Source organism: Pelorhabdus rhamnosifermentans, from assembly GCF_018835585.1.
Classification (GTDB): domain Bacteria; phylum Bacillota; class Negativicutes; order UMGS1260; family UMGS1260; genus Pelorhabdus; species Pelorhabdus rhamnosifermentans.
The window spans coordinates 1-57,671 of sequence record NZ_JAHGVE010000012.1 but is presented as its reverse complement, the minus strand read 5'-3'; the positions used below and the strand labels follow the sequence as shown (position 1 = coordinate 57,671).

48 protein-coding genes (1 of these 48 running past the window's edge) are annotated in these 57,671 nt (G+C 39.5%); 44 read left to right on the top strand and 4 right to left on the bottom strand.

Translation table 11 applies throughout. The features are described from left to right. The 11 genes from Ga0466249_RS14870 to Ga0466249_RS14820 form a co-directional block, all read left to right on the top strand. Positions 1 to 694, top strand: partial view of an S-layer protein gene (locus Ga0466249_RS14870; RefSeq protein WP_215830258.1) — the 3' portion only. 785 nt of this gene lie to the left of the window's left edge; only the last 694 of its 1,479 coding nucleotides appear in the window; its start codon lies off the left edge, out of view; its stop codon occupies positions 692 to 694. A 27-nt stretch (positions 695 to 721) separates the two neighbouring features. Continuing rightward, positions 722 to 2,035, top strand: a complete 1,314-nt coding sequence (locus Ga0466249_RS14865; protein WP_215830342.1) for a nucleotide sugar dehydrogenase — start codon at positions 722 to 724, stop codon at positions 2,033 to 2,035. An 18-nt stretch (positions 2,036 to 2,053) separates the two neighbouring features. Continuing rightward, positions 2,054 to 4,717, top strand: a complete 2,664-nt coding sequence (locus tag Ga0466249_RS14860) for a polysaccharide deacetylase family protein (protein ID WP_215830257.1) — start codon at positions 2,054 to 2,056, stop codon at positions 4,715 to 4,717. A gap of 76 nt (positions 4,718 to 4,793) precedes the next feature. Next, complete coding sequence (locus Ga0466249_RS14855) at positions 4,794 to 6,650, top strand: glycosyltransferase family 2 protein (protein ID WP_215830256.1); 1,857 nt, start codon at positions 4,794 to 4,796, stop codon at positions 6,648 to 6,650. A 1-nt stretch (position 6,651) separates the two neighbouring features. Beyond that, entirely contained in the window at positions 6,652 to 8,523 is a 1,872-nt protein-coding gene (locus Ga0466249_RS14850; protein ID WP_215830255.1) for a polysaccharide deacetylase family protein, read from the top strand. Positions 8,524 to 8,588: 65 nt separating this feature from the next. After that, positions 8,589 to 9,575: a glycoside hydrolase family 18 protein gene (locus tag Ga0466249_RS14845; protein WP_246588756.1), complete on the top strand. Its 987-nt coding sequence runs from the start codon at positions 8,589 to 8,591 to the stop codon at positions 9,573 to 9,575. Positions 9,576 to 9,808: 233 nt separating this feature from the next. Continuing rightward, positions 9,809 to 10,570 (top strand): ClpP family protease, encoded by a 762-nt coding sequence (locus Ga0466249_RS14840; protein WP_215830253.1) that lies wholly within the window; start codon positions 9,809 to 9,811, stop codon positions 10,568 to 10,570. After that, on the top strand, positions 10,567 to 10,797 hold the full coding sequence (locus Ga0466249_RS14835) for a YlzJ-like family protein (RefSeq protein WP_215830252.1): 231 nt from the start codon (positions 10,567 to 10,569) through the stop codon (positions 10,795 to 10,797). Before Ga0466249_RS14840 ends, Ga0466249_RS14835 begins: the two co-directional genes overlap by 4 nt. Positions 10,798 to 10,890: 93 nt before the next feature. Then, on the top strand, positions 10,891 to 13,077 hold the full coding sequence (locus Ga0466249_RS14830) for a DNA translocase FtsK (RefSeq protein ID WP_246588755.1): 2,187 nt from the start codon (positions 10,891 to 10,893) through the stop codon (positions 13,075 to 13,077). Positions 13,078 to 13,286: 209 nt separating this feature from the next. Further along, positions 13,287 to 14,018: a helix-turn-helix domain-containing protein gene (locus Ga0466249_RS14825; protein ID WP_215830251.1), complete on the top strand. Its 732-nt coding sequence runs from the start codon at positions 13,287 to 13,289 to the stop codon at positions 14,016 to 14,018. Between the two features lie 12 nt (positions 14,019 to 14,030). Continuing rightward, positions 14,031 to 15,986: a YgiQ family radical SAM protein gene (locus Ga0466249_RS14820; RefSeq protein WP_215830250.1), complete on the top strand. Its 1,956-nt coding sequence runs from the start codon at positions 14,031 to 14,033 to the stop codon at positions 15,984 to 15,986. A 13-nt stretch (positions 15,987 to 15,999) separates the two neighbouring features. Here the strand turns inward: Ga0466249_RS14820 and Ga0466249_RS14815 are convergent, their stop codons facing one another. Further along, the gene (locus Ga0466249_RS14815; protein ID WP_215830249.1) at positions 16,000 to 16,356 is read right to left on the bottom strand and encodes a hypothetical protein; all 357 of its coding nucleotides are present in this window, start codon (positions 16,354 to 16,356) and stop codon (positions 16,000 to 16,002) included. A gap of 209 nt (positions 16,357 to 16,565) precedes the next feature. Between Ga0466249_RS14815 and Ga0466249_RS14810 the strand changes: the two genes are divergently transcribed. The 27 genes from Ga0466249_RS14810 to Ga0466249_RS14680 all read left to right on the top strand — a co-directional run bounded on the left by Ga0466249_RS14810 (position 16,566) and on the right by Ga0466249_RS14680 (position 47,030). After that, positions 16,566 to 17,603 (top strand): ABC transporter substrate-binding protein, encoded by a 1,038-nt coding sequence (locus Ga0466249_RS14810; RefSeq protein ID WP_215830248.1) that lies wholly within the window; start codon positions 16,566 to 16,568, stop codon positions 17,601 to 17,603. 13 nt (positions 17,604 to 17,616) lie between these two features. Continuing rightward, positions 17,617 to 18,951 (top strand): 30S ribosomal protein S12 methylthiotransferase RimO, encoded by a 1,335-nt coding sequence (gene rimO / locus Ga0466249_RS14805; protein WP_215830247.1) that lies wholly within the window; start codon positions 17,617 to 17,619, stop codon positions 18,949 to 18,951. Positions 18,952 to 19,024: 73 nt separating this feature from the next. Beyond that, complete coding sequence (locus tag Ga0466249_RS14800; protein ID WP_215830246.1) at positions 19,025 to 20,266, top strand: competence/damage-inducible protein A; 1,242 nt, start codon at positions 19,025 to 19,027, stop codon at positions 20,264 to 20,266. Positions 20,267 to 20,330: 64 nt separating this feature from the next. Beyond that, positions 20,331 to 21,899: a DEAD/DEAH box helicase gene (locus tag Ga0466249_RS14795; RefSeq protein WP_215830340.1), complete on the top strand. Its 1,569-nt coding sequence runs from the start codon at positions 20,331 to 20,333 to the stop codon at positions 21,897 to 21,899. 105 nt (positions 21,900 to 22,004) lie between these two features. Beyond that, positions 22,005 to 23,042 (top strand): recombinase RecA, encoded by a 1,038-nt coding sequence (gene recA, locus Ga0466249_RS14790; RefSeq protein ID WP_215830245.1) that lies wholly within the window; start codon positions 22,005 to 22,007, stop codon positions 23,040 to 23,042. Beyond that, positions 23,032 to 23,493 carry a regulatory protein RecX gene (locus Ga0466249_RS14785; protein ID WP_215830244.1) on the top strand — a complete coding sequence of 154 codons (462 nt, stop codon included), beginning with the start codon at positions 23,032 to 23,034 and terminating at the stop codon, positions 23,491 to 23,493. The genes recA and Ga0466249_RS14785 overlap by 11 nt, the downstream gene beginning before the upstream one ends. 162 nt (positions 23,494 to 23,655) lie before the next feature. Continuing rightward, positions 23,656 to 25,194, top strand: coding sequence for a ribonuclease Y (gene rny, locus Ga0466249_RS14780; RefSeq protein WP_376769304.1), 1,539 nt, complete (start codon positions 23,656 to 23,658; stop codon positions 25,192 to 25,194). 128 nt (positions 25,195 to 25,322) lie between these two features. Beyond that, positions 25,323 to 25,841 (top strand): hypothetical protein, encoded by a 519-nt coding sequence (locus Ga0466249_RS14775; protein WP_215830243.1) that lies wholly within the window; start codon positions 25,323 to 25,325, stop codon positions 25,839 to 25,841. A gap of 127 nt (positions 25,842 to 25,968) precedes the next feature. Next, complete coding sequence (locus tag Ga0466249_RS14770; protein WP_215830242.1) at positions 25,969 to 26,229, top strand: stage V sporulation protein S; 261 nt, start codon at positions 25,969 to 25,971, stop codon at positions 26,227 to 26,229. Between the two features lie 90 nt (positions 26,230 to 26,319). Next, on the top strand, positions 26,320 to 27,816 hold the full coding sequence (locus Ga0466249_RS14765) for a leucyl aminopeptidase (protein WP_215830241.1): 1,497 nt from the start codon (positions 26,320 to 26,322) through the stop codon (positions 27,814 to 27,816). Continuing rightward, entirely contained in the window at positions 27,803 to 28,633 is an 831-nt protein-coding gene (locus tag Ga0466249_RS14760) for a PHP domain-containing protein (RefSeq protein WP_215830240.1), read from the top strand. The genes Ga0466249_RS14765 and Ga0466249_RS14760 overlap by 14 nt, the downstream gene beginning before the upstream one ends. A 51-nt stretch (positions 28,634 to 28,684) precedes the next feature. Next, positions 28,685 to 29,509 carry an Asp23/Gls24 family envelope stress response protein gene (locus tag Ga0466249_RS14755; protein ID WP_215830239.1) on the top strand — a complete coding sequence of 275 codons (825 nt, stop codon included), beginning with the start codon at positions 28,685 to 28,687 and terminating at the stop codon, positions 29,507 to 29,509. Positions 29,510 to 29,527: 18 nt separating this feature from the next. Next, positions 29,528 to 29,875, top strand: a complete 348-nt coding sequence (locus Ga0466249_RS14750; protein ID WP_215830238.1) for a DUF3870 domain-containing protein — start codon at positions 29,528 to 29,530, stop codon at positions 29,873 to 29,875. A gap of 229 nt (positions 29,876 to 30,104) precedes the next feature. Further along, positions 30,105 to 30,362, top strand: a complete 258-nt coding sequence (locus Ga0466249_RS14745) for a hypothetical protein (protein WP_215830237.1) — start codon at positions 30,105 to 30,107, stop codon at positions 30,360 to 30,362. Beyond that, positions 30,359 to 30,982: a VgrG-related protein gene (locus tag Ga0466249_RS14740; protein ID WP_215830236.1), complete on the top strand. Its 624-nt coding sequence runs from the start codon at positions 30,359 to 30,361 to the stop codon at positions 30,980 to 30,982. The genes Ga0466249_RS14745 and Ga0466249_RS14740 overlap by 4 nt, the downstream gene beginning before the upstream one ends. An 81-nt stretch (positions 30,983 to 31,063) precedes the next feature. Next, complete coding sequence (miaB, locus tag Ga0466249_RS14735; RefSeq protein WP_215830235.1) at positions 31,064 to 32,410, top strand: tRNA (N6-isopentenyl adenosine(37)-C2)-methylthiotransferase MiaB; 1,347 nt, start codon at positions 31,064 to 31,066, stop codon at positions 32,408 to 32,410. Further along, positions 32,407 to 35,001: a DNA mismatch repair protein MutS gene (gene mutS / locus Ga0466249_RS14730; protein WP_215830234.1), complete on the top strand. Its 2,595-nt coding sequence runs from the start codon at positions 32,407 to 32,409 to the stop codon at positions 34,999 to 35,001. The genes miaB and mutS overlap by 4 nt, the downstream gene beginning before the upstream one ends. Further along, positions 34,998 to 36,836 carry a DNA mismatch repair endonuclease MutL gene (gene mutL, locus Ga0466249_RS14725; RefSeq protein WP_215830233.1) on the top strand — a complete coding sequence of 613 codons (1,839 nt, stop codon included), beginning with the start codon at positions 34,998 to 35,000 and terminating at the stop codon, positions 36,834 to 36,836. Before mutS ends, mutL begins: the two co-directional genes overlap by 4 nt. Positions 36,837 to 36,931: 95 nt before the next feature. Beyond that, a complete protein-coding gene (miaA, locus tag Ga0466249_RS14720; protein WP_215830338.1) occupies positions 36,932 to 37,882 on the top strand; it encodes a tRNA (adenosine(37)-N6)-dimethylallyltransferase MiaA in 951 nt (316 codons plus the stop codon). A gap of 36 nt (positions 37,883 to 37,918) precedes the next feature. After that, positions 37,919 to 38,215, top strand: a complete 297-nt coding sequence (gene hfq, locus Ga0466249_RS14715) for an RNA chaperone Hfq (RefSeq protein WP_215830232.1) — start codon at positions 37,919 to 37,921, stop codon at positions 38,213 to 38,215. 151 nt (positions 38,216 to 38,366) lie between these two features. Continuing rightward, a complete protein-coding gene (locus Ga0466249_RS14710; RefSeq protein ID WP_215830231.1) occupies positions 38,367 to 39,011 on the top strand; it encodes an AAA family ATPase in 645 nt (214 codons plus the stop codon). Positions 39,012 to 39,229: 218 nt separating this feature from the next. Then, the gene (locus Ga0466249_RS14705) at positions 39,230 to 40,741 is read left to right on the top strand and encodes a sugar ABC transporter ATP-binding protein (RefSeq protein ID WP_215830230.1); all 1,512 of its coding nucleotides are present in this window, start codon (positions 39,230 to 39,232) and stop codon (positions 40,739 to 40,741) included. After that, positions 40,734 to 41,750 (top strand): ABC transporter permease, encoded by a 1,017-nt coding sequence (locus tag Ga0466249_RS14700; protein WP_215830229.1) that lies wholly within the window; start codon positions 40,734 to 40,736, stop codon positions 41,748 to 41,750. The genes Ga0466249_RS14705 and Ga0466249_RS14700 overlap by 8 nt, the downstream gene beginning before the upstream one ends. Positions 41,751 to 41,837: 87 nt before the next feature. Beyond that, entirely contained in the window at positions 41,838 to 42,863 is a 1,026-nt protein-coding gene (locus Ga0466249_RS14695; RefSeq protein ID WP_215830228.1) for an arabinose ABC transporter substrate-binding protein, read from the top strand. A gap of 292 nt (positions 42,864 to 43,155) precedes the next feature. Beyond that, complete coding sequence (locus Ga0466249_RS14690) at positions 43,156 to 44,403, top strand: galactokinase (RefSeq protein WP_215830227.1); 1,248 nt, start codon at positions 43,156 to 43,158, stop codon at positions 44,401 to 44,403. 35 nt (positions 44,404 to 44,438) lie between these two features. After that, a complete protein-coding gene (galT, locus tag Ga0466249_RS14685; protein ID WP_215830226.1) occupies positions 44,439 to 45,929 on the top strand; it encodes a UDP-glucose--hexose-1-phosphate uridylyltransferase in 1,491 nt (496 codons plus the stop codon). Between the two features lie 111 nt (positions 45,930 to 46,040). Continuing rightward, positions 46,041 to 47,030 (top strand): LacI family DNA-binding transcriptional regulator, encoded by a 990-nt coding sequence (locus Ga0466249_RS14680; protein ID WP_215830225.1) that lies wholly within the window; start codon positions 46,041 to 46,043, stop codon positions 47,028 to 47,030. A 205-nt stretch (positions 47,031 to 47,235) separates the two neighbouring features. Here Ga0466249_RS14680 and Ga0466249_RS14675 read toward each other — a convergent pair whose 3' ends face one another. Beyond that, positions 47,236 to 48,078, bottom strand: coding sequence for an AraC family transcriptional regulator (locus Ga0466249_RS14675; protein WP_215830224.1), 843 nt, complete (start codon positions 48,076 to 48,078; stop codon positions 47,236 to 47,238). A 159-nt stretch (positions 48,079 to 48,237) separates the two neighbouring features. Between Ga0466249_RS14675 and Ga0466249_RS14670 the strand changes: the two genes are divergently transcribed. The 6 genes from Ga0466249_RS14670 to Ga0466249_RS27230 all read left to right on the top strand — a co-directional run bounded on the left by Ga0466249_RS14670 (position 48,238) and on the right by Ga0466249_RS27230 (position 56,393). After that, positions 48,238 to 51,588, top strand: coding sequence for a DUF5107 domain-containing protein (locus Ga0466249_RS14670; RefSeq protein WP_215830223.1), 3,351 nt, complete (start codon positions 48,238 to 48,240; stop codon positions 51,586 to 51,588). A gap of 316 nt (positions 51,589 to 51,904) precedes the next feature. Then, positions 51,905 to 52,576, top strand: coding sequence for a phosphate signaling complex protein PhoU (gene phoU / locus Ga0466249_RS14665; RefSeq protein WP_215830222.1), 672 nt, complete (start codon positions 51,905 to 51,907; stop codon positions 52,574 to 52,576). Between the two features lie 131 nt (positions 52,577 to 52,707). Next, complete coding sequence (locus Ga0466249_RS14660; RefSeq protein WP_215830221.1) at positions 52,708 to 53,373, top strand: MgtC/SapB family protein; 666 nt, start codon at positions 52,708 to 52,710, stop codon at positions 53,371 to 53,373. Between the two features lie 138 nt (positions 53,374 to 53,511). Continuing rightward, complete coding sequence (mmdA, locus tag Ga0466249_RS14655; RefSeq protein ID WP_215830220.1) at positions 53,512 to 55,038, top strand: methylmalonyl-CoA decarboxylase subunit alpha; 1,527 nt, start codon at positions 53,512 to 53,514, stop codon at positions 55,036 to 55,038. 234 nt (positions 55,039 to 55,272) lie between these two features. Then, the gene (locus Ga0466249_RS27235; RefSeq protein ID WP_215830219.1) at positions 55,273 to 56,064 is read left to right on the top strand and encodes a GGDEF domain-containing protein; all 792 of its coding nucleotides are present in this window, start codon (positions 55,273 to 55,275) and stop codon (positions 56,062 to 56,064) included. 29 nt (positions 56,065 to 56,093) lie between these two features. Further along, positions 56,094 to 56,393, top strand: coding sequence for a GGDEF domain-containing protein (locus Ga0466249_RS27230; protein WP_281422651.1), 300 nt, complete (start codon positions 56,094 to 56,096; stop codon positions 56,391 to 56,393). 106 nt (positions 56,394 to 56,499) lie between these two features. Here the strand turns inward: Ga0466249_RS27230 and Ga0466249_RS14640 are convergent, their stop codons facing one another. Continuing rightward, the gene (locus Ga0466249_RS14640) at positions 56,500 to 56,871 is read right to left on the bottom strand and encodes a DUF1667 domain-containing protein (RefSeq protein ID WP_215830218.1); all 372 of its coding nucleotides are present in this window, start codon (positions 56,869 to 56,871) and stop codon (positions 56,500 to 56,502) included. Beyond that, the coding region (locus Ga0466249_RS14635) for an NAD(P)/FAD-dependent oxidoreductase (protein ID WP_215830217.1) at positions 56,868 to 57,671 on the bottom strand (804 nt) is incomplete at its 5' end. The genes Ga0466249_RS14640 and Ga0466249_RS14635, both read right to left, overlap by 4 nt.

Below are 57,671 nucleotides of genomic sequence, written 5' to 3'. Positions count from 1 at the left end.
TGAGAAGAGTTTTGTGAATTATAATAATAAATTCGAGCTTTCACGTATAAATGTTGTAGGAAAATTAAGCTCATCAATACTTACTGCAGGTTCTTTTGGATATCTTATGGCAGAAGGAAATATTTATGATAGCGGTTTTAAAGGTGCAAAAGTTGATTTTGGAAAACCAGTAAAATATACGTTGAGTTATGGAAAAACTGATTATACGAAAAAACTATCCATAGCAACTGTACGGTATGATGATTTTGATTATAATCTGGAAGCTAGTATTTATCATTATCAGCTGGATAATGGAGTCTACAATCAAAACACAATTCGGACTCTTGGTGGAAACTACAACTTCAGTAATTTCGGCATAGGGGCCATGTATTTGGGTTCCAATCTGAAAGATAGCAAAGGTGAGAGTAATGGCTACGTGTTTAGTCTTAACTATGGTGATCTAAAAACATATAGACCGGGTACATATAACATTTTTATAAAATATTATAATCAACCGCTAGGTACTTATATTGAACATGGAATGAATGGCATAGGCAATTTGGGTTTGATGCAAGGATTTAAGGGTTACGGAGTAGGGACTCACTACACATTTGCAAACAATTTGGTTGGAGGGTTGGAATATTACAACTTAACAGATAAAGTATCAGGGGAAAGAGGGAAAACCTGGTGGAGTGAACTAACACATTATTTTTAATAAGAAAATGGGTGAGATAAAATGCAAATGGAAATATTTGAAAGAGTACAGACGAAGAAAGATTTTTTAGCCGTTGTAGGCCTTGGATATGTAGGTTTGCCTATTGCTGTTGCGTTTGCGGAGAAAGTCAAAACGCTGGGATTTGACATTAATCAAGAAAAAATTAATGTTTATAAAAAGGGTATTGATCCCACCCATGAAGTCGGGGACAAAAAAATTCAAAGTACAACATTGGAATTTACTACCGATCCAACAAGGTTAAAAGAAGCTAGCGTTATCATTGTTGCTGTTCCAACGCCTGTTAATGGAGATAAAACACCAGATTTAGCACCTGTTGTTAATGCCAGTAAAGTCGTAGGACAAAATTTATCGAAAGACAGTATTGTTATCTTTGAATCTACTGTGTACCCGGGAGTTACAGAAGATGTTTGTGTACCTATATTGGAGAATGAATCAAGATTGGTATGTGGGAAAGATTTCAAAGTTGGTTATTCGCCGGAAAGAATTAATCCCGGGGATAAAATGCATAAGCTTGAAAACATTCGGAAAATCGTTTCGGGTATGGACAAAGAAACAGTGGAAAACATTGCGGCTGTCTACGAGTTGATTATTCACGCGGGTGTTTATAAAGTACCGAGCATTAAAGTGGCGGAAGCGGCAAAATTGGTTGAAAATGCCCAAAGAGATATTAATATTGCCTTTATGAATGAATTGGCCATGGTTTTTGATCGAATGGGAATCAATACAAAAGATGTTGTAGATGCCATGAATACCAAATGGAATGCTTTAGGATTCTATCCGGGATTGGTAGGCGGACATTGCATTGGTGTCGATCCGTATTATTTTATTTATCAAGCGGAGATGTTGGGTTATCACTCGCAGATTATTGCTGCCGGGAGAAAAATCAATGACAATATGGGGATTTTTGTCGCTGATATGGTGATAAAAAAATTGATTCAATCCGATAAAAATGTTAAAAAGTCCAACATTTATATTATGGGAATCACTTTCAAAGAAAATTGCCCCGATATGCGCAATTCAAAAGCCGTGGACGTTTGTAAACACCTTGCGACATATGGAATTAAAGTAAAGGTGGTAGATCCGGTCGTCGATCAAATGGAATTAAAAAGAGAATTCGATACGGAACTTGTAGATATAAAAGATGTCAAGAATGCGGATTGTTTGGTGTTTTTAGTAGCACATCGACAATTTGAAGAGTTACGACTGACGGATGTGAACAGTATGTTCAAAAAGCAAACAAAACATGTTATTGTTGATATCAAGAATATATTTGAACAGGAAACCATAGAGAAAAAGGGTTACTCCTACTGGAGTCTTTAATCATAAGAGGTGATATACGTGAAAAACAAGAAAATTGTATTATCACTGGTTCTGCTTATATGTATTTGTCTAACTGGGGTGCTTTTATTGAAAGACTTCTTTACGACGCAGACAGGTGGCAACCATCGTAATATTACCGATGCGGAAAGTTTCTATAATGCCGATGCGGAAATTATACAAGCTTTAGGGCAGATGAAAAACAGTCAAGAGAAGGCAACGGTCATTACACATAGTAATAGTGGTCAGCGTGTGATTGCTTTAACTTTTGATGGATTAACAGATCGTACTATCGTACAACAGATTTTGGACTTATTGAAAAAATATCATGCTAAGGCGACATTTTTTGTGGATGGAGTACAGACTGCTGAAGATCCACAAATCGTTGTAAATATTAAAAACGCAGGACAACAAGTAGAAAACTATACACTTTCAGGCATGGTTAAAATGGAAAATCTACCAATGGATAGATTGGTTAAAGATTTTTGTCGTGCGCAAAAAATTGTCCAAGTGACTACTGATAAAGGACCGAATCTTTTAAAATGTAATGATACAAACTATACGGATCAATTGCTTCAAGCGGCGAAAGCCTGTGGTTTTAAGAGCGTTGTAAAAAGTGATGCTTTTTTAAATGTGAAGCAAATAAATTCGCTTCATGTAGCAGCGGACAATTTTGTAGGCAATATTAGACCGGGAAGTATTATTTCCGTTAAACTAAAAACGAATATCGAACCGATTATAAATGAACAGGGAAAAACAGATTTAAAACCAGCAATAGACAAACAGCCTGGGTTAAAAGAATTGCCTAAACAGGAAGATTTGGGAGAAAAAGAGATTGTCGATGCAGTAGAAAAACTTTTAATTGCGCTTGAGAAGGCAAATTATACTACCGTTTATGTGGAAAATTTTTCGAAAAACAATATAACCCAGGAACTAATGAAAACTACCTTAAACGATGTTAAAGAGGTTAACGACTCTTCTTTTCTAGTAAACGCAGCTTCTCTCGTAAAAGAACAAATTAAGTCTTTATTTAGTTGCCGCACAGCTTATGCAGCAGAGAATATAGATAGCAATGCACAAGAAATCAAAACCATTTTAACCACGGAGTCAGCGCTTTCATATACATTTGGAGGATTATCGAATGAAGGAGTAGTGAACGACGTACTTGAAAGATTAAATCGTCTGGGTATTAAAGCAACGTTCTTTGTGACGGAAACAGAGATGAAAAAATATCCAGAAACAGTACGGAAAATCATTGAAAATGGGCACGAAATTGGTATTGCTATAAGGCCGAAAAATGAGGAAACCTTCGATAAAATTCGTGAAAATATTACGCGTTGTCGCAAGATGCTTGAAGAGCAGTTTGGTGTGACAACGAACTTGATAAAACAGCCATCGGGTATTGTAGCAGATACAACAAAAGAAGCTGTTTCAACGTTGAAATGTAAATTGATTGGTCAATCTATGAATGTTGTACAAACTAAACATAAAGATTATACTTCCGCCGATCAGGTACTATCGGAAATTTTTCGCAAATCCATGATTTCTTTAGCTCGCGGACAAATTTTATATTTTAGAATGGATTATTATACGAATGACCAATTGGTTGGCAATTTGATGGAAATAATCAAACAACGCAAAGTGGATAACATTGCCTATGCAAAATCTTATGATAATCCTGCAAGCAATCCGGCCAATGATTCACAGTATATGATTAAGCCGGTAGGAGAAATCCTTAATAATACCAAATTTATTTATCAATATCCGGTAGATCTGAAAAATGTTCCGGTACGCTTAAGAAATGATGGGGCTGAGTTAAATATTGATCAACATAATTTCCTGTCAGAAGCTTCTAAACGCTATATTGGGAACAAGGATGTTACTTATGAAGATCGTATGCTTGGTTTCTCGAAGATGGAGATTCGTCGCCTCGATAAGAGCGGATTCATACATACGGAAGACAATGTCATTTTCCTTACCTTTGACGACTGGGGGACAGATGCGGCCATCAATAAATTACTATATGTTCTGCGTAAGCATAATGTAAAGGCGACATTTTTTGTTCTCACGAACAATGTATTAAATAACCCCAATCTGCTCCGCGCTATTGCCATGGCAGGTCATGATATCGGAGATCATTCCGACAAACATAAACCCATGGTAATTCGTGATGAGAAAACAGGCAAGCAAGTTGAAACGCAGGGCAAAGAGGAATATGTCAGGGAACTTGCCACATCCTATCAAAAATTACGAGCTGTTACAGGCGATGTAATCATAGACGGTAAACCTGCTTTGACTCGGTTCTTCCGCCCGCCAACTTTGGCAATTAGTAAGATGGGCTTGGAATCGTTGTTTGAAACGGGTTATGAATATATTATTTGCGGTTCGTGCAGCACAGGAGATTATGATGCCAAAAATGTTTCTCAACTTTTAAAAACAATTGAAGACGGAGTATATACCCAAAATGGCGAAGTAAGAAAAGGTGCTATGTTAGTCTGTCATATGTCAGATAATGCTACATACACGGCAATGGCTTTAGATATATTATTGACTGCAAATGAAGCCAAAGCGGATTCTGATCCTTCCAAGTTTAAAGTTGGTAGGTTATCAGATTATTTACCAGATGGCTATTCTCAAATGGAACAGAAAAAATCATTGCAATTAAACAGCCATGATAAAGTTTAAAAGTAGTGAAAACGTAAATCTATGGTGAAATGATAAGCGTGATTGATTATATGCTGTTAAAGTAAGCAGCATTGAAATGGCAGGGAAGTGGATTGTGAATAAGTTATTTCAGCAAGAAATAAAAGAAGAAGAGGATATTTTACTTGTTGCCAAACCTGACCGTCGGCTGCTTTCAAAGGTACCTGACAAAGAAGGAGTGCGTACGAATGTAGACAGACGTCAAGTAAAGGGCAATGCGGATTTGAACGATATCTCAAATCTTATAAAAAATGAAAAAATGGGCAGACGTTATTTGGTCAATTATGATGTTTCAATCCAATATGTTACTTCCGATAAAAATGTAAAATGTATCGGAAAAGGTGTTGATATATCGACTACAGGTATGTTACTGGAAGTGTCACCGGAAGTTGCTCAAGATTTGAGTCAGGCATCGAAAATCAAGTTGAAGTTTGCCATCGCACCCGGCACTATGCCGGAAGGATATGAAATGAAAGTCAAGATGGGAGCTAAATATATTCGCTCTGATAATATCGCAGACGGGAAAGCGCTATGTGGAATAGTATTTTTAGAACCGCTGGCACAGTATGCAACAAAGAAAAAGGATCGGTATATGTTGCCGGTAGCCGCATTTTTCTTGTTCTTTATTACTGCCTGCATTCTTCTAATGAGGACGGAAAGTGTACTATATTTTAAATTTAATAAAGTTTTGTATATGTATAGTATTATCGCGGCTACCTTTTTGCTTACCAGATATCTGTTCGGCACTTTTTATCGCCCCGTTCCAATCGACAACGACTTTACACCAGGTGTTACGATTATTGTTCCTTGTTTCAATGAGGAACAATGGATACAAAAAACGATTGCAGGCTGTGTTAATCAGGATTATCCAATCGATAAACTAGAAGTGATTGTCGTAGATGATTGCTCTAACGACCAATCTTTTGAAAAAATTAAAGAGATAGTAGAAGAACTGAAAATCAAAGAAAATCGCTATGATATTGAAAACAGGCTTCGTTATGTTCGCCAAGAAAAGAACGCAGGCAAGCGAGAAGCGTTGGCAAAAGGAGCTTTAATGGCACAGCATGAATTGGTTGTGTTTGTTGACTCGGACAGCTTTTTAGACCCCTTCGCTATTCGTAATATCGTTCAGCCGTTTAAAGATACAAAAATGGGTGGTGTTTCTGGTAGAACTGATGTTGCCAATACTTATACCAATGCACTGACGAAAATGCAGGCTGTAAGATATTTTATCGCCTTTCGTATCATGAAAGCGGCCGAAAGCTATTTTGATGCAGTTACCTGTTTATCCGGTCCTCTCTCTTGTTATAAGAAAGAATTGGTTGTTAAATATCTGGAAGCGTGGCTGAACCAAAGATTTTGGGGAAGGAAAGCTACATTTGGTGATGATCGCAGCATGACCAATTTCATATTAAGAGAAAATCGTACTGTTTATCAAGATACTGCAATATGTAATACGATTGTACCGAATACATATAAAATTTTTTTAAAACAGCAGATGCGTTGGAAACGTTCGTGGCTTAGAGAATCGCTAGTTGCAGCTAGATTTATGTGGAAAAAAGAGCCGTTTATGGCATTATCTTTTTATATGGGCGTGCTTGTGCCGCTCTTGGCGCCTGTTATCGTTCTTTATAATATGATTTATATTCCGCTTGCGCACCGAGTATTTCCGTTTACCTTTATCATGGGTATTTGTTTAATGGCATTGCTCATGAGTATGACGCAATTGTTTCTTAGAAAAAGTTCAACATGGATTTTCGGTCTATGGTTTTGCTTATACTATGAAGCCGTACTTTTATGGCAAATGCCGATTGCTTGGTTTACTTTTTGGAAAACTACCTGGGGAACACGTATGACTCCGGCGGATATTGCGGAACTGTTAGCAAAGAATCATGGAAAGCAAAAGAGGGCATAGGATGATGACGATATCGAGTGAAGAATTCACTACCCGAAAAGACCGGAAAAAAATGATACGTGTAGTGATACAACTTATGATTATCCTTGTAGTGATTGTGATCGGTATTTTCGCATTATTTACCCTAAAAACATATGAAGTTTTTAATCAACAAAATACAAAATTTTCAGGGGATAAGGGATTTGTTGCTCTTGCTTATTTTGGTGTAGACAGAGTAGGCAATCAAAATTTAATCGGAGTGGATCGTTTGCGTGAACAGTTACAGTCGCTAAAAAAGTTAGGCTATGTAACTATTGCACAACAAGACGTTTTAGATTATTATCAATCAGGAAAAGTCTTGCCTGAAAAATCATTGTTTTTGATTTTTGAAGACGGCAGGAGAGATACGGCTATTTTTTCACAGAAAATTTTGGAAGACTTGAATTTTAAAGCAACCATGTTGACTTATCCAGAAAAATTTGAAAAAAAAGACCCGAAATTTTTAATGCCCGAGGAACTAATGGATCTTGAAAAAACGTCTTTTTGGGAAATGGGTACGAATGGATATCGACTGGCGTTTATTAACGTGTTTGATCGATACGATAATTATTTGGGAGAACTAAATCCATTGGAACGTGCTAGCGTTGCGCCGTACTTAGGACGTAAATACAATCACTATTTGATGGATTATATTCGTGACGAATATGGTGTTCCCAAAGAGAGCTATGTGAAGATGAAAGAACGTATCGCTTATGATTATGAAGCTCTGCGAGATAGTTATACCCAGTCTATTGGGTATGTACCTGGAATGTATATATTAATGCACTCCAATACAGGAAGTTTTGGCAATAATGATCGAGTAAGTGCCATAAATGAATATTGGATTAAAGAATTGTTTAAAATGAACTTCAATAGGGAAGGTTTTTCCTTCAATCAGAGAAATAGCAGTATTTATGACTTAACAAGGATGCAGCCACAGGCGTATTGGTCTACTAATCATTTGCTGATGCGTATAAAATATGATATCAATCAAGATTTGGAGTTTATCAAAGGTGATTTAAACAAATACAAATTATGGGAAATGCTTAAAGGAGCACTAGAAATTCAAGGGGAGACGATGATTTTGACCTCTTTACCAAAAGATAAGGGGCTATTGCGTTTAAAGAACAGCAATGATTTTGAAGATATGAAACTTTCCGTAAGATTAAAGGGGAATAAACTGGGTTTGCAGAAAATATATCTCAGAGCAGATGAAAGTCTAAACAGATTCTTGTCTGTATATATTCTTAACAATGTTCTATATGTTACGGAAAAAACGGGCGATGCCGAAAAAGAATTGTTTCAGTTAAACTTAGATCAGCATGACGGTAAAGAAATTCTATCCATCCCCGAAGATAAAAAAGCAGCTGAAAAGCGAGAATTAGAAACTTTCATAAAATATGCCGATTCTGTTGAAAAAGCCAAGATTTATGCGGAACAATTAAAGGACAAAAATCTGGAAAATGTCCCCAACGTGGCAGATGGCGCAGAGGAATATGTACCTGATCTCAGTGTTCAGGCAAAAGGTGATCGGTTGTTATCATTGTCGCTCAAGGGAGATAAGATTAGCATTCTGGTAGATGGCAGAGAGGCTATAAAAGGTTTATCCGTATCTGATACGAAAGCGGGTTCTGTTTATCTTGAAACGGCCTGGGGCGGTTATGGTTGGAGTCAAAGAAATTTGGCTGATGATGTATATGATGGCGTATTTGAAAAATTAATTATTACTGAAAACACGGGAGCAGAAAAGGAAAAGATCTTATTTGACAGTAGGATGCAAGGATTTGATGCTGTTGAATCTAAAGCGAAGCAGTTATGGGAAGCCCTCATTAATTGGTCTGTTGTGAACTTATAATCAAGAGGAGGAATTAAGTGAATAGCATATTTTGTAAAATTTTTAGAGTGGCTATATTGGCATCTTTGTTTTTTATTTTGACAGGCTGTAATTATGATAGCCAAGTTGCTGTCAACGCAGTCCCAAAAGAACCAACCAAAATATCGGCATGGTTAGCATATTGGGATTTAGATGCCGGCGAAAAAGATTTAAAAAAAATGGGAAATCAATTGGATCAACTTTCTTATTTTGGCGCATATTTTGATAAAAATGATAACTTCTTTATACCAAAAGAACTTAGCGATAAAAGAAGTGAACTAAAAAAGAGAAAAGAAAAGTATGAAACGTATCTTACTTTTGTCAATGACAAGCAAAATTTTGACGGATCGGTTGTGCTGAAAGATATAGAAGTTCTTCGCCGATTATTTTCCGATGATGCGTCAATGGAGAAACATATTGACGAAATCATTGCATTGACTTTGCAGGGCGGATATGATGGCATTGAAATTGATTATGAAAGAATATGGACAGACGAAAAAATCGGTCAGCCTTTCTTGAGATTTGCTGATAAACTTTATGTAAAAGCACTGAAAAATAATTTAAAATTAAGGCTTGTATTGGAACCGAGTACGCCGTTTTCTTCCACTGGCTTTTTCCAAGGACCGGAATATGTAGTCATGTTCTATAACCTTTACGGATTGCATAGCGCTCCAGGACCGAAGGCCAATAAGGAATTTATCCAAAAAACATTCAATCGAATGAAAGTCTTACCTGGTGAAAAATCGGTAGCATTTTCAACAGGTGGCTGTGTTTGGGGCGACAACGGTGAAAAAAGATTTTTGACGGAAGTGGAAGCAAAAACTCTTGCAGTGACCTATGGTGTTGAAACAAAAAGGGATGAAGAAAGCCAGTGTGCAGTTTTTGATTATCAAGATAAGGGCATATCCTATCAAGTCTGGTATGCTGATGTGAAAACGTTAAATTACTGGATAGCTATAGCTAAAGAACAAGGCGTAAATAACATCAGCCTATGGCGTTTTGGCGGAAATGTGGATATTAACAAAATAAAATAAGAGAATTGTAGAGACACGCAGTGTGCTGAAACATTATATTTAGCTAGCGAAAAGGAATAGATTGAATAGTTAATTCAAATTGATTAGTAAAGAAATGCTTTAATATCCAATATGTGGTTAATTAGGGCATTTCTTATTTTATATTTTTTCCCTCAGATGTAAGCTTCGGTATGAAACTGATTGTACTGACAATACTAAGCTTGAAATGATTTGATAAACATGGAGGGAAAGAAATGTTTAAAAATGATAACCCTGTTGTGCCATCACCGCTCGAGCCTCATGAGCATCCAACGGAAGAACCAAAATCAACGCGGACCAAAAAATCGGCGGTAAATGAGAATATACAAGATTTAGGTACAACAGAAGTTCCCACAGCCAAAAGTAATTTGCATGTTATGACCATTATCGGTCAAATTGAAGGCCATATGGTATTGCCGCCGCAAAATAAAACGACGAAATATGAACATGTCATGCCACAACTGGTTGCCATTGAACAAAATCCGGAGATTGAGGGACTTATGCTGTTATTAAATACCGTTGGCGGTGATGTTGAAGCAGGGCTGGCAATCGCTGAGATGGTTGCTAGCATGTCTAAACCTTCTGTATCCATTGTTTTGGGTGGGGGACACAGTATTGGCGTTCCCATTGCTGTATCGGCAACTTATTCGTTCATTGTTGAAAGTGCAACAATGACCATTCATCCCATTCGTTTAACAGGCATGGTGATTGGCGCCCAGAGTTCTTTTGATTACTTGGAAAAAATGCAAGATCGTGTCAACCGGTTTGTTGTGAGTCATTCCCAGATGGATGAGTCAAAATGGAAAGAAATGCTTTATAAAATGGGTGAACTGTCGCGGGATATCGGCACATCTGTAGGTGGTAAAGACGCTGTGAAATATGGTTTGATTAATGCTGTAGGGGGGATTTCTGAGGCCATGTCCAAGCTTCAGGAATTGATTCAAGCGAACAAAGACAGCAAGGGACTGAAACAATGATCTTGTGGACAGTCATGCCGTTAGATGTCGTCTTTCCTCCTACAGAAACCACCCTTTCCTACGAAGAAATTGAGGTCGATGGTACTAAACTGATAGTAGAGCGTCTGTCAGTAACTGAAGCAAAGGTGATTCGAGTTATTTCTAGCAATCCAGCTGATTTTTTGAATCCAAATTATCAGCCTGGAACCCGTTTGACTTATTCGATTGTTCATTCGGCGCTCTCCTAACAAGGGAGTGCTTTTTTTCTATTAGTACTGTCCAATAGTATAATAAAGGATTTTAAGGTAGGGCGTAGAAATTTATTTTTAGAGGTGGTCTTGTTGTTTAAGGTGTTTTCCGAGCTTACTCCAGAGGTAAAATATGAACTGTTAGGAATTGGGCTCATTACTATTGGAATTATTTCATTTATAAGCTTATTCGGGATGAGTACGGGAGCTGTTGGTGGACTGATTGCGAAAATCTTACGGTATGCATTTGGTATAGGCGCTTCTGTTGTTTTATTAGTCGTTAGCGCTCTTGGGGCCAAGTATATTTGGACGCGTAAGCCTCATGATTATGAAGTAAAATATGTAGGCTTTATGATACTTTTTATCGCTTGTCTGGCCTTATATCATCACGTAGTGATTCCTGTTAATCAGGAAATTTTACCTGAACGGCTAGTACAAGGTGGAGGATTTGTTGGTGGTTTTGTTTTATTTGAATTACGGAAATTATTTGGCTATTATGGCACACTTGTATTGCTGTTAGCTATTGTTCTTGCTTCCATTATTATTGCAACAAAATGGTCTATTGCCAACACGCTTGTGGCAGCGAAAGACAAAGCAAATGATGGTCTAGTGAGTGCGCGAGAGGCCATCGCAAGTACAGCGGAAGATTTAAATCAGTGGCAACAAGAGAAAACGGCTGCATTATTTTATGATCAAGAAACAGATGAGCCTACTCCTCCTACAAAATCATATACAGACAATTTTCAGATGCCTGAACCGTTTGAAATACAGTCTGAACCAGACATCCCAAGTGTAACTGCTGTAAAGACAAAAATAGATATGACGCAACCATTGCCTGTTATTACTACAGGATCGCCCGAAACTTATCATTTGCCTCCCCTGACGATGTTAAAAAAGTCACTTAAGACAAAGTCTGGAAAAATCAGCAAAGAAATTGTTGAAAATGCTCATATTTTAGAAGGAACATTAGATAGTTTTGGCGTTAGTGCTAAAATCATTCAGACCTGTCAGGGTCCGGCAGTGACGCGGTATGAATTAGAACCTGCGCCAGGTGTGAAGGTGAGTCGCATTGTCAATTTGGCTGATGATATTGCCTTAAAATTGGCAGCTCCTGGTGTACGTATTGAAGCACCTATTCCAGGTAAGGCGGCTATTGGTATTGAAGTTCCGAATAAAAATGTATCAAGTGTTCCTCATCGCGATGTGCTGGAAACAGAACAATTTCAACAGGCTTCATCGAAATTAAGTGTTGCCCTTGGTAAGGATATTGCGGGTCAAACGATTATTGCGGATCTTGCGAAAATGCCCCATCTTTTAATTGCGGGGGCTACAGGATCAGGCAAAAGTGTTTGTATTAATACCCTTATTACAAGTATTTTATTTAAAGCACGTCCTGATGAGGCCAAATTTATCCTCATTGATCCAAAAGTTGTGGAATTGTCTAACTATAATGGTGTTCCTCATTTATTGACTCCTGTTGTGACAGATGCGAAAAAGGCTGCTGCTGCATTGCGCTGGGCCGTTCATGAAATGGAACGCCGCTATGCATTATTTGCTGATACAGGTGTTCGTGATATTCGTCGCTATAATGAAGTGACACAAGAGGAACATCTGCCGCTAATCGTTGTCATTATTGATGAATTAGCGGATTTGATGATGGTAGCTCCTGTCGATGTAGAAGATGCCGTTTGCCGCTTGGCGCAAATGGCTCGCGCCGCCGGGCTTCATCTTGTACTTGCCACACAGCGGCCATCTGTGGATGTCATTACAGGCATTATTAAAGCCAATATTCCTTCACGTATATCCTTTGCTGTTTCCTCGCAAATTGATTCACGTACGATTCTTGATATGGCAGGAGCAGAAAAGTTATTAGGAAAAGGGGATATGCTGTTTTATCCTGTTGGAGCTGCTAAGCCGCTTCGTGTACAAGGATCATTTATTTCTGATGACGAAGTAGAAGAATTAGTGACTTTCGTGAGTGCGCAAGCACAGCCGGAATATACGGAAGGCGTTACAAAGGTGGAAGAAAGTCATGTGAAAGCGGCTCCTGATACTCAAACGGATGAACTGTTAAAAGATGCGGTCTTTTTAGTCATGGAAACGGGGCAGGCTTCGGCTTCTATGTTGCAGCGTAAGTTTCGCGTTGGCTATTCACGGGCTGGGCGGTTAATTGATGCCATGGAAGAAATGAAAATTATCGGTCCGAGCATGGGAAGCAAACCGCGTGAGGTGATTATGACCTCTGCTGAAGTAGCGGAAAAATATTTTAATGAAAACTAATTTTGCTTGTCTTGCTATTTTCTGTTATGCTATAAAAGGTCGGCTGATGAGGCTATTAAATTTTTTTTGATGGCTGGTGTGTCGGAATGCGTATTTTTTAGTATTCTAGTGCTTCAGTAGAACGATAGATACAAAATCGTTAAGAAATGCAAAAAACCAACTGAACATGATGCAATAATGAGCATTGAAGAATGAAGGAGGTTATAACGATGGAAACAGTTGGGCAAATACTACGTGCTGAACGAGAAAAGAAAAATTTATCAGTTAAAGATGTGGAGCACGCCACAAGTATTCGTGCACTTTATATTACTTCGATTGAGGCAGATGACTATAAAGTTATTCCTGGTGAAGTATATCTTAAAGGATTTATTCGTAACTATGCAAATTTTTTGGGCTTAAACAGTGCCGAATTAGTGGATCTTTATCGCGAATCACAGGCGGAAGCAGCACCTGAAGCGGTTGTGACTCCTCAACCATCTGTTGTCGATGAACGTCCAAAAATCAACTTGCTAAGTATGATATCACCAAAATTAGCAGCAACAGCCATTATTCTCGTTGCTGTCATTGGCATTGGATTTTGGGCATATGGCGGACAGCAAAGTCCTAGTGTGCCGCAAAAAGTACAGCCTCCAGCCGAACAGGCTCAGCAAGTGCCGGAAGCCCCGGCTGTTCCTGTCAAACCCGCTAATACCAAGCCTGTTTATGTTCAGGCAAAATTTAGTGAAGAATGTTGGACACAGGTGACAGCGGATGGAAAGAGAATCTATGAAGGCACACCAAAAAAAGATGAATCTTTTACATGGGAAGCCCAGGAAACTTTAGCTATTAAAGCGGGTAATGCCGGTGCTATGGATGTTACATGGAATGGGCAACCCCAGGGCAAACTAGGGAAAAAGGGAGACGTTGTGACGAAAACATTCACACCGCAAGGTTCTAAATGATAGGAGCAGATAATGATAAATTCTTTTATACCCGTAAGTAAGGAAGATATGAATAATAGAGGCTGGGATCAACTGGATTTTTTATTTGTTAGTGGCGACGCTTATGTTGATCATCCCAGTTTTGGGCCAGCCATTCTTTGCAGACTCCTCGAAAGTAAAGGGTATAAAATAGGACTTATTGCACAACCAGATTGGCATTCTACAACTGACTTTTTAAAACTTGGCAAGCCACGGTTAGGTGTTTTTATTTCTGCGGGCAATTTAGATTCTATGCTGAATAAATTTACGGCAGCTAAACGTTTTCGTAGCAGCGATAATTATTCACCGGGTGGTAAAGCGGGATTGCGTCCCGAACGAGCTAGTCTAGTCTATTGTACGCGGGTGAGGGAAGCCTTTAAAAATATCCCGATTATTCTAGGGGGTATTGAAGCGAGTCTGCGTCGATTTGCTCACTATGACTACTGGTCGAATCGTGTACGACGTTCTATTATGATTGACAGTCGCGCAGATCTTGTTGTCTATGGGATGGGTGAAAAGCAGGTTGTAGAAATCGCGGAGCAGCTTGCTTATGGACTGGATGTTTCAGAAATTCATTCTGTTCATGGTACGTGTTATGCTGTACGTTCGCTTGATGAACTATGGGATTATACGTTACTACCAAGTTTTGATCAAGTTTCAACAAATAAAGCTGATTTTGCCGCTGCCTTTAAAATTCAATATGAAGAGCAAGATCCCATTCGTGGGAAAACGCTTGTACAGCAGCATGGTCCCGTTTATGTTGTACAAAATCCACCTGCTGCTTCACTATCAACAGCCGAGATGGATGCAATCTATGATCTTCCTTATACAAGAACCTATCATCCCAGTTATGAAAGATGGGGTGGTGTGCCAGCTCTTAATGAAGTGAAATTTTCTCTTGTAAGTCATCGTGGTTGTTTTGGGAGCTGTTCTTTTTGCGCCATTGTATCGCATCAGGGAAGGATTATTCAGTCGCGTAGCAAGGAATCACTGCTCAAAGAGGCTAAAGCCATTACAGAACTCCCGGACTTCAAGGGCTATATTCATGATGTCGGTGGTCCTACAGCTAATTTTCGATTGCCCGCCTGTTCTCATCAGGTAGAACGGGGAACATGTAAGGGAAAACAATGTCTTTTTCCCGCGCCTTGCAGTGAATTACGCACCTCGCATGATGCGTACTTGGAATTGCTTCGCGAGCTGCGATCACTACCGAAAGTCAAAAAAGTATTTATTCGGTCAGGCATCAGGTATGATTATCTGCTTGCTTCTCAGGAAAAAGAATTTTTGTATGAACTTTGTCAGTACCATGTGAGTGGTCAGTTAAAGGTGGCTCCTGAGCATGTTTCACCAAAAGTGACTGGGCTTATGGGCAAGCCAGGTAAAGGTGTCTATTTAGCTTTTAAAAATGCTTTCGATCAAATGAATCGTTCCATTGGCAAGGAACAATATTTGGTGCCTTATTTTATGTCTAGCCATCCTGGCTCAGGACTAAAAGAAGCTATTGAATTAGCTGAATTCTTGCGTGATACGCGCTGTCAACCGGAACAGGTGCAGGATTTTATTCCCACGCCAGGCAGTCTGTCGACATGTATGTACTACACAGGTCTTAATCCCTTAACAGGTGAAGAAATTTATGTTGCCACAAATCCTCATGAAAAAAGACTACAGCGTGCATTGCTGCAGTACCGTGATCCTAAAAACTATAGTCTTGTGTATGAAGCTTTAGAAAAGGCCGGACGTACGGATTTGATCGGGTTTGGGCCTAATTGTTTTATTCGGCCTCGCCGTGGTAGCGCTCAATCAGGTGCGCGGACATTTGATAAACAACAGAGTTCGGAAAAGCTGCCTGAGTCCATAGAAAAACGAAATAGCTTTCCTAAAAAAGAGAATAAGGGAAAGTTCAACAAAAAGAAGAATGCTCGTAAACTCCAAAAACGACGAATTAGATAAAAAAGAACAGGCATTATGCCTGTTCTTTTGGCTTCAAATAAAGAGCTTTCGAAGATTTTTTCATTAGATATGTAATGATGAGACTATGTGTGACAAGAGTTAATATTCCCAGCAATGGGTTGACACATAATAGCGTAAATAATCCGAGTAATACAGCGATGGATGAAATGATAATTTCACTTATCCAGGCCCATTTTTGTTGACGGTACAAGCCGTAGGCTGGTATTGCATACAGCACTATTCCGAATAGAGACGGAATTATTTCTGAACTGCTGCTTGTATAGACGCCATGAATGAGCTCAAATAAATTTCCCGTAGCGACAAGCAATAAATATCCAATGAGAATAAGTAAACCTGCAGGAAGATGCACAATAAGCGCTCCTTATATTCAGATAATTAATTTTATTCCATTGTAACACATCGACCTTGTGAAAAAAATAGAGCTGGGTGGATAGCACTTTAATTTTCTAATCAAGCAACTTTTACTTGCATGTCCTAGTAAGAAAGTTTATAGTATATGTTGGTACCATGTAGTGTTCACTTTTTATGGTATTTGAGTGAGATAACGGAGGAATTTAAATGCGCCGCTATATGCCGCTTATGTTTTTGTCGTTTTTCTTGGTGTTCTTAGCTATTATCGGCACGGATCTTATGGGGCATGCTGGAGAACAAACACCTGAAAACATTAAATCTGTCGTACTTTATACGAATTTACCTGTTGAACAAGTTTCATTGTTTGCTGAGGAATATGAGAATGTCGGGAAAATCCATGTTAGCATTATCCCGCTTTCTGATCAGGATTTATTGACGCGATTACAAACTGAAAGTAATGGTCCCCAGGCTGATTTGGTGCTTGCGACAACTGCCGTTCTGGACCAAGCCAAGGCAAATCATCTTTTGGCGCCAGTAACTTCTGAACAAACGGACATGGTACCTGATAGATTTAAAGATAAAGATAACTTATGGATTGGAACGTGGTATGATCCGATTGTTTTTGCTGTAAACAGGGATTTTGCCAAGAAACTTTCCCAGCCAATTGCTAAATGGGCTGATTTGACGAAGGACAATAATAAGTTTCGTATTGGCATGACTGATTTTCTTGCGTCAGAGGCGTCAGCTAATTTGCTTTATACCTTGCAGGCTGTAGAAGGCGAAACAGCGACACTCGCGTTTTTTAAAAAAATGCATCCGCAAATTGTCCAATATGCTAAATTTTTGGCCACACCTGTTCGTATGGCAGGTATGGGTGAAGTGGATATTGCTGTAGCCGTACAAAGCGAGAGTATTCGTTATCTTAATGATGGGTTCCCCATTAGCATTGTTTATCCAGAAGAAGGAACGGCCTTTTCGCTGACAGGTATTGCCCTTGTTGCGCATGCTCCTCATGCCAGCGATGCATTACCTTTTATTGATTGGTTATTACAAGATGATGCGCAGAATTTATTGCAAAACCATAAATTCTATTTCATTCCTACTCATCCAGACACAAAAATAGCAAAATTCTATGAAACGAAGCATATTAAACTTTTCGACAGTCAGCCACTTACGGTGATGCAACAGCATGAATTAATGGATAAGTGGATTCAATCTGTCCGTTTAAGTCCTCGCTCGTTTTAGGAGGGAACCATCTGTGTTAAAAGCTGGTATTATCAGTTTAGGCTGTGCAAAAAATCTTGTTGATACAGAAGTCATGCTTGGAATTTTAACAGAAAATCATGTCAAAATCGTTCAAGAGCCAGCCGAAGCGGATATTTTGATCGTAAATACCTGTGGATTTATTGATTCCGCTAAGGAAGAATCAATTACAACCATATTATCTATGGCTGATTTTAAAAAGAATGGTCACTGTCGCGGATTAATTGTTGCAGGTTGTCTTGGGCAACGCTATAAACAGGAATTGCTTAATGAACTACCGGAAATTGATGCGATTGTTGGTACAGGATCGTGGCATCGTATTATGGAAGCTGTCAATGCGGTGCTCACTGGGCAGCGCTTATTGCTTGCTGATGACAACGTAACGATTTATGATCATGAGACACCGCGTATTACGACAACGCCTTTTTACAGTGCCTATGTGAAAATAGCGGATGGTTGTGATAATTGTTGTGCCTATTGTGCTATTCCTGCGATTCGAGGCCGGTTTCGTAGTCGCCCTATTGAATCAATTGTCGAAGAAGTGAAACGTCTTGTTAAGCGGGGCACGAAGGAAATTATTCTTATTGCCCAGGATACGACCAATTATGGTAGTGATTTATATGGTAAACCTGAGCTTACAGAACTTCTCAGGGAACTTGTTAAGATTCATGACTTAGGCTGGATCCGTCTGCTTTATTGTTATCCAACTAATTTTGGTGATGATTTAATTGCCCTTATGGCGAGTGAATCCAAAATTCTCAATTATGTTGATCTACCGCTTCAACATGCTCATAATGACATTTTGAAAGCGATGAATAGAAAAGATACGCGCGAGCAAACAGAAATATTGCTGCATAAACTGCGTCAGGCAATGCCTGATGTTGTTGTTCGTACTTCGCTAATCGTCGGCTTTCCTGGGGAGACAGAGGAACAATTTGAATCTTTATTACAATTTGTCCAAGAGCAACAATTTCAAAATGTGGGTGTCTTTACTTATTCGCAGGAAGAGGGTACACGAGCGGCTAAGATGGGCAACCAAATTGATGAAACTGTCAAAGAAGAACGATATCATCGGCTCATGGCTCTCCAAAGTAAGATTAGTGAGTCTCTCAATTTAAAAAGTGAGGGCAAAGTGATTGATGTCCTTATTGAAGGGATTACTGAAGACAATCCACCCGTTATTTTTGGCCGCTCTTATCGAGAAGCACCGGAAGTTGACGGTCGGGTTTATGTTGAGAATGCGAAAGATGCTCAGCCTGGCGATATGATTCGAACGAGAATTATACAAGGATTTACCTATGATATACTGACTGAAAAAGTTGAATACTAAATGTAATTTCGTAACGATAGACACTAGAATAAGTGATGATTTTTGCTTTGCGGACCTTTAGGAGGCGCTTTGTATGATCGTTGAATTAGTAAGTACAGGTACAGAACTTTTATTAGGCCAAATTGTCAATACAAATGCTGTTTTTTTAGCACAGCATTTGAATGAAATGGGATTTGATGTTCTTTATCAAACAACAGTAGGCGATAATCGTAACCGCATGACACAAGTGCTGGAAACAGCGCTGGCTCGAGCGGATATTGTCATTACGACAGGAGGGCTGGGGCCAACGCAGGGTGATATTACAAAAGAGGTTACTGCTAAACTATTAAACTTGCCGCTAGTGTTGCATGAACCCAGTTTGGAGCGTATTCATAAGTTTTTTCAATGTCGGCAAATTCCTATGGCAGATAATAATAAACGACAGGCCTTTGTTGCACAAGGTGCGATAATTTTAGATAATGAACGCGGTACAGCACCAGGTACGATTGTTGATGTTAACGGTAAAATTGTTATTCATTTGCCTGGACCGCCTAGTGAATGTGAACATATGTTTACAAGATCGGTTGTTCCTTATTTGCAAAAAAACTTTGGGCAGCAAGGCATTATTGTATCGAAAATCCTGAGAACCTATGGTTTAGGTGAATCTTCTCTTGAGGAAGCCATTAAGGATTATATTTTGGCTCAAAGTAATCCAACGATTGCCCTTCTCGTACGTAGCGGTGAAGTGATTATTCGTCTGACAGCGAAAGCTGCTTCGCGTGAGCAAGCCGAAACACTCATTGCCGGGCTGGAAAAATTGATTCGTGAGCGCGTGGGTGATTATATTTTTGGTATTAATCAAGATACATTAGAAGAAATTTTAGGGCAGCATTTGACTGAAAAAGAATTGACTGTCGCTTTGGCTGAATCTTGTACAGGTGGTCTTGTAACAAGCCGACTTACAGATGTACCAGGCAGTTCTGTCTATCTGAAAGGAAGCATTGTTTCCTATAGCAACGAAGTCAAAATGAATGCTATTCACGTTGAAAAAGCAGTCTTAGAAAAATATGGAGCCGTGTCAGAAGAAACGGCTTGTCAAATGGCCCAAGGTGCGCGGAATTCTTTTAAAACGTCACTAGGCGTTGGAATCACGGGTATTGCAGGCCCTGGTGGCGCTACAGAAACAAAACCTGTTGGGTTGGTTTTTATTGCAGTTGATGGGCCACTAGGCACAAAATGTTATGAATACCATTTTGTTGGTCAGCGCAAAGAAATTAAAAATCGCACAGCTTTAGCCGCATTAAATCAGTTGCGGCGCTATGTTTTAACATTATAAGGAGGAATTTAATTTGAAAGAAAATAAAGATAACAAAGAGAATAAAGATAGCAAAGAAACAGTAATGTTTGGTAATATTCCCTTAAGTAAAAAGTTGATGTCTGCTGTAAAAGAAATGGGTTTTGAAGAACCCTCACCCATTCAGAGTCAGACGATTCCGCTTGTTTTAGAAGGACATGACGTTATTGGTCAGGCCCAGACAGGAACAGGTAAAACAGCTGCTTTTGGTATTCCTATGATTGAAAAAATTAATGAGACAAGCCGTAATATTCAAGGCCTTGTGTTGACACCGACTCGTGAATTGGCTATCCAGGTATCGGAAGAATTAGCGCGTATCGGTAAATTTAAAAGAGTAAGAACTTTGCCTATTTATGGTGGTCAAGCTATTGACAGGCAGATTCGTTCTTTACATATGGGTGTTCATATTGTTGTGGGTACACCTGGACGACTGCTTGATCATATTCGCCGTAATACAATTAAACTTACCAATGTAAAAACACTTGTCATGGATGAGGCCGACGAAATGCTTGATATGGGGTTTGTCGATGATATTGAAGCTATTTTGGAGCATGTTTCTAAAATTGAACGACAAACCATGCTTTTTTCAGCTACCATGCCAAAACCTATTTTGCATTTGTCTGAGCGCTATATGGATAATCCCGTTATTGTCGCTATAAGTAAAGAAAAACTGACTGTACCCTTGATTGATCAGGTTTATTACGAGACACGTGAAAAATTAGAAGGTTTATGCCGTGTACTTGACACGGAAACGACGGGGCAGCTGATTATTTTCTGTCGCACAAAACGAGGTGTGGATGATCTTGTTGCTTCGTTATCTGGCCGTGGTTATATGGCAGATGGCCTCCATGGTGATTTAAGTCAGGCACAGCGTGACCGTGTCATGAAAAAGTTCCGTGAATCTAAATTGGAAATTTTGATCGCAACAGATGTTGCAGCACGTGGTATTGATATTGATGATATTACGCATGTTATTAATTATGATATTCCACAAGATCCGGAAAGCTATGTTCATCGTATTGGGAGAACAGGCCGTGCAGGCAGAAAGGGAATTGCCATTACCTTTATTCAGCCTCGTGAATATCGTCAATTAAAACTGATTGAAAGAGCCACGAAAACGCGCATTGTTCGTCGCGCATTGCCGTCACCAGCGGATATTTTAGAACGTCAAAGAGAATTTATAAAGGAACGGCTCGTTCAAACAATAGAACAAGGGGAATTTGCTGATTATCATCATATTGTTTCTGAAGTAGTACAGAACTATGATCCTCTTGATATAGCTGCTGCTGCGCTCAAGTTATCACAAGAAGGTTATAAAGAAAAAGAGAAACCTAGAGAAGACAAGGCTAATTATCGTAACACAGGCGCTGAATCAGGTATGGTTCGACTGTTTTTCAATGTAGGTAAGTCACAAAATATCCGTCCTGAAGACATGGTGCGAACCATTGCTAGTGAAGCCGATATTCCTGGCAGTTCAATTGGGGTTATTAATATTTATGAGAAGTTTACCTTTGTTGAAGTACCGGAAGACATTGCTGAACGCGTCATCGCGGTAATGCATAGAAACACATTAAAAGGCTACAAAGTGAATGTAGAATTGGCTAGAGGCCGTTAAACTTATTTTACTGAAAAAACGGAGAGTAAATTACTCTCCGTTTTATTATTGACAGCGCGAACGAAACGTTTGTACAATAAGATGGATGCTAAAGGAGGAGATCGTATGGATAAGGTGAAGGCACTTGAAATGGCTATGCATCAAATAGAAAAAGATTTCGGTAAAGGTTCGATCATGAAGCTGGGTGACGCAGCGGCAAAAATGAACATTGAAGTGATTCCAACAGGTGCCCTTTCTCTGGATGTTGCACTTGGCGTAGGTGGAATTCCGCGTGGACGCTGTATTGAAATCTATGGTCCTGAATCGTCAGGTAAAACGACAGTTGCCTTGCATATGATTGCAGAAGCTCAAAAGTTGGGTGGTATCGCTGCTTTTATCGATGCCGAACATGCACTTGATCCAAGTTATGCTCGTAATTTAGGTGTTGATATTGATAACCTTTTGATTTCACAGCCTGATTATGGTGAACAGGCCTTAGATATTGCCGATGCTCTTGTTCGGAGTGCTGCTGTAGACCTGATTGTTGTGGACTCTGTGGCAGCACTTGTGCCTAAAGCGGAAATTGAAGGTGAAATGGGTGATTCTCATGTGGGTCTTCATGCTAGACTCATGTCACAGGCTCTTCGAAAGCTTACGGGGATTGTCAGCAAATCATGTACAACCATTGTTTTTATTAATCAAATTCGTGAAAAAGTTGGCGTTATGTTTGGTAATCCTGAAGTCACAACAGGTGGCCGTGCCTTGAAATTTTATGCCTCCATTCGATTAGAAGTCAGAAAGAGTGAAGCTATTAAACAAGGTAATGATATTGTTGGTTCGCGGACGCGCGTGAAAGTGGTAAAAAATAAAGTGGCGCCCCCTTTTCGGCAGGCTGAATTTGATATTATGTATGGCCAGGGGATTTCGCGTGAAGGCTGTATCGTTGATATGGGGACTGAATTAGAAATTATCAATAAAAGTGGTACTTGGTATTCTTACGATGAGGCACGCTTGGGTCAAGGCCGGGAAAATGTCAAAGAGTATTTTAAAAGGCATCCTGATATTTCAAATAATATTGAAGCAAAAATTCGGGATATGCTAGCGATTGGCGAAGTAAAATCATCCAATGAAAAGCAAGAAGGGGATCGGCCTGTTGAAGAGTAAACCTGAAATGAGTGCCTATTCTTACGGATTACGCCTTTTGTCTTTTCGTGGCTATAGTGAAGCCGCTTTGATAGAAAAGTTAAGTCATGCCCATTATTTAGAGCCGGAAATCGAATCTGCGATTGAAAAACTGAAGAGCTATGGATTTATTAATGATCAGGAATTGGCAAGAGCTTATTTCAATAAATATGTTACAAGTGATAAAATGGGTTTTTATCTTATTCGTGCGAAACTTAAACAAAAGAAATTTACTTCAGAAGTGGTTGAAGAGTGCTTGAGTCACTATAATCATGATGAAGCTTTTCATCAAGCTTTCAACCTGGCAAAACGTCATTTTTCAGCTGCTGCCTTGCAGGATAAGGCGAAGATTATTCGCTATTTAACTTACCGGGGTTTTTCATCGGAAGTCGTTCAAAAAACACTCACAGCCCTTAACTTGACACTTATCTGAAAAACATTTACAATTAAATTACAATCGTGTAATTATATAACCGTTTTACAATCAAAGTCTGAAAATAAACTGATTTCCACAGGGGGTTGTCAGTGAAAAAAAATCAGAGCCGTCGATTAGTCGGCTTTACCCTAATAAAATTTATTAAGAAGGAGGTGGAGGATTATAATTGAAATATTAATTGCCGCACTTATTTTCGCTATTTTAGGTACTGGTATTGGTTATATGGCGCGGAAAAAGATTGCTGAAGCGAAGTATGCCTCCGCAGAAGAAGCTGCGCAAAAGCTAATTGAAGATGCTGAGAAAATGGGCGAAGCTAAGAAAAAAGAAGTACTATTAGAAGCAAAAGAAGATATTCACAAACTCAGAAGTGAAGTAGAGCGAGAAAGCAAAGAACGCCGTAATGATTTACAACGATTAGAACGGCGATTGTTGCAGAAGGAAGAAAATCTGGACCGTAAGATGGATTCTCTGGAAAAGAAAGATGAAATGTTAAACCGTAAAGAGAATGAAATCGATAAAAGTCGAGAAAAGATAAATGAGTTGTACGCCAAACAACTTTCTGAACTAGAAAGAGTATCGGGACTGTCCTCTGAAGAAGCAAAAAAAATATTGCTTACTAATGTTGAAGAAGAAGTTCGACATGAAACCGCGATTATGATTAAAGAAATACAGCAGCAGGCGAAAGAAGATGCTGATAAAAATGCTCGGGAAATTATTTCTTTAGCTATTCAGCGTTGTGCTGCTGATCATGTTGCAGAAACAACTGTTTCTGTTGTTGCTTTACCTAATGATGAAATGAAAGGTCGGATTATCGGTCGGGAAGGTCGTAATATCCGTACTTTAGAAACGTTAACTGGTGTTGATTTAATTATTGATGATACGCCGGAAGCCGTTATTTTATCAGGATTTGATCCAGTTCGTCGTGAAGTGGCGCGTATTGCTCTCGAAAAGCTCATTACAGATGGACGTATTCATCCAGCTCGTATTGAGGAAATGGTTGAGAAGGCGCAAAAAGAAGTCGAACAGAAAATTAAAGAAGCTGGCGAACAGGCGACATTTGATACGGGAGTTCATGGGCTTCATCCAGAAATCATTCGTTTATTAGGACGCCTCAAATATCGGACAAGTTATGGACAAAATGTGTTAAAGCATTCTGTTGAAGTTTCTCACTTGGCGGGTGTTATGGCGGCTGAATTAGGCGTTGATGTGATGCTGGCTAAACGAGCGGGGTTGTTGCATGATTTAGGAAAAGCTATTGACCACGAAGTTGAAGGCCCTCATGTAACAATTGGTGCAGATTTAGCAAAAAAATATCGTGAGTCTGCTGAAGTAGTCAATGCGATTGGTGCTCACCATGGTGATGAAGAACCAACAACAGTACAGGCTGTACTTGTTGCTGCAGCAGATGCTGTATCGGCTGCTCGTCCTGGAGCCCGTCGTGAGACTTTGGAAAGTTATTTGAAACGGTTAACACGATTGGAAGAAATTGCTGAATCATTCGAAGGCGTGGAAAAATCTTTTGCCATTCAAGCTGGACGTGAAGTACGTATCATGGTAAAACCAGATAAGGTGGATGATTTAGCGTCAATTCGCTTAGTAAGAGATATTGTCAAAAAAATTGAAAGTGAACTTGAATATCCTGGCCAGATTAAAGTCACCGTTATTCGTGAAACGCGTGCTGTTGATTATGCCAAGTAAATAAAACAGCAAAACCGACCTTGAGGGGTCGGTTTTGTTTGCCATTTCTTGCTTTTCGGTCGTAGAAGGATTTATCTTGTCAATAGCGAAAAGAACAGTATATCATGAATAGAACAGGTGGTGATTCTATGAGCAGGCCAGACAAAAATGATGGACGAGTCAGTGACAGTGTTCATCTCTTAATTTCGTTATTAGTTCGTTATCCGGAAATCGGTACAATTAAATTTGATCCTGATCATCATACATTAAAATTAACCTTTATGATCCAAAATAAAGAGTCTACAGTGAATAATCAAGTTCTTGAAAAGCTATTAAATAATAGTCTAACAGCCTATCATATTTTAGAAGGCTTTTCTGATATAACTGCTAGAGTTCAAGTGGCCAGCATCCCTCCTCTTATGACGGTTCATCTTGTGCGTGATGTTTATTCATTAGGAAAAGGTGAAATTGAACTGGTTATTGCCATTCTAAAAGATCAAGTCGGTCAAGCCCTGATTGTGGAGCAAGATAGTTCATTACTTGAAGAAGAATTGATTTTTCAAGAAGAATTGATTGATAATATGCTGGAAAATATCAAAAATGAAGATTATGACCGTAGCTTGTTTGGAATAAGAGAAGAAGGACGTGTTATGGTCTTTAATAAATAAAATCGACTTCAAAAGTTTCCCACAAAGGAAGAGGAGTTAGAGCCCTGCTGTCGAATCAAAGAATATTAAATCATCGAATTAATATTCTTTTCTATATTTTCGAAAAATCAGAGGAGGGTGTTTTGTAGTGGAGATTTTAAAAGTTGCAGCAAAGTCGAATCCAAATTCTGTCGCAGGAGCTTTGGCAGGTGTACTTAGAGAACATGGCAGTGCGGAATTGCAAGCTATTGGTGCAGGTGCATTGAATCAAGCTGTAAAAGCAGTCGCTATTGCGCGTGGATTTGTTGCTCCACATGGTGTAGATTTAATTTGTATCCCTGCCTTTACAGATATTTTAATTGATGGTGAAGAGCGTACTGCCATCAAATTGATTATTGAACCGCGATAAAAAACAATAAACCTGTTCATAAGGGGCAGGTTTATTGTTTTTTATCTTGCAGATAGGTATAATAGAGGATATGAAAAGGAGCGATGTATAGTGAAATTTGAATGGATATCAGCCAATATTACTGAAATACTATGTGATACTTTAGTTATCTTGGTGTCACATGATCATACATGTCTGAATGAACTTCATTTTGAAAAACATCAGCAAGTGACAGGTCAAATAGCGGATATCTTACGTGACCAGCCCGCTCAAAGCGGTTTTGGAACGACTACGACGATTTATACACTGGGGCAGTTACGTGCCAAACAAATTCTACTTATTGGATGTGGCGATGAGAAACTTTCATTAGATAAATGGCGGGCTTTATTTGCTATTGCTGCCAGACAGGCAAAAAAATTACAATCTAAGTCACTATGTTTTGTTTTACCTGAAGATAAAGAGGCTATTTGTTCCAAGCTCATAGAAGCGGCTGTCGAAGGTAGCTTGCTTGGCACTTATTCTTTTGATGATTACCATACAAAGGAAAAAATGTCTGGCAATCTAGAAACTTGTTTGTTTACTGGTTTGGAGAAGGTAGATGCTTTCAACGAAATTGTTACAAGATCAAAAATAGTTGCCTCAAGTGTTAATTTTTCTCGTGATTTAGTCAATCAGCCAGCGTGTGCTATGACGCCTTCCATACTTGCTCAACAAGCACAAGACTTGGCCTCTACTTATGGTTGTTTAAAAAGTACAATTCTTGATCGAAAACAGATGGAAGAGCTAAAAATGAATGCGCTGTTAGCTGTAGCGAAAGGAAGCAATGAGCCGCCTAAGCTGATTGTCCTCGAATACAATGGTCATTCATCTAGTAAAGAAAAAATTGCTTTTGTCGGTAAAGGTATTACTTTTGATAGTGGTGGTATTTCTCTTAAACCAAGTAAGGGTATGGAAGAAATGAAGGATGATATGGCAGGTGGAGCGGCTGTACTAGGTGCCATGCGTGCCATTGCTCAGTTAAAACCCAAGCTCAATATTCTTGCGGTTGTGCCTTGTACGGAAAACATGCCATCAGGTCATGCGTGTCGACCAGGTGATGTTATTTCTTCGATGAATGGTAAAACCATTGAAGTTGTCAATACGGATGCTGAAGGGCGGTTGATTTTAGCGGATGCCGTGACTTACGCCAAAGAACAAGGAGCCACGCATTTAATTGATTTGGCTACGCTCACTGGGGCTTGCGTTGTTGCACTTGGAACGGTGGCATCAGGAGTCTTTACGAATCAAGCGGATTGGTGTCAAAAACTGCTTGATGCAGCAGAAAAATCGGGTGAGAAATTATGGAAGTTACCACTTTTTCCGGAATATAAAGAATTAATTAAAAGTTCCATTGCGGACATGAAAAATTCAGGTGGTCGCGATGCCGGTGCCATTACTGCCGCTTGCTTTATTGCAGAATTTGCTGAACAAACGCCCTGGATTCATATTGATATCGCAGGAACTGTTGAATCAAATAAAGATTGTGGCTACCAAGTAAAGGGGGCTACTGGGACGGGGGTTCGTACTTTAGTTCAATTAGCAGAGGAGTTGGCCTATGAAAACGGCTGATCTTCATGTCCATACGACAGCATCCGATGGACGGATGCCGCCGCAGGAAATTCTTGCTTCGGCTCAAGTAGCAGGTCTCACGGCTATCGCCATTACAGACCATGATACAGTAGACGGCTTGTTAAGTGTTTTGAAGACACTTGAGCAAACTTCTACGTTGGAAGTCATTCCTGGCATTGAATTTAGTACGGATTTACCAGGTCATGAAGTGCATATTCTGGGTTATTTTATTGATCCTTTTCATTCCGAACTTAGAATACAACTTAAATATTTAATTGATGATCGCATTGCACGAGCTCGTAAGATAGTGGATAAACTGGGGCGACTTGGATATTTTATTGATTATGATCGTGTTGTTCAACTAGCAAGAACGGCAACAGCCATTGGACGACCTCATATTGCGCGGGCTCTTGTTGAAAAGAAATATTTTAGCTCAGTTTATGATGTTTTTCAAAGTTTACTCAAAACAGATGGTCCTGCTTACGTTCCACATTACAAACTCGAACCACAGTCTGTTATCAAACTTATTCGTTCGGCAGGGGGTTTACCTGTTTTAGCTCATCCGGGATTAATTCAGAATGATGAAATTGTCAAAAAAATTCTATCCTATGGTATCGTGGGTATTGAAGTTTATCATCCTATTCATAAACCTGATGCAGTGAAACGCTATTTGGCTATGGCAAAAGAATATCACCTATGTGTAACAGGTGGCTCGGATTATCATGCCATTCCAGAACGGTTTCCTGAGCAACTGGGGATTTATACGATTGACTATGAACTTGTAACAAAGTTACGGAAAAAAGCTTCAAATGGATGATTCAAGTTTCTATTGAAATTTATTTTTGTATATTCGTCAGGAGGCTGTTTGATGGAAGTAATCGCGTTAGTTGGGCCAAGTGGAACGGGTAAAAGTCATCGGGCTTTGATTGTGGCTCACGAACGCAATGCCGACACCATTATTGATGATGGACTGCTGATTAAAGATAGTAAAATTGTTGCCGGATCTTCAGCAAAAAAGGAACGAAGTAAAATTCAAGCTGTTAAACGAGCCATCTTTATGGATGCAAAACATGCCAAAGATGTACAGGAAGCTATTACACGAGAAAAATGTAAAAAAATTCTGATTTTAGGAACATCAGAAAACATGGTAAATAAAATTGTCCATGTTTTGCAGCTTCCCCCCATATCAACATTTATTCAAATAGAAGATATTGCTACACCGGCAGAAATTGCCCGTGCACGTGAAAGTCGCGTCAAAGATGGCAAACATATCATTCCTGTTCCTACAATTGAATTAAAACCGCATTTTTCTGGATATCTTATTGATCCATTGGAGATTTTTTTTAAAAAGCCCCGGACGAAACGTCACAAGCTTGGTGAAAAATCCATTGTGCGGCCGATGTTTAGTTATTATGGAAAATTATTGATTTCTGATGCAGCGATTTCTGAAATCGTTCATTTTATTGCGACGCAAAATACTGAAATCACTCGAACAGGACAAATTCAAATAAAAAATTCTCATGATAGAGAAACAGGCATATCCATTGCATTAGATGTGATAATGAAATATGGAAAACCGATCCGTCCAATCATCCAAACTGTACAACTGCGAATCAAAGATGTTGTTGAATATATGACAGGTATGAAAGTCAAAACAATCAATGTAGAGGTAAAGCGTCTCAGCATTGATTAATTGTTAGGGGGAAAGGATATGGAAAAAGCGCATATCAAAACAGTTTTGTTTTCAGGTTATGCCAAACTTCCAACAGGCATTACGGCCAGTGAAATGTATAAAGTCGTGGGGGTTATTTTAACGATTGATGTGGAAACAGGTATGATTATTGAAGCTGACTGTACACTTGCTACACGCCTTGCGCGGAAACATGTGGCAAGCATTTTAGTTGGACATACTTTAAAAAATGGACCCGATCCTATTTTACATTTAGTTGATAAAACTTATCAAGGTAGTGCGAAAAAAGCTATTATTACGGCTATGCGCATTATTTATGATAAATATCGTGGGTTTCAAGAAGGCAGTATTCCAAGTTTACTGGACTGATTCATTTAGTAAGTGTTGTGATTATTTGCTATTGTAACTTAATATTTTATATACTGACAAAAAAGCTTGCAGATTATCTGCAGGCTTTTTTGTTATTTTTTACAGACCCCTTGATTTTTTGCGTACCATGGAATGTATTCTAGTAAGCGATAGTCGCTCTTGGTTAGGATCAACCATATAATAGTTTAGAAAACTTATGAGAATGATAAAATGCAAGGGAAGTGAAGTGATGTTGCTTAGAATGCTTAATGTGCTTCACGACAATTGGGTTGGAATAATCTTATTCATGACATTGTTAACTTTTTTTGCCTGGCTGTTTGGTTACGTATTGAATGGTTTATATAGTTATAAATTTGATTTAGCCAGTTGCTGGGCTGGCTTTGGTGCCATTGCCACAGCGGCAGCGGCAGGATGTGGTAGATGGTGGATTGATAGCAGGGAGAATTCAAAACAGGGTGAAATGCCCCAAGGGAGGATGAAGGAATGAGTAGTTTAGGCAGCTTATCAGCGAAATACGAATCAAATAGTGATTGTGCAGCCGTTTCCATTAATGAATGTGATGGAGGGGGTGTTTCTTTTGGCATTTATCAGTTTTCATCAGTCCAAGGTGTTGTGCAAGACTTTGTACAATTTTTAAAAAGACAACAGCCCCCGCTTAATCAATACGGCATTCAATTAGAGGAGGCGGGTGATCCTAAGAATACTGGGTTTCAAACCAAATGGCAAACAATCGGATCGATTGATCCAGGTGGATTCACAGATCTGCAGGAAGCTTATGTTCGTCCAATTTATTTTGATGCGGGAGCTCAAAATTTATTAAATTGGTATTGCTTTGACATTTATGAGCACAGCGCAGCTCTTCAAGCAGTGTTATGGTCTAATTGCGTGCAGCATGGCAGCTATTATGGGGCGGAAGTATTTGACGATGCAGCAAAATGTGCTGGTCGAAAACTGGTAGATATGAGTGATTATGATGTTATTTATAATATTTATGAAGTAAAATTGACGGATTTGAGTTGGTCGAGTGGGAGTCCTGAAGAACGGCCGGGACTGTTCTTCCGCTGGAAAAATGAACGACTAGATGCTCTTGATATGTTAAATGAATAAAGTTCATTGGGACTTCTTTTGTTTTTATACCCTGTATTTGCTATAATGAAGGAGATAAGAACAAAGGAGCGATTGGAACGTATGACTGATTTTAATAAAACTAATGCGTCTCATGCAAAATCGGCGTTTATTATTACCTACGGGTGTCAAATGAATGAAGCCGATTCGGAAAAATTAATGGGGCAGCTGGAGAAATGTGGCTATATATCGGCACGAGCACTCGAAGAAGCCGATCTTATTTTAATTAATACTTGCTGTGTTCGTGAAAGTGCTGAGCAAAAAATTTATGGTAAAATTGGCGAATGCAAACGATTAAAGACACTTAATCCGAAGTTAATTGTCGTCATAACAGGCTGTATGGCCCAGAAAAATCGCGAGCAGCTCTTAAAACGGGCGCCCCATATTGACCTTATTTTAGGTACCAATAATGTTCATGGCCTTATTGAGGCGATAAAAAAAATTGAACAAACTCATGAAAAAGTTGTCGCTGTTTTTGATCAAACAGAAACATTTGATAATGTCCCTGTAAAGCGCGGCAGTGATTTAAACGCCTGGGTTCCTATTATGTATGGGTGCAATAATTTTTGCACCTACTGTATCGTTCCTTATGTGAGAGGCCGGGAACGCAGTCGTTTGCCGCAAGATATTTTAACAGAAATTACTGAACTAGGTAAAAAAGGTTTTAAAGAAATTATGTTGCTTGGGCAAAATGTCAATTCTTATGGCAAGGACACGGCCTTGGGTTTGGACTTTGCCGGACTTCTGGCAGAAATTGATGAGTCAAATGCCGTGGAACGCATTCGCTATATGACTTCTCATCCGCGCGATATGACAAAGCAAGTGATTGATGTTATTGCAAAGAGTCGTCACATTTGCGAACATTTTCACCTGCCTATTCAGTCTGGCAGCGATGAAATATTGCATCGGATGAATCGAGGTTACAATCAGGAAAGTTATCGTAAAATTGTTCATTATATTCGTAAGGTGTTACCTCATGCCAGTCTTACGACGGATCTCATTGTTGGCTTTCCTGGTGAAACAGAAGAATTATTTCAGGAAACACTGGATTTTGTTAGCGAAATTAAGTTTGATGCAGCTTACACTTTCCTTTATTCGAAACGTTCAGGAACCCCTGCGGCGACGATGGAGGATCAAGTACCTGAGACGATAAAAAAAGAACGCCTCCATCGCTTAATGGAAAGACAAAATGAAATTAGTTTGGCAATTAATAAAAAACTTGAAGGGCAGGTTGTTGAGGTGTTAGCAGAAGGCCCGAGTAAAAATGATGACCAAACTTTCACGGGACGTACGCGGACAAATAAAATTGTGTTGTGGCATAAAGATGACGACGATAAAGCCGGACAGTTTGTGCACGTCATGATCGAAAAAGCACAGACCTGGGTTTTGAAAGGAAACAAACAGCCATGACTTATACTCCAATGCTCAAGCAGTATCGTGAAATTAAAGAACAACATCAAGATGAGATTCTTTTTTTTCGTTTGGGTGATTTTTATGAAATGTTTTTCGATGATGCCAATCTGGCATCACGAGAGCTAGAAATTACCTTAACAGCTCGTGATGGTGGGGCTGGACTAAAGGTTCCTATGTGCGGCATTCCTTATCATGCGGCTGACAACTATATTGCCAAGCTTATTGCTAAAGGCTATAAAGTAGCAATTTGTGAACAAGTGGAAGATCCGAAGCTTGCCAAGGGAATTGTCAAACGGGAAGTTGTCAAGATTATTACGTCAGGCACACTGACGCAGGAAACGTTGCTGACAGATCAAAACAATAATTATCTCGTTGTTTTATATGAGGAAGAGAATTCACTGGCATTTGCTGCTGCAGATATATCTACAGGCGAATGCTTCTGGACGCTCTTTACAGGGGCCGATCGTTACAATACGTGTTGTGATAATCTCTATCGTCTTATGCCTGCGGAACTTGTTCTTTCCAGTCCTCTGTCAGACGAAGCAGGTATTCGCTCCTTTTTGCATGACCGTGTAACGGCCTGTACGGTATCACGTTTTGATGAAAAAATACCTGATGCCCAAGAGCTTCTTATTCGTCATTTTCCACCTGAAGAGCATCCAACCAATCTTGTTGCGGTACAAGCTGTTATGGCCCTTTTGGCTTATTTACATCATACACTGAAAAATAGTTGTTCTCATATCAACCGTCTGACTCGTTATGAAGTTTCTGATTGTTTAATACTTGATGCAGCAACGCTGCGTAATTTGGAAATTACCCGCAATATGCGCGACGGTAGTAAACGTGGCACGATTTTGGGTGTACTTGATTTTACAAAAACTGCTATGGGCGGGCGTTTACTTAGAAAATGGCTGGAATATCCTCTTGTTGATATTCCCCTAATTCGCTCGCGCCAAGACGCTGTTGCCGAACTTATTCAGCAAGCAGGACTACGTGCTGAACTTACTGAAGTACTAGAATGTGTTTATGATTTTGAACGTATTCTAACGCGGATTGAAGTGGGAACAGCCAATGGACGTGATTTAACGGCTCTTCATGCATCGCTAACGGTGTTACCTAAACTTCGCGATCTATTAAATCGTACAACAGACCCCTTATTAATCCGTCTTAATGGACAACTTGATTTGCATGAAGATATGACTCAGCTTATTGGGCAGGCCCTTGTGGATGAACCGCCTTTTTCAGTAAGAGAGGGAGGAATGATTCGTCCAGGCTATCACAGTGAACTCGATTCACTACGTTCTTTGTCTCATGACAATAAACAGTGGATTCAAGATGTGGAAGCACGAGAAAGAGAGAATACAGGCATTAAAACCTTAAAGATTGGTTATAATCGTGTGTTTGGCTACTACATTGAAGTCACTCATTCTCAAACACATGCTGTACCTCCTACATATGTACGAAAACAAACGCTGGCTAATGCTGAGCGTTACATTACACCGGAACTCAAGGAATATGAAACAAAGGTTTTGGGGGCGCAGGAAAAAATTGTTGTCCTTGAATATGAACTCTTTACAGCTCTTCGTGATACAGTAAAGGAGCACATTCCGGCTATTCAGCAAACAGCACGGCAAGTCGCTGCTGTTGATGCTCTCATGAGTTTGGCTGAAGCAGCCCACAGATATCACTATGTACGTCCTAACTTGTGTAAAGAAAGGCAAATTGTCATCACAGATGGACGTCATCCTGTTGTCGAGCGGCTGCTCAAGGGTGAAGTCTTTGTCCCAAATGATACGAGACTCAATCATCATGATCATGAAGTCATTCTTTTAACAGGTCCGAATATGGCTGGTAAATCAACCTATATGCGACAAGTGGCGCTACTTGTGCTACTTACGCAAGTAGGTAGTTTTATTCCAGCATCAGCGGCACAAATTCATCCTGTGGACCGTATCTTTACTCGTGTTGGTGCCAGCGACGATTTAGCCACTGGGCAAAGTACTTTTATGGTTGAAATGAGTGAAGTGGCACATATCTTAAAAAATGCTACAGCCAATAGCTTGGTTATTCTTGATGAAATTGGCCGGGGAACAAGTACATTTGATGGGATGAGTATCGCCAGGGCCGTTATCGAATATATGGAAGAACGTATTGAATCGTTAACACTTTTTGCAACTCATTATCATGAATTAACGACACTGGCTGAGAATTTTGAAAAAATACAAAACTACTCTATTGCTGTAAAAGAACGTGGCAATCAAGTCATTTTTCTGCGGCGGATTGTTGCGGGGGGGGCGGATAAAAGTTATGGCATTCACGTGGGACAGCTGGCCGGTCTGCCAAAAAAACTTATTACTCGTGCCGGCGAACTTCTTGCTGAAACAGAAGCCTGTCAAGGCACTGTTCCAGGGATTTGCGAGAATCTTCCGGCTCAAACAGAAGAAATTGCGGCTACAATGACGCTGTTTTCTCAGGCCGTCATAGATGAACTACTAAAAATCGATGTGTTATCTATCACCCCGATTGAAGCGCTTAATATCTTATATAAGCTACAAAACCAGGCGAAAGAGGAGGCTGGTTTGCCATGATACCTGCCGCAAGCGTCCGATTGCTTGATGAAAATACGGCTAACAAAATTGCCGCTGGTGAGGTTGTGGAACGACCGGCATCCATTGTAAAGGAGCTTGTAGAAAATGCTCTTGATGCAGGCAGTACGGTCATTGAAATTGAAATCGCCGCAGGGGGTACTGAACTTATTCGTGTTACAGACAATGGCAGCGGTATGACAACAGCCAATGCCAAGCTGGCCATTTTGCGTCATGCCACAAGTAAAATCTCATCAGCCGATGATCTCAATCATTTAGTTTCCCTCGGTTTTCGTGGTGAAGCTTTGCCAAGTATTGCCGCTGTTTCACGCTTTACCTTACTTACTCGTCCGCAGGAAGAAAGCATTGGGACGCGGATCGAAATTGAAGGAGGCTTTGTACAAGATGTTGTCGAAGCTGGGGCGGCATCAGGTACAAGTGTGACCATTCGCGACCTTTTTTTTAATACGCCGGCACGTCGTAAATTTTTAAAAACCGTAGCAACGGAAGGGGCACAAATTCATAGCATTATCGGTAAAATTGCCCTTGCTTATCCAGGTGTAACATTTAAACTGATTAACCATGAACGTTTAGTGTTGTCTACGCCAGGTACCGATGACTTACTAGAAACGGCCGCCAATTTGTATGGGCATAAAATTAAGCCTGATCTGCTCGCTGTAGACTTTGAATACGAGGGTATTGGCGTAACAGGTGTTGTGGCTAAACCCCATCTTATTAAGGGGACGCGTGCCTGGCAGACATTCATTGTTAATAATCGGGTCATTACGAATCGCATGATGGGCAAGGCCCTTGATAATGCCTATCACTCGCTTTTACCCAAAACAGGCTTTCCACTTGCTGTCATTCGTCTCAGCATTGCACCTGAAACAGTCGATGTTAATGTACATCCACAAAAATTAGAAATTAAGTTTAGCAATGATCAACTCATTTATCAGGCTCTCTATCGGGCTGTCAAGGATGTTCTCGTTCATCCTTCCTCACCGGGTCTTACGGCTGCTGCTCCTTCGCTTACACCAAATCTGGCGGTTACAGCAGTGCCTTTACAACTAGAGAACATGCATGTCTCATCACGGCCGGAGGCTGGCGTGACAACTTCTGTTTGGCATCCGTCAGGGTCAGCCCATGAAGCTCAATACACATCAGCTGAGTCCTCTGCTGCATTTTCTGTTGCTGAGGCTAGACAAGCTCTTGCCAAACAAGAGCCACTACAATCAGTTGAACCTGTTTTACAGGAAAATTCTAATTGTGAACAAGTCCTTTATCCATTGGGGCAAATTGATCATTGTTATATCGTGGCCCAGGGACAAGATGGACTATATATTATTGATCAGCATGCTGCTCATGAGCGTATTCGCTATGATAAGTTAAGCCAAGCTGCTGATCGTGTGCCAAGTCAGCAGCTGTTAGTTCCTTTACTCATTGAGTTTACAGAACCAGAGGCGGATATACTGATCGATTTTCAAGGGCTTTTCTATGAACTGGGCTTTGCTGTGGAATTGGCTGGTCCAACAACGATTCGCTTACTGGAAATTCCGGCGGATATTCAAAATAATTATGCTGAAGCTTATGTGCGTGATATTATTAGCCAAATTCAAAGTCAGGATCATCCTACGTCGCAAGCTCTTCGGCATTCGTGTTTGCAACTTGCCGCTTGTCATGGAGCAATCCGTGCTGGTGAAAAACTGAATATGCGTCAAATGCAGGCTCTTTTAGAAGAATTGTGCCAGACAGAGCTGCCTTATGCTTGCCCGCATGGACGTCCGGCTATGATCCGTTTTACCCCCCATGACTTAAGCAAATTATTTAAGCGAACATGACAGGAGAATATCTTGCGTATAAAAAATATCCAAAATGGTAAACATGACCATAGAATGCAAAGGGTATCACTGCAAATTAAAAGGCAGGTGGCATGATGAACCGCCTTATTGTTTTATTGGGTCCTACTGCTGTAGGAAAAACAAAATTAAGTATTGCTCTTGCTAAGCGGCTTCATACAGAAATCATCTCGGGGGATTCCATGTTAATTTATCGGGGGATGGATATTGGTACAGCCAAGCCTTCTTTGATAGAAAAAGATGGGATTGTTCATCATTTAATTGATATTTTGGAACCCAATGAAGAATACAGTGTTGTTGATTTTCAACAACAAGCAGCAGTTCTTATTGACCGTCTGAATAAGGCAGGGAAAATACCTATTTTAGCCGGGGGGACGGGACTGTATGTCAAGGCTTTGCTTGAAGGATATGTATTTCATGAGATACAAAGTGATGAAGTTTATCGTACCTATCTGACACAATTAGCAAAGCAGCAGGGAAATGAGAAAGTTCATGCTTTGCTTGCCAAGGTTGACCCAAAAGCGGCCCAGCGTCTTCATGTCAATGATTTACGCCGTGTGATTCGCATTTTGGAAATTCATCATCTGACACGGCAAGGTAAGCAAAGCAAACAGCCCGAAGAATGCCAGGTCCCTTCACAGTCATTGCAATATGAAGCGAGTGTCATTGGTTTGACCATGAAACGTTCACTGCTATATGACCGCATTAATCAACGCGTAGACAGGATGGTTGCTGCTGGCTTGGTAGAGGAAGTTAAAAGGTTGCTTCAGTCTGGACTAGCAGTTGAAGCGCAGTCAATGCAGGCCATTGGTTATAAGGAGATTGTTTTATACTTAAAAGGTCAAATGGCACTCGATGATGCGCTAATGAAGATGAAACAAGCAACAAGGCATTTTGCCAAACGTCAGTTGACTTGGTATCGGAAGATGCCCTATATTCAGTGGTTTTCTGTTGATGCAGGACGATCAGAAGCCCAAATTGTGGAAAATATTTACCAATCTATTGCAGAAAAGTTCAATCTAAAGTAGAATGAAGAAGTAAATTGAATTCGGAGGGATTGCGTCATGACAACAAAAGCAATTAATTTGCAGGACAGTTTCTTAAATCAAGTCCGCAAAGAAAATGTACCTGTCGTTATTTATCTTGTAAATGGGTTTCAACTGCGTGGTTCAGTTAAAGGGTTTGACAATTTTACTGTTATTATCGAAAATGATGGCAAGCAGCAGTTAGTCTATAAGCATGCAATCTCAACGATTACACCCTTCCGACCGCTGAATTCAATGCATAAGGAAGACCATAAGTTTGATAAATTACAGTCGGATAAATCACAACCAGAAAAGTCCCAAATAGACCGACAGTAATGTTGACGAAATTTCAGAACGAACATTCCTGGAAATGAGTCATATTCTCGTAGAAAAAGCTCCAAGCCTATGCTTAGGAGCTTTTTCTATTGTATTCACCCTTCTGTAAGGTCTTGCGTATAATAATTATCATCAATAATGAGGTGGGATTATGGTATACACCTGGCCAGCGGAGGTTTTAGAACACGTTGAAACGGGTCAGTGTTCAGCATTAGAAGCCTGTCGGGCCTTAATTGATCTGGATCGGATGGGAAGTAGTATTCGAAAGCATAAGAGCAAAAACGAAACTGCCCCCGTTGTTACGGAAAATATTTTTAAGGATCTTGACCAGTTAATTGGCCTAGAGGAAGTAAAAAAATTAGTAAGAGAAATTTATGCTTTTATTGAAATACAAAAAAGACGGCAAAAAGAGCAACTATTGACGGAACCCCTTTGTCTGCATATGATTTTTAAAGGAAATCCAGGTACAGGAAAAACAACGGTGGCGCGCATACTTGGTAAGATCTTTTATCATATGAAGCTTCTTGAAAAAGGCCATCTTATTGAAGTAGAACGAGCCGATCTTGTTGGTGAATATATTGGTCATACCGCCCAAAAAACGCGTGAACAATTAAAAAGAGCTTATGGCGGAATTTTATTTATTGATGAAGCTTATTCATTGTCACGGGGTGGGGAAAAGGATTTCGGCAAAGAAGCCATCGACTGTATCGTGATACTCAGGAAGCAAATCAGTATAAAGGTCATTAAAGAGAACCCAGGTACATGGGTTGATGGTATGGTTAATTACTTAAAATGATCATTAATTGATTTTTCGTAAATATGATAAAAACAGATGAGAAGTTAAAATTCAAGTAAAAACAAGTAAATAACAGATGAATTTTTAGTAAAAATACATTGACGCATAATGAGGAGTTTGCTATACTTTTTATATAAATAACTGAATTTTCCAATACGATGAAATATTATAAAATATTCTGAGCGTTGTTTAGCATCGTCAACGAAAGGGGAGGCAAAATGAGAAATACATTGGAATTTAAGCAAATTACCAAGTACTTTCCCGGGGTTAAAGCTTTGGACGACGTGAGCTTTAAGGTCGAAGGGGGAGAGGTCCTGGTCTTCTTGGGAGAGAACGGAGCAGGAAAGTCAACTTTATTAAAGGTGCTAAATGGGGATTATCAGCCTACATCAGGAGAATATTTGCTCAATGGGGAAACCCGGCACTTCAATAACCCTAAACAAGCCATAGAAGCTGGAATCAGTGTGATTTATCAGGAAAGACAAATTGTGATGGATGTCAGCGTGGCGGAAAATATTTTTGCCGGTAGGCTACCAGTAAATAAATTAGGATTTATCGATCTTAAAAAGTTGAATAGCGATGCAAAAAAAATTATTGATGAATTTGGCTTACCTATTCATCCGCAAGGAAAGGTTAGAAATTTAAGTATTGCTCATCAGCAAATGGTTGAAATCATGAAAGCTTATAGCCGGAACTTGAAAGTTATTGCTTTTGATGAACCAACAGCTAGTTTGTGCGACAGTGAGATTGAAGTTTTATTCAAAATTATTGCAAAACTTAAAGAAGAAGGAAAAGTGATTATTTATGTATCGCACCGGATGCAGGAAATTCAACAAATAGCCGACAAGGTGGCTGTTTTTAAAGACGGTAAATTTGTTAAATTGGTTAGGCAGAAGGAAGTTTCCGAAAAAGAGCTGATTAAATTGATGGTCGGCAGGGATTTGGGAGACGTTTTTAAAGAACTAAATCGTAATGCTGCCATAGGGAAAATTTTGTTGGAAGTCCGTAAGCTTACTTCCGATCGGGTAAGAAATGTTTCATTTACGCTGAGAGCCGGGGAAATACTTGGATTTTCCGGATTGGTTGGGGCGGGCAGGACCGAACTGATGCGCTTGATTATCGGTGCTGACAGCATACGATCAGGGGAGATATTTCTTGATGGTAAAAGTGTGATCAACCGCTCACCTAAAGACGCAATTAATTATGGTCTTGTTATGGTACCGGAAGACCGAAAAACGCAGGGAATCTTGGCTAACATGTCGGTAGGTGAAAATATCAGCGTTTCTATTTTAGATCGTATTCTTGGTAAGCTGGGGTTAATCGATAAAAAAAAGGAAGAGGCCGCTGTCGAAAAAAATATTAAAAAATTCAATATTAAGACACCGAATGCTTATAAAAAGATAGTGGAACTCAGTGGTGGTAATCAGCAAAAAGTCATTGTTGCCAGATGGCTGACTACAGAACCTAAAGTTTTGATTCTGGATGAACCGACCAAAGGAATTGATGTTGGTGCTAAATCTGAGTTTTACAAACTGATTTGTAAAATAGCCAAAGAGGGGGTAGGTATTTTGCTGATATCTTCCGAATTGCCGGAAGTCATTGGTTTGAGCGATCGAATTATCGTGATGCGGAATGGTAGAATAACCGGTGAAGTTCAACGAGAAGAGGCTACGGAGGACTTATTACTGACTTATGCTATGTTAGGCGAAGGAGGAAAAAAATATGCCTAATATTAATATCAGGAAGTTTATGGAAAATATTGAGACAGATAAGCTTGGTTTGCTAGGAGCTTTAATCGCCTTAATAATTTTATTTTCTTTGTTTAACGCGAACTATTTTAGTAGCGCGAATTTGATTAATGTTTTGGTCGCCGCCTCGATTACTGGTCTTGTCGCAATTGGTGAGTCGTATTTGATTATTGCCTGCCTAATTGATTTGTCGGCAGGTTCGGTAGCTGCTTTTGCCAGCGTTTTCGGGGCCGTTTTAATGCAAAAGGGCCTGGGCTTTTTCCCGATGTTATTATTGGTAGTTTTCTCCGGTGTGGTGGTAGGTTATGTTAATGCTTGGTTCGTAAATAAAATCAAATTAGAATCCTTTATATCTACCTTGGCAACGATGTCGATCATGAGAGGTCTAGCTTACATCATTTGTGATGGGAAACCGGTATATATTATGGATAATACTTTTATTAACTTTGGTAAAGAGCGTATTTTGGGATTGCCGATACCGGTTATAATTTTAATTATCGCTTTTCTTATTTTTGGCGTTATCCTGGCAAAGACGAAATTTGGCAGGAGCATCTACGTGATTGGCGGCAATAAAAACGCGGCAAGAATGGCCGGTTTGGATCCCGAGCGGATCAACAATATATTATTTATGTTAACGGGTGCTTTGGCGGCGTTAGGTGGAGTAATATTAGCAGCCAGAATGAGTTCCGGTCAACCTGCTGCCAGTGTTGGCCTTGAATTTGACGGCATTACGGCTGCCGTTTTGGGCGGGACGGCATTTGCCGGTGGAGTTGGTACCATATTTGGTACCGTACTAGGCGTTCTAATCCTCCAGGGATTTAATACAGGTCTTATTATGTTGAATGTTCCAGTCTTTTGGCAGTATGTAGCAAGAGGCATGCTGTTACTTATTGCTTTGTCGTTCGATTATATCCGCAAAACCAATCGGGAGAAGAAGTTGCTTGAGGAAAGTATGGTTGCTTTGGAAAAGGAGGAGGCCATCGTCCATTAATTTGGCGAAAGCATAAAATTATTTTCAAAAAGGAGGATGAATTTCGGGCTGATTTTGGATATTGACAAAAAACGAGGAGGATTATGAATGAAGCTGAAAAAGATATTCACAGTGGTGCTGGGAATTTTATTCGTCAGTTTGTCATTGTTGGGCTGTGGTTCAGGTGAATCAGATCAGGGAAAAAGTGCTGCCAGCAGTGGTCAAAAAAAGTTGGTGATTGCCGGCATCTATAAAGCCGGTGATCAGGTATGGTTTATTGATGAAGGAAAAGCCGCTGAAAAAATGGCAAAAGACATGGGGGCAGCGAAATTTCTCTTTGTTGATGCCAAAATGAATCCTGATACTTACATGCAGGCGGTGGAAAATGTTATCGCCCAAAAAGTAGATGGCGTAGTCACTTGCATTCCTGATCAGAAATTATCTAAAATAACGGTTGAAAAATTCAAACAAGCGGGTATTCCGGTCATCGCTGTTGATGATGCCTTGCAGGATGAAAGCAATAACAAGCTGGTTCCTTGGGTTGGTATTAATGCCTATAAAATTGGCCAAGTTAACGGTGAATGGATGGCTAATTATGCTAAACAAAATAATCTGGATCAGGATGCTGAAACGGGTTTGCTTGTACTGACCATGGATACTGTGTCAAGCTGTGTACCAAGAACACAAGGCGAGCAGGAAAAATTCAAGGAAATATTGCCTAGCTTTGCTGAGAACAGGGTATTTAAGGCCGATTATACAGGCGAAACAGATAAGGGATTTAATGCGGCTTCGGCTATTTTTACCGCTCATCCTGAAATTAAGAAGTGGATGGTTATGAGCGCTAACGAGGAAGGCGCGGTTGGCGCAGTAAGAGCTTTGGAGCAAGCTGGTTTGGATAAGAGCTCTTGCGTGATCGGTCTTGGTGGTTATCTTGCCAAAGATGAGTATAAGAAACCTTATTCTGCCATGAAAGCAGCTACTTATTTCTCATCCGATGATGTGGGCGGTATTTCCGTAAAATTATTAATCAACAATATTTTGCAGAAAACAGAAATTCCAATGGAAACAGCTGTGGACGCTAAAATTGTGACACCGGATAATTATAAAGAGGTTATGGGGAGTCACGCAAATTAGCTAGACGAATTCAATGAATTGGCGCTCAAGGTCGCGGGGGCGCCAATTCATTTAAATCTTAGTAGTAATTGGGTACGTATTATATGATCCGCATCCACTGACGATTCAAGTAACTATGACCATTCAGTTGATCGGATCAATGTTTTTATTCCCTTTAAATTTCACTAAAAATAAGTAAAATAAATGTTGTTTTTAGTAAAAAATCGACTTTTCATTTTTACGATTATTTAATGAAGTATAAAGATCGGTAATAATCGTATTTTCGTCAACTTTCACGTAGGAGGTGATAGCTGTGCACCAAGTTGAAAAATGTGCGGCAGTATTTAAAGAAAAATTCCACAGTGATAGATATCGGGTGTTTTTTGCACCTGGTAGAATTAATTTGATTGGTGAACATACGGACTATAATGGCGGACATGTATTTCCCTGTTCGATTACATTGGGCACCTATGTATTGGCTCAAAAAAGTAGTGGCAATCTGATTCGCATGTATTCCATGAACTTCCCGGAAAAAGGGGTGATTACTTTTTCACTGCGAGATCTGGACTATAATAAAACACATGATTGGGCTAATTACCCCAAGGGCATGATTCGTTATCTTATTGCCGACGGTTATCAGATTGACAGCGGTATGGATCTTTTGTTTTATGGTGAAATTCCGAATGGCGCCGGACTGTCATCATCGGCATCCATTGAATTGGCAACTGGAGTTATGTTGGAAAAAATGTTTGCTTTGTCGCTGGAACGCTTGACACTGGTAAAACTGGGGAAAAAGGTAGAAAATCAATTTATCGGCGTCAACTGTGGGATCATGGATCAGTTTGCTATTGGCATGGGAAAAACCGACTGCGGTATATTGCTTGATTGTGATACATTGAAATATTTATACGCGCCCCTTCATCTCAAGCAGCAACATATTGTGATTATAAATTCCAATAAACGTCGTGAACTGGCGGATTCTAAATATAATGAAAGACGAAATGAATGCGAACTGGCTTTGAAGCGGCTTCAGGCTAAATTGCCGATCCAATCGCTGGGGGAATTGGATGAGGCGACATTTGAAAAGAACAAGGACTTGATCGGCGATCCTATATTAATAAAACGTGCGAAGCACGCAGTATATGAAAACCGCCGGACTTTAAAAGCGCTGACGGAGCTGAAACAAGGCCGACTGGCTGAATTTGGCAAACTGATGAATGAATCTCATATTTCGTTGCGAGATGATTACGAAGTAACTGGTAAGGAATTGGATACGCTGGTAGATGCGGCCTGGCAACAGCCTGGGGTGCTGGGAGCACGTATGACTGGCGGTGGTTTTGGTGGCTGTACAATTGCTATTGTAGAGAATGAACAGATTGAGCAGTTTATCGATCAGGTTGGCCGGACTTACAAAGAAAACATTGGTTACGCTGCTAGTTTTTATATTGCCAATATTGGCGATGGGGCAAAAGAAATTTCGCAGGACAGTGATGTAGTTGGATGTATTGGTGGTAGGAAGAGTCGGGTATATTGGTTCTCATGCCATTTATCAACTGATTGAATGTGGTGATTCAATTAACTTGGGGGAAGGTTAGGATGAATATCTATCAAGTCGTGCGGCAATTAATTGAAAAGGCAATTTCGTTGGAATTGATTGAACGATGTGATGAAGTATACGTCAGAAACCAAATTATCTATTTGTTGGGGCTGTCAGATTTTATTCAAGAAGACATTGCTTTTAGTAAAGCGACTATACCTGATTTGCTGGAAAATTTGGTGCAATATGCTTGCGAACAGGGTGTGGTATCTGATCTGTTTGATGAACAGGAAATATTAGCCGCAAAAGTTATGGATTGTTTTATTCTTCTTCCATCGGTGATCAATGAGCGATTTCGCAATAAATATAAAATTAGTCCGCAGCAGGCAACCGATTATTTTTATAAACTAAGTCGGGATAGCAACTATATCCAAACGAAACGAATCAGCAAAAACATAAATTACAAAGCAGCTACGGAATATGGTAAGATGGATATTACGATCAATTTATCCAAACCGGAAAAAAATCCGCAGGATATTATGAAGGAAAAAACGCTAAAGAGTACTAGCTATCCTAAATGCTTACTTTGTGCCGAAAATGAAGGCTATGCGGGACGAATTGGTCATCCGGCCCGCACCAATCATCGATTGGTACGTCTTGAATTACTTGGTGAACAGTGGTATTTGCAATATTCTCCTTATGTATACTATAATGAACATTGTATTGTTTTTGCTGAGGAACATCGGGACATGAAGCTGGACAGGGCAACCTTTTTGCGGCTGCTGGCCTTTGTGGAGCAATTTCCGCATTATTTTATTGGTTCTAATGCTGATCTGCCGATTGTCGGTGGTTCGATTCTTTCTCATGATCATTTCCAGGGTGGCCACTATGAATTTGCTATGGAAAAAGCAGCAGATGAATTTTTATTTTCACTGAAAAGGTTTCCTGATGTTCATTGTTCGGTGATTAAATGGCCCTTATCAGTCATCCGATTAAGAGGGAAATGTGCTGCGGAACTTGCTGCGGCGGCGAATCACATTTTAGATTGCTGGCGGCAATACAGCGACCTGTCTGTCGCTATCCTCGCCGATTCCAAGGGCGTGCCGCATAATACTATTACGCCGATTGCCCGTCAATGCCATGGCCTATTTGAGATGGATTTGGCACTCAGAAACAATCGCACCACTGAAGAATATCCGCTGGGAATTTTTCATCCGCATCAGGATGTACAGCATATCAAGAAAGAAAATATCGGGCTGATTGAAGTGATGGGACTTGCGGTATTGCCGGCAAGGTTGAAACTGGAATTGCAGGAAGTAGCGGAATATGTATTGGGCCGTGATATTCAGATTCCTGAGTATCATCGGACATGGGCAGAGTATTTAAAAGAAAAATACAATCATCAGGTAAATCCAGGTAACATCCGGGGAATAATTCAAATCGAAACGGCGGCAAAGTTCACGCGAGTATTGGAGGATGCCGGTGTTTTTAAGCGAAATGAACCGGGAAATGCAGCTTTTAGGAGATTTTTAGCGATGGTTGATAAATAATTTAGAATGGCAGCAGATGCCTGGCTTGATAAATTTTACAAAATATATTTTTGATATATATTTGGCTAATTTTGTAAATAAAGGCTAGAAAAAAGCAGGGTGGATATTATTATGGCTACGATTAAAGATATAGCGAACCAGGCAGGTGTTTCAATTGCTACAGTATCGCGGGTTCTTAACTACGATGCAACCTTATCTGTAAGTGATGAAACCAAAAAAAAAGTGTTTGAAGCTGCCGAGGAACTTTCTTATGAAAAACGTACGACTCGCAAAATGGCAGCAACCAAAATTGCCTTGATTCATTGGTATACCGAAAAAGAAGAATTGGACGACACTTATTATATGTCCATTCGCTTAGGGATAGAAAAGCGGTGCGAACAGAATGGTTTGAGCATCGTAAAATATTTTCGCACAAATATTAAGGATTTTGCCAAAGATAATATTCAGGGAATTATTGCTGTGGGCAAGTTTAGTCAAAGTGAAATCGCTTCATTCATGGATTTAAGTCGACATATTGTATTCGTTGATTTTTCGCCAGACGACAATCGCTTTGATTCGGTAGGCGTAGACTTTGCCAGAGCCACGAAACAGGTGATTGACTATTTTATGGATAAAGGGCATGTTTCTATCGGCTATATTGGCGGGCGAGAGGTGTTTAAGGATCAGACGTCACAGATTGAAGATGCACGGGAAATGACCTTTTGTTCTTATTTATCGGAAAAGGGGAAATGGGTTGATCCTTGTTTATATATTGGCAGTTTTTCAGCTAATGATGGATACTTTTTAATGAAACAAGCCATTTTAGACTTCGGCGATCGGCTGCCAACTGCATTTTACATTGGTAACGATTCAATGGCCATCGGATGTCTAAAAGCCTTGGCTGAAGCCGAAATTTCTGTACCGGAGCGAGTTAATCTGATCAGTGTCAATGACATCAGTATTGCACAGTATATTTCCCCTTCGCTTAGTACAGTAAAAATACATACGGAATTGATGGGAGAAACGGCTGTGGATTTATTGCAGGAACGCTTTAGCGGCAGAAATATTGCCAAGAAAGTTTCATTGGCTACAGAATTAAAGATACGGGAAAGCAGTTTTTGATTTTCTTTCGCAATATACGAATAGGACGTAAAAAATATTGGTATCCAGACTTTCTCTGGGCACCAATATTTTTTATGATAGAAAGGAAAATGCATGATGGTAGAAGAGGTGCTTATTGCTGCAAAAAATGAAATGTTTTATTCCTTGCAACCGGTCCGGACCTACAATTTAAAATACGAATAGAATTGTTATAACACATCAGATATTATATCGGCATTTTTCGGAATTCATTCGGCGTGTAGGTGGTATGCTTTTTAAAACAGGTGATAAAATTTGCTTCGCTGTTAAACCCCACCTTAAAGGCGAGTTCTTTTATAGATAGTTCCGTGGATTTCAATAGAATTTTAGCACGGTTTAATCGAACCATTGTGATATATTCATGAGGCGAATAGCCTGTTGATTTCTTGAAGACACGACTGAAATAATACAGGCTCATACACGCATAAATTGCTAAGGTTCGAACGGAAATCTTTTGATCATAGTTATTTTGGATATAGATAATTGCTTTATCTAAATTTGTTTGGTTTGTCGCGGCATGAAGTTGTTTTGAACCAATGAGATGAAGTTCAGTTAACATACGCTGAATGCTGCAGGATACTAGGGATTCATTTAGAACTGTTTTGTTTTTAAGTATTTCCAGAATTGTAATGAGAGAATCAGGAATTACTTGAGATCCATGAAGTGGAAATACGCAACCGGAAGTATTATATATTAGGTCGAAAAACTTTGAGCTAACGTTTCCATCAAAATGACACCATAAGGTTTCCCATTTGTTAGCCTGATAGGAATGAGGCTGATGGCAATTTAATAGGATAATATCACCGGTTTTGACAGGCATCGTTTTACTATTAAAAGTAACGATGCCTTCTCCATTTTTGATATACATAAGTAAATAGCTACGGAAAGAATTTCTTTGTACATTGTAGTTGCTATCGCAGTAAAAATGACCGGCACATAGTAAATAAAAAAACATCGATTTTGCTAATTGACTTGGACTGTGATAATAGGCACAGGAATGACGAAGTACTCCCTTTTCGCCAGTATTCATAAAATTCCCTCCTTTACTTGAATTATATCGCATATAACAATAATAAATAGCAAGATTTATAAATGAATGGGCAATTATTAGTAATGTAATGCACTAATTTTACTTATATAATGAAAATGAATTTAGAGCAATATTTTAAACTGAGGGGGACGGATAAAAATGGTGCCAAATTTAGGTGTAAAGATATGGGAAGAGGAAATTGAAATTCCTACCTATCCTGTAGGTAAGCCCGATAAAAACCCTATGTTCCTTGAAAAACGGGTTTACCAGGGAAGCTCAGGCAAGGTGTATCCTTATCCGGTAATAGATAAAATTTATGATGAAAAGGTTAATCAAAAATATAAAGCCGTATTTTTAGAAAACAGTTATTTAAAAATAATGATATTACCGGAACTGGGCGGCAGAATACAACGAGCCTTGGATAAAACAAATAACTATGATTTTGTTTACTATAACAAAGTGATTAAACCTGCCTTGGTTGGTTTGGCTGGTCCGTGGATTTCAGGTGGAATTGAATTTAATTGGCCTCAGCACCATAGACCTAATACTTTTGGTCCGGTGGAATATATATTAAATGATAATCAAGACGGCAGTAAAACCCTATGGGTGAGCGAGATTGATCGAATGTGCGGAACCAAAGGCATGGCTGGTTTTACATTATATCCGGACAAGGCATACTTAGCGGTAACTGGGCAGCTTTATAACAGAACTGTCCAACCTCAGACCTTCTTGTGGTGGGCGAATCCTGCAGTTGCAGCGAATGATTATACCCAATCCATTTTTCCGCCAGATGTTTATGCCGTTTTTGATCATGGGAAGAGAGCTGTTTCCAAATTTCCTATTGCTACTGGTGTTTATTACAAAATGGATTATTCGGCAGGGGTAGATATCTCTCGCTACAAAAATATTCCCGTGCCGACTTCTTATATGGCTCAGCATTCCGACTACGATTTTATTGGTGGCTATGATCATTCAGTAAAGGCTGGTATTCTTCATGTTGCGAATCATCACATTTCACCTGGCAAAAAACAATGGACATGGGGCTGCGGTGACTTCGGCAAGGCGTGGGACAAAAACTTGACTGATGAAGACGGTCCATATATTGAGCTGATGACGGGAGTATTTACGGATAATCAGCCTGATTTTACCTGGATTAGGCCTTACGAAGAGAAGCGTTTTACACAGTATTTTATGCCATATAAAGGTATCGGTATAGTGAAAAATGCTACGATAAAAGCAAGTGTCAGCTTGGAAGTGAAAGATGGAACAGCCTATGTCGGTGTATATGCCACAGGCGTGTATGATCATGCTGTCATCACCTTAAAAAGTGAGGAAAGCGTTTATTTGAAATATCAGACCAACTTATCACCTGAAAATACCTATATTACAAAAGTAGCTCTGGCAGAGAATGAAAAAGAACACAGATTATTATTAACAGTGGTAACTGAAGATGGCCGCGAATTGATTTCTTATCAACCCAAAGAGGAAAGAGTTCAAATGGTGCCTGAGCCTGCTAAAGCTATTGCTGGGGATCCGAAGGAACTAAAAAATAACGAGGCTTTATATCTTGCTGGGCTTCATTTGGAACAGTATCGCCATGCTAATTATGAACCTGATTCTTATTATCTCGAAGGTTTGTCACGGGATGCTGACGATATTAGAATTAATAACGCCTATGGAGCCTTACTGTTTAGAAGAGGACAGTTTAAAGCAAGTGAAACATATTTTCAGCGGGCAATTAAGTCCGCCACTAGGCATAATTCAAATTTTTATGACAGTGAACCTTACTATAATTTAGGGTTATCTTTACAATATCAGGGTGAGTTTTCCAAAGCCTATGATGTTTTTTATAAGGCAGTATGGAGTTCGGCATGGCAAGATAGCGGATATTATGCTCTGTCACAAATCGACTGTATAAATAAGGAGTATGATCTGGCTCTAGAGCATATCGATCAATCGATAGTACGAAATTACCATAACTGTAAAGCAAGACTGCTTAAAACTATCATTTTAAGAAAGTTAAAGAATTATGAGGCGGCAGGGCAAATATCGAATGAAACAATAATTATTGATATTCTAGACTTTGGCGCTCGTAATGAATTATATAGGCTTGCGATAGATCAGGGACTAAAAGGAAAAGCGGCTGACCTCTCAAGTGATCTGAGAAAAATCATGAGGGATGATCCGCGAAATTATATTGCATTGTCATGGGATTATGCATCAGCAGGTTTTTTTGATGATGCATCAGATGTGCTGTCAAGTTTTTTGCTTTATGTTACAAGCTTTGAGAATCGTTATCCAATGGTTTATTATTATCTTGCATACTACCATTCAAAAATGGGGAATGCCGAAAGAGCATTAGACTACTGCAATTTAGGAATGAATGCAAATCCGGATTATTGCTTTCCTAATAGTATTGATGATTTACTTGTTTTGCAAAAGGCTCGAGAGCTAAATCCTATCGATGCCAAAGTGAATTATTACCTTGGTAATCTATGGTACGATAAAAAACAGCATGATCAAGCTATTGAATGTTGGGAACAAGCGGTGGTATTTAATGATTCTTTTTCGATTCCTTATCGGAATCTTGCTCTGGCATATTATAATAAAAAGCATGATGCTGATAAAGCAAAACAATTTTTGGAGAAATCTTTTGAATTAACCCCTGAGGATGCAAGAATATTTCTGGAATTAGATCAGCTCTATAAAAGATTAAATGTACCATGTAGCAAAAGACTTGCGTTTTTTACTGAAAATATGGCGTTAGTAATGAAAAGAGACGATTTGTATATTGAATATGTTACGCTCATGAATTTATCCGGTCAATTTGAAAAAGCTCAAAACCTGTTGGCAGCAAGAATCTTCCATCCTTGGGAAGGGGGAGAGGGGAAGGTTATTAAGCAATATGTTTATTCTCATGTGGAAATAGCGAAGCAGTATCTGGAAAATAAACAATATAAGGCAGCTATACATCAGCTACGGCAAGCTTTGGTTTACACGGATAACTTAGGCGAAGGTAAACTGGCGGGGGCCCAGGAAAACGATATTTATTTTTATTTAGGTTGTGCTTATGAAGGTAGCGGTGAGCGGGAGCGATCAACAGAGTATTTATTAAAAGCAACAATTGGCATGAATGAACCGGCGAGTGTCCTATTTTATAATGATCAGCCGCCGGAAACGATTTTTTATCAAGGTCTTGCGCTAAAAAAATTGGGTCGGCATGATCAAGCCAACAGGAGATTCAATAAATTGATTGCTTATGGTGAAAAACATTTGTTTGAAAATGTAACAATTGATTATTTCGCGGTATCTTTGCCCGACTTTTTGATCTTTGATGAGGACCTTAATCGGCAAAATAAAATTCATTGCCGTTACCTTATGGGCTTGGGTTATTTAGGAATGGGTCGCTTGGATAACGGGAAGGAGGAATTGCTAAAAGTGCTGGAAATGGATGTAAATCATCAGGGGGCTGTGGCTCACTTGTCGTTGAAGCAAGAATGGTTGTTCTAAAATTGAACTAAACTAGTTGTTTCAACTTCTCGAACATAATAGAAAACTTCCCTACTGATATGAATGACCTTAAACGGATCAAGTTGGTAAGGAAGTTTTTTGTATGCCAAAAAATAGTTTCTAGGAAAGTATTAACAACTATTTACTAAGACCTCATGATGTTTATATAAGGTATTAAAATATGAACAATATTACATTTTATGGAATAAACATTGAAGAAGTTTTCACTCATGTGCTACAATAAAAGAAAATGTTAACAAAAATTTTACATGGATTTTACATAAGATGCGGAATAATGGTTTTAGGGATGGATGTTATGAAAATTGCTGAAAGAGATGAATTATTACGAATCAAGCAGGCGATGCTTGAAATGGGCGAAAAGGCAGTCGTAGCCGTAAAATTGTCTATATCCGCCTTGGTGACGAATAATACCTTAACAGCAGCGAAGGTTCGAGATATTGAAAAAGAAGTGGATGCATATTATCAAAGCATTGATGAGCAATGTATCTCTGCTTTGAGCAAGCAACCTGATGAAGAAAGTTTGCGGTTTTTAGTTGGCAGTTTAAAAATTGCCATTGAAATCGAACGAAGCTGTGATTATGCAAATCAAATTGCCAAAAGGGTACAAAAAGAGTTTTCACAGCAAGACATGACAGCATTAAGATCACAAGTTCAGTCTATAACGCATATGGTTCAAGAAGCGGTTACAATGCTGGAAAATGCCTTAGTTGCTTATGAACATGGTGATGACGATGCAGCGGACAGACTTCATGCTCAGGATGATTTAGTAGATAAGAAAACACATGATTTATTTCGAAGCCTTCTTTGTGTTGCTTCCTTAAATCCTTGGATTCAAGAGGTTGTTCTTGACCTTCATGTGGTAGTACGTTATGTGGAACGTGTAGCAGATCGATCAGCTAATGTGGCGGAATTGGTCTACTATATTGTAAGAGGAACTCGGTTTTGTAAAACAAATAAAACGCTCTAGAAGTGTCTAAGAAAAAATTCCACTGACTGGGCGTTCTGATAAAGGTACTACAGCGGAAGCGGGAAAGTATAATTTTTATGAAAATGGTAGCACGAATAAAATGAAAATAGTTTCCAAAGGAATGATTCAGAATGACAGACGAAGTAATTGTATGCAGGCTACTTATCGCATTTGTTCTCGGCGGTGTTATTGGTTATGAACGTCAAGCACGCAATAAGTCAGCTGGACTGCGCACGCATATCCTTGTTTGTATTGGTTCCTGTTTAATTATGACCTTATCTATCAATTTATATAGTAGTGTCCAGGGATTGACGAATGCTGATCCGGCACGGCTAGCTGCTCAAGTGGTGAGCGGCATTGGTTTTCTTGGTGCAGGTAGTATTATTACCCATAAAGGGTCGATCACAGGCTTAACAACGGCTGCTAGTTTATGGGTGGTAGCAGGAGTCGGCTTGGCTGTCGGTAGTGGCAGCTTTGTTGGTGCTATTACAACGACGATTATTGTTTTTCTTACATTGACTATCTTATCAAAGGTAGACGCTCGTATTGTAGGTGATGTTTGTGATACAGAATTACTCGTGATAACAACTGATAAACCGGGGCAGATTGGTAGAATTGGTTCTTGTATTGGCGAAGGTGGCATTAGTATTCATGATATTCGAATTGAAGCTGAAAATGTGAAGCTGAAACAATTGCATATAGTGGTTGATTTATCTGTGCCGCCTCATATGAATATCGATAAAATCATCTCGGAACTCATGAATATTGAGGGTGTTGTATCGGTTCGTATCCACTAGTGAAAGATTCCTTTTATTGACAGACTATATTATGAAGTCTATAATGAAATTATAAAAATTAATACTAGGTAATAATATCAGATATTACTTATTGGTATTATTTCTAGTTATTATTTTTCTAATTTCGGGAGGGATTTTATGTCTGTTCAAGATCAAATCGCTGATTTAAAAAAACGACAAGAAGTTATTCAATTGGGTGGTGGAGAAAAACGGATTGCCAAGCAGCATGCCAGTGGTAAATTAACTTCGCGCGAAAGAATCGGAAAATTACTTGATCCAAATACTTTTGTTGAAATAGATCCATTTGTAAGACATCGTTGTACAAATTTTGGCATGGAAACAAAGGAAAATCCTGGTGAAGGCGTAACAACAGGTTATGGCTATGTTAATGGGCGGCTTGTTTTTGTTTTTGCTCAGGATTTTACTGTTACAGGTGGTTCTCTTGGTGAAATGCATGCCGCGAAGATTGTTAAAGTGCAAAAAATGGCGATGCGAATGGGTGCTCCTATTATTGGTATGAATGATTCAGGTGGTGCTCGTATTCAAGAAGGCGTAGATGCTTTGGCTGGCTATGGACAAATTTTCTTTCAAAATACCCTGGCTTCTGGTGTGATTCCACAGATTTCTGTAATTATGGGACCCTGTGCAGGCGGGGCAGTATATTCGCCAGCCATTACGGATTTTATTTTTATGGTTGATCAAACAAGCAAGATGTTTATTACAGGTCCACAAGTTATTAAAACTGTCACGCAAGAAACAGTGGATGCAGAGACGCTAGGCGGTGCTATGACTCATAATGAAAAATCAGGTGTTGCGCATTTTATAACGTCAAATGACGAAGAATGCATGGAACAAATTCGTTATTTGCTAAGCTTTCTTCCCAGCAATAATCAAGAGCATCCGCCTCTTTATAGTACAGATGATAGTCCGACTCGAACGGACGATGAGCTAACTACAATGATTGCCGATGATCCCCACATTCCTTATGATATGAAAACAGTGATTGAAAAAATTGTTGATAAGGGTGAGTATTACGAAATTCAACCCTACTTTGCTAAAAATATTATTACCTGTTTTGCCCGCATGAATGGTCAAACTGTTGGTATTATTGCCAATCAACCAACTTTTATGGCAGGTTGCCTGGATATTAATGCTTCAGATAAAAGTGCTCGCTTTATTCGTTTTTGTGATTCTTTCAATATTCCATTAGTCAATCTTGTCGATGTTCCCGGCTTTTTGCCAGGACTGGCACAAGAACATGGTGGTATTATTCGTCATGGTGCAAAGCTTCTTTTTGCCTATTCCGAAGCAACTGTTCCAAAAGTAACAGTGATTACACGCAAAGCCTATGGAGGCGCTTATATTGGTATGTGTTCCAAGCATCTTGGTGCGGATATGGTTTTTGCTTGGCCTGTTGCTGAAATTGCTGTTATGGGGCCAGCTGGTGCGGCAAATATCATCTTCCGTGGTGCTACTGATCTTGAAGAAAAAACGGCTCAATATGTTAAAGAGTTTGCTACTCCTTATAAAGCAGCCGAACGTGGCTATGTCGATCAAATTATCGAACCCAAAGAAACGCGGCTTAAAATTATTGAAGCGCTGAACATGTTGACGACGAAAATCGAACAAAGACCACATAAAAAACATGGTTCGATACCATTGTAAGACATCATTGTGTCAAAATAGCAGTTGAAAACGGAGAAGCTAGTTCGCATCTTGTACAACGGATGTGACCTAGCTTTTTTATAGCTAGAGCTCATTGATAGTCGTAGTTTTATGATGTAAAAGAGGATTTTAGCCTCTACAGAGGTAATAACTATATAATGGAAAAATAGCGAAGATTCTTTATAAAATGATAATACTATTATTCTTAGTTCTCTAAATGGGAGGATACACGGTATGGCAATAAAATTGGCTATTATCGGTGCTAATATTGCGAACATTGAAGAAATTAAAAACGTTGTTGTTAAGACTGTGAGTGATAATATAGAAATTATTACAGCAACGATAAATAATTATCATGAAATGGCCAATGCCGATTTATATATTTGCTTGATTAATCGTAAGCAGGAAATAGAAAGTGCTTTTGGCAAGGAGAAGGTAGTTGCTTTGACCCTCGTACCTCCCACGGAATATTTTCTTGCTCTCCATGAGATTCCAGCTAATAGTTATGTCGTCCTATTCAATAATAGTACGTCTGGAACTATTGCATTAACGGATCGCTTGAAAAAGTACAACTTATTAAATAACTGTCATTGTGAAGTTGTACCTTATGATGAATTAAGTTATGAGCAAGTTGCCGATAAAGTCGCAGCGGCGGACTATATTATTGGTGGTATGGCCTATGTGTGTCAAGGAAGCGCATTGCATACGAAGTTTGGTGATTATCTTTCTCAAAACACAACCGTTCTCGTCAGTCCCCAACGTATAGCCACTTCTGATTCCATTAGCCATCTGTGTTATGTTTATTCTCAGTTATGTCACAAACGAATGACCGCAGAATTAACGCGGCTTTCTTCTACTGATTTTTTAACACAAATTTCCAACCGTCGAACCTTTGATAAAACCTTGATTGTGGAATGGGATCGTGCACAGCATACGGGACAGCCCTTGTCACTGGCCATGATCGATATCGATTTTTTTAAGGATTATAATGATATTATGGACATGTTCAAGGTGATGAATGCCTAAAAGCTTTAACAAACACACTTCGACACCTTATGCGTTGTTCAACCGATTTCTGTGCTCGTTATGGTGGCGAAGAGTTTGCCGTTATACTATCTAATACAGATGGATATAGAGCAGAAAAGATGCTTGAAAGAATTCGAAGTGCCATTATGTTACTGAATATTAAGCATGAATATTCAACAGTAGCCCCAATGGTAACAGTCAGTATTGGTATTGTTTCAACGCAGGTTCTTTATAAAAATAGCACTATAAGAGAATTTCTTACAAGGGCAGATCATGCATTATATCAAGCCAAACAGCAAGGAAGAAATCGGGTTATTGTCAATCAATAAATAATAGTCGTATATAGTGGACCAATAGAAGCAACAAAAAAGAACAATGCAAATAAATCGCATTGTTTCTTTTTGTTACTTTTTAAAAGGTTTTTCACTAATCACTTTACACAGCTTTGATATCACGTGCTGCTACAATATCGACACCTAAATTTAAAATATTTTGTTGAACAATATTTCCTTCAGTAATAGGTGCTTTTACCGCAATTGTTGCTAAATAGCGGGCACAAGCAAGAATTTTTTCCTTAGGTAATGTGGTTTTTGATATTACGGGCAGAAGGGGTAATTCTCCGCCTAGTACCTTCACGGTTGTTGTTAGGGAACGTTTCGGTGCAGTTATTTCTTCACGGGCATATTTTTCTCCACGTGAACAGGTAAAACCGCTGATTTCTTTAATATTGTTATTTTCAAAAAAAACTTTAACAGCGCAGCCCAGCGGACAAACAATACAATTGAGTTGTCGTTTATTTGTGTTCATACGATAGCCTCCTGTCTCAATGTTACAATAATTTCATCGCCTGCTGTGGTAAGGTTGTCATGGGGAATAGTTATGACAATCATTTCGCCCGGTTTGGCCACCGGCAATTTGCGTGTCAATAAAAGTTTTCCAGCGCTTTTTACATCTAGAATGACTTTGCGTGCGGGTTGTCTGACTCGCATAAATAGTTTTACAGGTTCCTTGTCTGATGAACAATTGATTGTTTGCGGAACAGCCGTGCGCATGCCTGTACTCGGGATAACGGCAATGTTTTTTTCTGTCATACCTAATTTATTTTGTGCATAAAGTGCAGCGGATTTACCGGCTATTTCGCCTTCTTCAGATACAAAGTCTACAAGGTCATGGACGTGGACAACATTTCCTGCCGCAAAAAATCCTGGCACAGACGTTTGTCTGTATTGATCTACAACAGGGCCATTTGTTACCTTATCGATGGTTACGAGATCGCGGGACAGCTCATTTTCCGGAATGAGACCGACGGAAAGCAGCAGACAGTCACAATCGAGTTCAAATTCTGTCCCTGCAACAGGCTGCATTTTTTCATCCACTTTTGCACAAGTAATGCCTGTAACTCTGTCGTGACCATGAATGGCTGTAACAGTATGCGCCAAATACAGCGGAATTTCATAGTCCTCTAAGCATTGAACAACATTTCGTGTAAGTCCATTGGAAAAGGGCATAATTTCAATCACGCCTTCGACTTTGGCCCCTTCTAAGGTGAGACGGCGGGCCATGATCAAACCAATATCGCCGGAACCTAAAATCACAATTTTTTTGCC

Bases quoted from the DNA above. Each gene is read 5' to 3' on its own strand.
- Ga0466249_RS14865 (WP_215830342.1), top strand. From the start codon at position 722: ATGGAAATATTTGAAAGAGTACAGACGAAGAAAGATTTTTTAGCCGTT.
- Ga0466249_RS14855 (WP_215830256.1), top strand. From the start codon at position 4,794: ATGGCAGGGAAGTGGATTGTGAATAAGTTATTTCAGCAAGAAATAAAA.
- Ga0466249_RS14850 (WP_215830255.1), top strand. From the start codon at position 6,652: ATGATGACGATATCGAGTGAAGAATTCACTACCCGAAAAGACCGGAAA.
- Ga0466249_RS14840 (WP_215830253.1), top strand. From the start codon at position 9,809: ATGTTTAAAAATGATAACCCTGTTGTGCCATCACCGCTCGAGCCTCAT.
- Ga0466249_RS14835 (WP_215830252.1), top strand. From the start codon at position 10,567: ATGATCTTGTGGACAGTCATGCCGTTAGATGTCGTCTTTCCTCCTACA.
- Ga0466249_RS14825 (WP_215830251.1), top strand. From the start codon at position 13,287: ATGGAAACAGTTGGGCAAATACTACGTGCTGAACGAGAAAAGAAAAAT.
- Ga0466249_RS14820 (WP_215830250.1), top strand. From the start codon at position 14,031: ATGATAAATTCTTTTATACCCGTAAGTAAGGAAGATATGAATAATAGA.
- Ga0466249_RS14810 (WP_215830248.1), top strand. From the start codon at position 16,566: ATGCGCCGCTATATGCCGCTTATGTTTTTGTCGTTTTTCTTGGTGTTC.
- Ga0466249_RS14800 (WP_215830246.1), top strand. From the start codon at position 19,025: ATGATCGTTGAATTAGTAAGTACAGGTACAGAACTTTTATTAGGCCAA.
- Ga0466249_RS14795 (WP_215830340.1), top strand. From the start codon at position 20,331: ATGTTTGGTAATATTCCCTTAAGTAAAAAGTTGATGTCTGCTGTAAAA.
- recA (WP_215830245.1), top strand. From the start codon at position 22,005: ATGGATAAGGTGAAGGCACTTGAAATGGCTATGCATCAAATAGAAAAA.
- Ga0466249_RS14775 (WP_215830243.1), top strand. From the start codon at position 25,323: ATGAGCAGGCCAGACAAAAATGATGGACGAGTCAGTGACAGTGTTCAT.
- Ga0466249_RS14760 (WP_215830240.1), top strand. From the start codon at position 27,803: ATGAAAACGGCTGATCTTCATGTCCATACGACAGCATCCGATGGACGG.
- Ga0466249_RS14755 (WP_215830239.1), top strand. From the start codon at position 28,685: ATGGAAGTAATCGCGTTAGTTGGGCCAAGTGGAACGGGTAAAAGTCAT.
- Ga0466249_RS14750 (WP_215830238.1), top strand. From the start codon at position 29,528: ATGGAAAAAGCGCATATCAAAACAGTTTTGTTTTCAGGTTATGCCAAA.
- Ga0466249_RS14745 (WP_215830237.1), top strand. From the start codon at position 30,105: ATGTTGCTTAGAATGCTTAATGTGCTTCACGACAATTGGGTTGGAATA.
- Ga0466249_RS14740 (WP_215830236.1), top strand. From the start codon at position 30,359: ATGAGTAGTTTAGGCAGCTTATCAGCGAAATACGAATCAAATAGTGAT.
- miaB (WP_215830235.1), top strand. From the start codon at position 31,064: ATGACTGATTTTAATAAAACTAATGCGTCTCATGCAAAATCGGCGTTT.
- mutS (WP_215830234.1), top strand. From the start codon at position 32,407: ATGACTTATACTCCAATGCTCAAGCAGTATCGTGAAATTAAAGAACAA.
- mutL (WP_215830233.1), top strand. From the start codon at position 34,998: ATGATACCTGCCGCAAGCGTCCGATTGCTTGATGAAAATACGGCTAAC.
- miaA (WP_215830338.1), top strand. From the start codon at position 36,932: ATGAACCGCCTTATTGTTTTATTGGGTCCTACTGCTGTAGGAAAAACA.
- hfq (WP_215830232.1), top strand. From the start codon at position 37,919: ATGACAACAAAAGCAATTAATTTGCAGGACAGTTTCTTAAATCAAGTC.
- Ga0466249_RS14710 (WP_215830231.1), top strand. From the start codon at position 38,367: ATGGTATACACCTGGCCAGCGGAGGTTTTAGAACACGTTGAAACGGGT.
- Ga0466249_RS14705 (WP_215830230.1), top strand. From the start codon at position 39,230: ATGAGAAATACATTGGAATTTAAGCAAATTACCAAGTACTTTCCCGGG.
- Ga0466249_RS14700 (WP_215830229.1), top strand. From the start codon at position 40,734: ATGCCTAATATTAATATCAGGAAGTTTATGGAAAATATTGAGACAGAT.
- Ga0466249_RS14695 (WP_215830228.1), top strand. From the start codon at position 41,838: ATGAAGCTGAAAAAGATATTCACAGTGGTGCTGGGAATTTTATTCGTC.
- galT (WP_215830226.1), top strand. From the start codon at position 44,439: ATGAATATCTATCAAGTCGTGCGGCAATTAATTGAAAAGGCAATTTCG.
- Ga0466249_RS14680 (WP_215830225.1), top strand. From the start codon at position 46,041: ATGGCTACGATTAAAGATATAGCGAACCAGGCAGGTGTTTCAATTGCT.
- Ga0466249_RS14675 (WP_215830224.1), bottom strand. From the start codon at position 48,078: ATGAATACTGGCGAAAAGGGAGTACTTCGTCATTCCTGTGCCTATTAT.
- Ga0466249_RS14670 (WP_215830223.1), top strand. From the start codon at position 48,238: ATGGTGCCAAATTTAGGTGTAAAGATATGGGAAGAGGAAATTGAAATT.
- phoU (WP_215830222.1), top strand. From the start codon at position 51,905: ATGAAAATTGCTGAAAGAGATGAATTATTACGAATCAAGCAGGCGATG.
- Ga0466249_RS14660 (WP_215830221.1), top strand. From the start codon at position 52,708: ATGACAGACGAAGTAATTGTATGCAGGCTACTTATCGCATTTGTTCTC.
- mmdA (WP_215830220.1), top strand. From the start codon at position 53,512: ATGTCTGTTCAAGATCAAATCGCTGATTTAAAAAAACGACAAGAAGTT.
- Ga0466249_RS27235 (WP_215830219.1), top strand. From the start codon at position 55,273: ATGGCAATAAAATTGGCTATTATCGGTGCTAATATTGCGAACATTGAA.
- Ga0466249_RS27230 (WP_281422651.1), top strand. From the start codon at position 56,094: ATGCGTTGTTCAACCGATTTCTGTGCTCGTTATGGTGGCGAAGAGTTT.
- Ga0466249_RS14640 (WP_215830218.1), bottom strand. From the start codon at position 56,871: ATGAACACAAATAAACGACAACTCAATTGTATTGTTTGTCCGCTGGGC.